We start from the raw sequence: 57,458 nt of genomic DNA on the forward strand, positions 1-57,458 counted from the left end.
GGGGCGGCGGTGGGCGTACCGTCGCGGCATGGATGGTGACGGCGGTCCGCAGTGGCGGGAGCGGCAGCAGCGGGCGGTCCGGGCGCACGCGGCGGCCGACGCCCGCCAGCGCGACGGCGAGCACGCGCAGGCCGAGGAGCTGGTGGCCCGGTTCACGGCCGAGGCGACCCGGCGCGGGCTGCGCACCACCCGGCTGGTGGCCCGGGGCTACGACGGCCGGGGCCGCTACCGGACCGGGCTGACCGGTTGGTACGTCGACCGGGCCGGCCTGCGCGCGGTCGCCGTCGACGGCCGGTTCTACCTGCTCACCGTGCCGTCGGGCGTACGCGCCCGGCTGTTCGGCGTCGACGTGCCACCGGCCCGGCCACCCCTGGTCGTCGGGCGCGGCGGACGCGACGGTGAGTCGATCCCGCTGGCCGACCTGCTCACCCGCCGGCTCGCCGCCGCCGACGACTGGCCCTGAACCCCGGGTCCGCCACCATCTCGCACAGGGTCCGCTCGACCCGGTCGGCACCGACGGCGACGGAGAACATCCGGTCGTAGTGCGCCCGGCCGGCCTGCCCGAGCAGTTCCAGCTTCTCCCGGCCCAGGCCGCAGACCTCACGCAGGGCGTCGGCGATCGAGTCGGGGTCACCGGGCCGGGCGGTGATCCCCGCGCCGCTGTCCCGGGCCACCGCGGCGGCGTCGCCCTCCGCGGCGACCAGCAGCGCCCGCCCGGCGGCGAGGATCGCCTGCACCTTGCTCGGCATCGTGTACGCGGACATGCCGCCCCGGCGCAGGCTCACGTAGTGGACGTCCCCGGTGGCCATCAGCGCGGGCATCCGTTCCCGGGGCAACTGCCCGAGGAACCTGACGTTGGACGCGCCCACCGCCGTGGCCCGGCGGCGCAGCCGATCCTGCGTGGTGCCGGAGCCGGCGATCAGGCAGACCAGCCGGGGATCGACGGTACGGGCGCAGGCGTCGATCAGCGAGTCGAGTCCCTGCGCCTCGCCGAGCGCACCCGCGTACACCAGCACCACCTGGTCGGTGCGGAGCCCGAGTTCGGCGCGCAGGTCGGCGGCGCGGACGCCCAGGGTCTCGTCCGCCCACACCGGGATGTGCACGAGCTTGTCCCGGGGCACACCCCGGTCGGCGAGCAGGTCGGCGGCACCGGGTGAGACGTGGGCGACCCGGGAGGCGCTGCGGTACATCGCCGCGCACCAGGCGGCCATCCCCCGCTCGACGGTCCGTGACGCCCGGCCGGTGCCGAGGAAACCGCTCGCGACCACGCTGTCCGGCCACAGGTCCAGCACGTGCAGCAGCACCGGCACCCGGTGCACGTAGCGGGTGAACCACATCGGCAGGGCGACGCTGATCGGCGAGTTGCCGACCCAGAGGGCGTCCAGGCCGCGCAGCGCCGGGGTGCCGGAGACCAGCGCGGAGACCGCGAAGGACCCGTAGTTGGCCACCCGGCGCAGCGCGGAACGGTCGTGGCTGGGATAGAGGGCCACCCGGCGGATGCGGGTCGCGCCGTCGACCTCGTCGCGGCGGCGGGCCAGCCGGTAGCCGGGGGCCAGCCGGCCCGTCGGGTAGTTCGGGAACCCGGTGAGCACCCGGACCTCGTGCCCCCGTTCGGCGAGGGCACGGGCGAGCATCCCGGGCAGGGCCGCCGGGCCGGGCTCCGGGTCGAACCACTGGGTGAGCAGACCGATCCGCATCCGCCTCACCCCGCCGCCACGCCGGCCACCGGCCGGTCCGACCGTTCGCCGTGCCGGTCCGGCCGTTCGCCGTCGGCCCGCCACAGGGCGCGCAGCGATGCGGTCAGGTCGTAGGCGGGGGCCCAGCCGAGCACCCGGCGGGCGCGTTCGACGTCGGCGCACATCCAGGGCACCGCGGCGGACCGGGTGGCGTCCGGGGGGAAGCCGCCGGGACGGATCCCCCCGGTGAACCCGGCCACGTCGGCCAGCAGCCGGACGACGTCGCGGGTGGCCGTAGCCCGCCCGCTGCCCACGTTGACGACCCGTTGCGCGCCGACGGGGGCGCACCGTGTCGCGGCCAGCACCGCCGCCGCGACGTCCCGGACGTCGACGAGGTCCCGGTAGGTGTCGTGCAGCCCCAGGGTGATGGCGTCCGCGCCGTCGGCGGTGGCCGCCCGGACCATGGCGGTGGCCCGGGCCAGCATGTTGCCCGCCGGCATCCCCGGCCCGACCGGGTTGAAGACCCGCAGCACGATCGTGTCGAGCCGGCCGGCGTCGCCCGCCAGCTCGGCCAGCCGGGTCGCGGCCAGGTGGCTGAGCCCGTACTCGCTCACCGGTGCCGCCGGATGTTCCTCCGTGACGGCCAGACCGTGGGGCACGATGCCGTACTCCGCCGCCGAGCCGATCCGGACCAGCCGGGCACCGGGCGCGGCGACGGCCACCGCCTCGATCAGTTTCGCGGTCGTCACGACGTGCGCCTGCACGAAGTCGGGCCCGGAGCCGACGATGCGGCCCGCGGCGCTCACCACCACGTCGGGTCGTTCCCGGGCGACCAGCGCGGTCAGCTCGGGCAGCTCCATCCGGGCCGGGTCGCACCGGGCGCGGGACGGGGCCCGGACGGTGCCGTGCGCGGCCAGCGCGGCGTGGATGTGCCGGCCGAGGAATCCGCCCGCGCCCAGCAGCAGCACCCGGTTCATCGGCGGGGCACGACATCCCGGGCGTCGGCCGACGCCCGGGACGCCCGGTCGGCACCCGACGACGGCACGGCGGACCCGTCGCCGCCGGACGGCGGCGCGGCGGGGGACGGCGCGTTGCCGGTGAACTCGTGCCAGGTGGCCGCGCCGGGGGCCGAGATGCCCTCCCGGGCGAGCACCACCCGGACGGTGGTCAGCAGGATCCGCAGGTCCAGCAGGAAGGACCGCCGGTCGACGTACTCGACGTCGGAGGCGAACTTCGCCTCCCAGCTCAGGGCGTTGCGCCCGCGTACCTGGGCGAGGCCGGTGATGCCCGGCCGCACGTCGTGCCGGCGGGCCTGTTCGGGGGTGTAGAGGGTCAGGTACCGCACGAGGTGCGGGCGGGGGCCGACCACGCTCATCTCGCCGCGCAGCACGTTCCAGAACTCGGGCAGTTCGTCGAGGCTGCTCGCCCGCAGCCACCGGCCGAACCGGGTGAGGCGTTGCGCGTCGGTCACCAGCCCCCGCTGCGGGTCGGGGTGGCGCATGGTGCGGAACTTCACCACCTCGAACAGCTCGCCGTGCAGGCCGGGCCGGGTGTGCCGGAACAGCACCGGTCGCCCGTGGGTGACCAGCACCAGCAGGGCGACCAGCGCCAGCAGGGGCGCGCCGAGGGTCAGCACGACCAGCGCGCCGAGCACGTCGAGCAGCCGCTTCCAAGGGTCGTACGGTCGGCGGGTCGACGGGTCGGTTTCCCGTCCGGTCACCGGGCCGGCGTCACCGGCGCGCGGCTGTGCCGCAGGGGCAGCAACTTTGGACATGGAACAGACCTACCACTTTCCGGGCGGCCGGCCCGCCGTTTCACATCTGCCGCACCGGCGGGTCGACAATGGTCGCCGCGAAGCACCGCGCAAAACGTGAAACGTGATTGTTCCTCCCTTTACCGGAAGCGCGCACGGTCTCGTTATCGCAACAGTATGGTCACCATTGACGAGATCGTGATCCCCGAGGATGGTCCGACGGGAAAAGGCAGGAGGAGATATGCTTTCCTCGCTTGCGGACAGGCGTTTCCTGGTCACCGGGGGCACTGGTTCGTTCGGCCAGACAATGGTTTCCCGACTACTCGACGCCGGTGCCGCCGAGGTACGGGTCCTCAGCCGGGACGAATCGAAGCAGGACGCGATGCGCCACCGCTTCGGCAACGACCGGGTCCGCTACTACATCGGTGACGTGCGGGACTACGACAGCGTGCTCAAGGCCGCCCGGGGCATGGAGTTCGTGTTCCACGCCGCGGCGCTGAAGCAGGTGCCCTCCTGCGAGTTCTTCCCCCTGGAGGCGGTCCGCACGAACGTGCTCGGCAGCGCCAACGTGGTGGACGCCTGCGAACGCGTCGGGGTGGAGACGCTGGTGCTGCTGAGCACCGACAAGGCCGTCTATCCGGTCAACGCGATGGGCATGACCAAGGCGCTGATGGAAAAGGTGGCGCAGGCGCACTCCCGCAACAACGCGGCGGCCCGCACCCGGGTCTGCTGCGTGCGCTACGGCAATGTCATGTACTCGCGCGGATCGGTGATTCCGTTGTTCATCGACCAGATCATGCGCGGCGGCCTGCCGACGGTCACCGACCCGTCGATGACCCGTTTCCTGATGTCGTTGCCCGAATCGGTGGAACTGGTGGAGCACGCGTTCACGTTCGGCCAGCCGGGGGACGTCTTCATCCGCAAGGCCGACGCCTGCACCATCGGCGACCTGGCCACCGCGTTGTGCAACCTGTTCGGGGTGCCGGCGAAGTTCACCGTGCTCGGCATCCGGCACGGGGAGAAGCTCTACGAGACCCTGGCCAGCCGGGAGGAACTCGCGTTCGCCGAGGACCTCGGCGACTTCCTGCGGGTGCCGGTGGACAGCCGCGACCTCAACTACTCCCTCTACTTCGAGGAGGGCGACGTCGAGCACGGCGGGCTGGCCGACTTCCACTCGCACAACGCCCGCCGGCTGTCCGTACCCGAGATCGAGTCGTTGCTGATGACGCTGCCCGAGGTACGCGCGCAGGTCGCGGCCGCCGCACCGGCCGTGGTGACGAGTTGAACGCGACCACCGACCCCACCCGCCCGGACCGGGTGCCCCGCCGCCGCACCGACCAGCAGGCCGCCGACCCGGCGCGGCGGGTCCTCGTCGTCGGCGTCACCGGCATGCTCGGGCACGCCGTGCTGCGTGAACTCGCCGACGATCCGACGCTCGACGTACACGGGCTCGCCCGCGGCATCGACGACGACCGGGCGGGCTGGTATCCGCCGCACCTGCTGGCCCGTATCGTCCCGGCGGTCGACGTGACCCGGTTCGACGACGTCCGACGTCTCATCGACGAGGTGCGGCCGGACGTCGTGGTCAACTGCGTCGGCGTCATCAAGCAGCGGCCCGACGTGCAGGACGCGGTGCCGACGGTCACCCTCAACGCGCTCCTCCCCCACCTGCTGGCCGACGCCTGCGCACAGGTCGGCGGCCGGCTCGTCCACGTCAGCACCGACTGCGTGTTCTCCGGCCGGCGGGGCGGCTACCTCGAGGACGACCTGCCCGACCCGCCCGACCTCTACGGCCGGTCCAAACTGCTGGGCGAGGCGACGGGGGCGTCGGCGCTCACCCTGCGCACGTCGATCGTCGGGCACGAGCTGACCACCCGCCGTTCCCTGGTGGACTGGTTCCTCTCCCAACGGGGTCAGGTGCGCGGCTTCACCAGGGCGGTCTACAGCGGGGTGACGACCGTGGAGTTCGCCCGGCTGCTGCGCACGGTGGTCCTGCCCCGGCCGGAGCTGACCGGCCTCTACCACGTCGCCGCCGAACCAATCACGAAATACGACCTGCTCCGGCTGGTCGCCGAGGTGTACGGGTGGCCCGGTGAGCTGGTGCCGGACGACGGGTTCGTCTGCGACCGGTCGCTGCGCGCGGACGCCCTCGCCCGCGCCACCGGTTACCGTCCACCGGGCTGGCCGGACATGATCACCGCGCTGCACGCCGCCCGGGCACGCTGGGCGCCCGACCCGGCCCGGCCGGGCCTGGCGGGCGTGCCGCGCTGAGGCAGCAAACGACCACCGCCGGCACAGCCGGCCTGTCGGAGTCGAAGGACATCACGTGGGGAACCGAGTGGGTCAACTGTGCCTGGTCGTCGGGGCGGTCATGGCCGTGGTGGTCACCACCGTCGCCAGCGTCACCGCCCCGCTGGTCGCGGTCGGCGCGGTGGCGCTGCTGCTGCTCGCGCTGTTCGCGCTCGCGCAGCAGATGGACGGCTGGCGCTGGCTGCTGGGCCTGACCATGGCGCTGCTGGTCTGCGCCTCGTCCAAGCTGCCGGCCCTGGTGGAAGCCAGCTTCTATCCCCGGTACGCGGCGGTGGCCGCCCTGATCGTCTGGGCGCTGGGCGCGCCGGGCCGGACGGTGGCACGGGTCGACCCGTGGACCCGCCTGCTCGTCGGCGCGCTCTGGGCGATGGCCGGCCTGGCCACGCTGAGCTTCACCTGGTCGGTGGTGCCGTTGGAGACCCTGCAACGGGGCGTGGCGCTGCTCCTGCTGGCCGCGCTGGTGCACGTCCTGGTACGCCGCCGGTGGCCCGACCGCGCGGTCATGCTGGCCGACCTGCGCATGGTCTACCTGGTCCTCAGCGGCTCCGCCCTGATCAGCCTCGGCGTCGGGTTCACCGACGGCACGCTCCTCGCCGCGCTGTCACGGACCGACCGGTTCGAGGGCCTCTACAACAACCCCAACATGCTCAGCATCGTCTGCGCCCTGACCACACCGCTGGGCTGGGCCGTCTACCGGCAGTCCCGCCGCCGGGTGGACCTGCTCGGCATGGTGCCGGCCGTCGCCTGCCTGCTGCTGTCGCAGTCCCGCACCGGCCTGATCGCCGTACTCGCCGGGGCCTGCTGGGTGGTGCTGCGCAACGGGCTGGGCCGGATGGTCCGGCTGGGCGCCGGGCTGGCCATGGGACTGCTGGTGGCGTACCTGTTCAACCTGTTGCCGGTCCTGTTCGCCAGCCCCTGGATGCGGCAGCTCGTGCTGCGCTTCACCGACCCCACCGGCGGCGACCTGTCCAACGGCCGCACCGAGATGTGGCAGGCCACGGTCGACCTGTGGTGGCAGAACCGTCCCACCCTGGGCTTCGGGTACGCCTCCCGCAACCACCTGTTCACCCTCGCCAGCCTCGACGAGTCCTTCGGGACCGGGGTGAGCGTGGTGCACAACAGCTACCTGCAACTGCTGCTGGAGCTGGGGCTCGCCGCCGTGGCGCCGCTGGTGCTGCTGCTGCTGGCCGTCGGACGGGTCGCGCTGCGCGCACCGGTGCGCCGGGCCGACTCCGGGCTGGTCTGGCTCGTCGTCACCGGCCTGCTGATCCAGATCACCGAGTCGGCCATCTTCGGCACCGGGCAGACGTACCCGTACGTGTTCTGGTGCGTGGCCGCCGGGGTGCTGCTGCACCTGCCCGGCGAACGCGCCGACGCCGACGAACCGGGGGCGGACCCGGCGGCGACCCCGCCGTGGGTCGGCGTCCCGGCCGACGAGCCCGCCCGCCAACCGGTCCCGGCCCTGCGCTGAGGTCACGCCACGGTGGGCGTCCCGGTCGGGACGCCCACCGTGGCGTGTGTGCACCCCGGTTCAGCGCCGGTCGTCGGCCACCAGGAAGGCGCTGACCTCGTCGCGCCAGGCCCGGTGGTCGAACGACCCGCGGGCCCGCGACCGGGCGGCCCGGCTCATCGCCGTCCACTCCTCGTCGCGCAGCCGCAGCGCCCGCTCGACGCCCCACCGCACGTCGTCCGGGCCGTTGCCGTCGAGCACCAGCCCCTCGACACCGTCGTGCACGTGGGCGGCCAGGTCGCTGGTGTGGTTGAGCAGCACCGGGCAGCCGGCGGCGAGACTCTCCGGCACCTTGGACGGGAAACCGTTGGCCGCGTACCCGCCGGTGGGACGGACCAGCATCGAGAAGTGCGACTCGGCGAGCAGCGTCAGCACCGTGTCACGGGGGACCCGACCGAGGAACCGCACCTCGGCCACGATCCCGTCGAGGATCGAGACGTCCAGGTCGGAGTGGGTGGCGGCGTCCTCGCGGGTGACCCCGGCGATGGTCAGGCTGACCCGTCGCTGCTGCGCCGGGGTGAGCCGGCTGATCCCGCGCAGGATCACGTCCAGCATGTCCTTGCGGCCGGGGGTGCCGGCGTAGAGCAGCCGCAGGCCGGTGGAGAGCGCGGGTGGCCGGGCCACCGGGAAGTCGTCGCAGTCGACCTGCGGCGGCACCACCAGCACCGACATGCCGTGCCCGGCGAGGTAGCCGGCCAACGTGGTGGAGACCGCGGTGGACCGGTCGACCAGCCGGGTGGCCAGGAACGTCGACCAGCGGTGCCGGACGTAGTACGGGGTGAGCCACCCGTGACGGAACTGCCGCCGGTCGTGGCGTTCGCTGGCGTCGACCACCACCGGGCAGCGCAGCGCGAGCCGCAGGACCGTCCAGTTGCCCAGCGTCATCAGCGCCATCGGGAGCAGCACCACGCTCACGTCGCCCCGGCGTACCCCCTGCCGGCGGGCGGCCCGCAGCACGCGGACCGGGCGGGCCAGCCGGGCCGGCAGCCGGGTGAGCCGGTGCCGGCCCCGCACGCGCAGGGTGACCAGGTCGACGCCGGCCGCCCCGGGTGGCCGGGCGGGGAAGGGCAGCTCGCAGGGCCAGTCGTTGACGACAAGCGTGCGGGTGCCCTCGGGCGCGGCGGACCTGGCGAGTTGCAGCAGCCGGTTGGAGGTGGCGTCGCCGTGCGGGAAGGCGTACGCGCCGACGAGCAGCGGACGCGGTGGGCCGGTCCGCCCGGTCGGCCCGCCGTCCGGCAGGGGTCGCCGACCTACGACCACGGTCTGATCGTTCATCTCTCTCACCGTCCCGAGCCGACCGGTGGCCGGCTGCTCTCTCGTGGTGTGCGGTCCCGCCCGGGGTGGGCCGACGCCCACCGGTGGTAGATCTCCAGGTGGGTGCTGGCCGCCGTGTCGATGGCGAAGACACTGTGGACGAACCGGTCGGCGGCCACGGCGGGGGCGGTCGACGCGGTGTACGCCGCCGCCCGGCCCACCGCCCGCGCCCACACCTGCGGCGGGGCGTCGACCCCGACGACGGTCACGCCGGGCAGCCGCTCGTCGATGAAGCGCACGCCCGGCAGGTCGGCGGCGACCGTGCCGATACCCAACGCGACGGGCTCCAGCACGCCCCCGGGCAGCCCCTCCAGGCAGGACGGGTGGACGACGACGTCGGCCTGCCGCAGCAGCCCGCCCACGTCGTCGCGGGGGCCCAGCAGGTGCACCCGGTCGCCGAGCCCGGCGGCGTCCGCCGCCGCGCGGACCCGCTCGTCGTCGGCCCGGTCGCCCGGTCCGACGAGCACCGCGTGCGCGGACACGCCCCGGTCGCGCAGCGCGGCCAGGATCGGCGGCAGCAGCCAGCGGCGTTTCTCGGGCGACGCCCGGCCCACGGTCACGCAGACCAGGTCGGTGGGTCCCGCGCCGATCAGCGCCCGCAGGTCGTCGGGGCTGGGGCGGCGGAGCCGGTCGAGGTCGAGCCCGTTGAGCACCACCCGGCACCGGTGGTCGTCGCGCCAGCACGGGTGGTAACCGAACGTCAGCGAGCTGGGCGAGACACCGAGGATGTCGGTGGCGCAGATCCGCAGCAGCCGCCCGCAGATCCACCGGTAGACCCGGCGGCGCAGGGTGCGGGGCCGGTTGTCGTCGCCCCGGAAGTGCGCGACCCGCCCGGGTACGCCGCCCAGCGCGCCCAGCGCGAGCGGCACGCCGGAGAAGTTGGCGCAGTCGGCGTGCACCACGTCCGGGCGCAGCCGACCGAGCAGCCGCAGGAACCGCAGCGGGAAGCGCGGGTCGAGGGGGATCGCCGTGACGCTGCCGCCGTGCCGGGCGACCACGTCGGCCAGCGGCCCCGGCCCGATCCGGTCGCTGAGCGTCACCAGGTGCAGGTCGACGCCGCCGGCCGCGAGCCGGGGCAGCAGTTCGGCGGTACGCATCTCGGTGCCGCCGAAGTTCAGCTCGCCGACGACCCGCAGCACCCGCAGCCGGCCGGTCACGACGGGCCGCACCGGGCCAGCGCCCGCCGGTAGCCGACCAGTGCGGCCGGCACCATGGTCGACAGGTACGCGACACAGGCCGCCGCCGGCAGCCCGGCCAGGCCGAACTGGCGCAGCCCCCACACCTTGAGCACGGTGGCCAGCACCAGGAACGCCGCCCACCCGACGAACTGCGGCCGGAGCAGGCCGATGCTGTTCTGCACCATGATCAGCGGGGAGGTGACCGCGACCAGCAGCGACCAGCCGGCCAGTCCGACGAGGACGGGCAGCCGGATCGTCGACCGGTCGACGGACCCGAGCCAGAGGGCGATGAGCCGGTGACCGGTCCCGACCAGCGCCAACCCGACCGAGCCCACCACCACCCCGTAGAGCAGCACCATGCGCCGGGTGTTGCGGCGTACCCAGGCGACCTCGCCACGGGCCAGGGCGGCGCCGTTGACCGGCCAGACCGTCATGCCCACCAGCCCGACGAAGACCCACAGCACGCCGAACAGCTTCCCCACGACCGCGTAGTGCGCCGCCGCCGCGAGCCCCAGCACGTTGGCGACCAGCGGGTTGTCCACGTTCAGCGCGATCGACGACATCGTGGTGAGCGCGAAGAACTGCACGCCCAGCCGGAGCAGGCCGACGACGGTGTCCCGGTGCACGAGTCGCGGCCCCGGCCGGTGGGCCGGTGGGCAGGACCAGAAGTAGGTGACGGTGTTGAGCAGGTTGGTCACCGGCACGGCCAGCACCGCACCGGCGACGACCGTAAGCGGTGGCCAGCCGGCGGCGATGGCGGCGAGCACCACGGCCAGGGCGGCCAGGGCGCCGGCCGACTGCCAGGCGTTGCTCTGCACCATCTGGCCACGGGCGTACTGCACCCGCTGGACCAGCGAGAGCGGGATGTTGACGACGAAGGCGCCGAAGCAGAGCAGGACCAGGGTGGGGGTCTGCGCGGCGACGTCCGGGTCACCGACGGCGAACAGCTCCACCCAGGGCACCACCGGCGTCACCACCAGTAGGGCGGCCAGCAGCAGCACCGCGACCACGCCGAGGGTGGCGAACGCGCCGGAGATCTCCCGGGCCTGCTGGCGGGGGTCGTCGGCGAGTTGACCGAGCCGGGTGAGCAGCCCGTTGCCCAGCCCCAGGTCGGCGAACCAGGCCATCCCGGTGAGCGCGGTGATCGCCATCCACAGGCCGTACCGCTGCTCGCCGAGGTACCGGAAGCAGGCGGGGGTCATGACCAGCGGCGCGGCCAGGCCGATCCCCTTGGCCACCATCGCGGTGGCGATGCCCACCGTGACGGTCCGGTCCCGGCCGGGCCCCGATGCCGGGGCCGGGGGGCCAGCCGGCGGCGCGGCGGTGGTGGTGGGCGTGCCGGCTGCCGTCGCGCCGGCTGCCGTCGTGGCGGTGGCGGCCGTGCTCCCGGCGGCCGTCGCGTCGGCGGGGACCGTGCCGGCGGCGGCCCGGCCCACGGCCCGGGTCACCGGAGGGGGGCGGGGGCGACGGCCAGCCGCTCGGCCATCCACTCGGCCGTGGCCCGCAGCCCCTGCCGGCGGTCCACGGGGGTGACGTCCGGGAACAACTCCCGCAGGGTGGTGTTGTCGGCCAGCGAGTGCGGGACGTCCCCGGTACGCGGGGCCACGTGTTCCCGGGCGATCGGCCGGCCGAACAGCTCCTCCAGCTCGTCGAGGACCTGGAGCAGGCTGGCCCGCGCGCCGAAGGCGAGGTTGACCGGATGCGGGTGGTGCACCCGGCGGCGCACCGCGTCGAGGATGACCTCGCAGACCGTGCCCACGTAGGTGAAGTCGCGGGACTGGCTGCCGTCGCCGTGCACCTGCACCGGCTCGCCCCGCAGGGCGGCGTGCGTGAACCGGGGGATGACGGCCGCGTACGCGTGGTCGTGGCGCTGCCCGGGGCCGAACACGTTGAAGAACCGGAACGCCAGCGTGGGCAGCCCGAACGATGCCTGGTGGGCCAGCGCGTACGCCTCGGTGGCGAGCTTGCTGGCCGCGTACGGGCTCATCGGTCGGGTCCAGGTCAGCTCCGCCTTGGGCAGCGCCGGGTTCATCCCGTACACCGACGAGGAGGAGGCGATCAGCACGTGCCCGACGTCGTGCCGGCGGGCCGCCTCCAGCACCATCAGCGTGCCGGTGGCGTTCGCGTGGTGGGAGGCGAGCGGGTCCCGCAGCGACCGGGGCACGCTGGGCAGCGCGGCCAGGTGGACCACCGCCTCCCGGCCCGCCATCGCCGCGTCCAGGGCCGCCGGGTCCAGGATCGACCCCTCGACGAGGTCGACGTCCAGCCCGTCGAGGTTGCCCCGCAGCCCCACCGAGAAGTCGTCAAGGACGCTGACCTCCTTGACGGCCGGCTCGCGCAGGGCGGCGCGGGCCAGGTTGGCGCCGATGAAACCGGCCCCACCAGTAATCAGAATGCGCATGCACGACCCCCGAGTACGCACGTCGCCTGTTTGTCGAGCAGATGTGCAGCACATTACGCCGGAAAAGGGAATTTAGTCCCATAAAGGACAAACATCGCGTTCGTCGGCCCGGAGTGGCCCCACCGAGGTCCCCCGAACGGCCGGTGGTGCTGTCCGGGAACCGACCGACAACCGCTTCCAGCTGCACAAACGCGCACAGTGACAGCATCGTCGCGGGTTTCCGGTGGAGGTGTGAGGGATGGCTGAACTGATCGTCTACCGGTCCAACGCCCTGATGTCGGTCAGGTCGCGGTTCGACGCCACCCGGGACGTGGTCATGCCCGTCAACCTGGCGTACGCCGAGAGCATGGTCGGCCTGTGGCACTCCGGCCTGCCCCAGGTGAGCCTGGTGCCCTCGACCGCGACCGACGCCCAGGTGTGGCCGGTCATGTCCGCCGTCGGCACCCGCATCCACGACACCTCCGACGACAACTGCCCGATCAACACCGGCTGGTCGTACGTCGGCGGCAACCACGGCTACAACGTCGGCAACCAGATCGTGGTGACCAACCACGGCAAGACGACCGCCGACGTGGGTTCGCAGTGGAGCGACGGGGCCCGCATCTTCACCCTGCTGGCCGTCACCAACGCCAACAGCCTGCTGTTCGGCAACCCGTACACGGTGGTGGACGGCATCGCGCAGGGCGCCCGGGTCAGGCCGGCCGGGCCGCTCACCCACGTCTCGGGGGCGACCAACCGGACCACCGTGCCGATCACCGGTCTCACCCCGGACGTGCAGATCCGCCCCGCCACCCACTCGCACACGGTCGCCGTCGAACTCGACGGCCGGCCGGTGCCCGACGGCCGGTCGACGGGCCTGGAACTGGTGATCCGGGAGTCCTACGTCATCCCCTCCTACCAGGGGATGATCGACACGGCACGGGCGAAAGTCGGCACCCCGATCGCCACGATCATGCCGGGGATCCCGTCGCTGTGCCGGATCACCAACGTCTACCGCTGGTCGCCCGGCGGTGGCCTGCTGGTCACCCAGACGGTGACCGCCCTGACCCGGTTCACCCTGAACGCGGGCGTCACCCAGTGCGCGCCGTTGACACCGGTGACCGGCGGCTCCCGCCGGCAGTTCATGCCGAACGTGGGCGTGGCCGGCGGCCTGAACTGGTCGGTCTGGGCGAACATCGACACCCTTGCCGCGCTCACCGACATCACCCCGGCGGCCCTCACCGACCGGACCATGCCGGCGAGCAGCATGACCCAGTGGGTGGTCAGCGGCGGTGGTGTGCAGCAGTGGGGCATCGCCGTCGGATTGCTGCCGGTCGCGGACGGGACGCCCACGGTCCGGGCCCGCTACACCACCGCCAAGAGCTGGTTCATCAGCTCGAGCCTGAAGAAGAACTACCCGCAACTGGTGTGGGGGCGGACCCTGGCCGCCGGTGAGTCGGTCACCGGCACCGCCTACCGTCGCTACCTGGCTCCACCCTCGACCGCCACCGAACTCGTCGTCTCCGCCGGCGACGACGACTTCGTGGTGATCGAACGGGTCGGCACGGTCGCCCAGGCCGAACTGGCCGCGCCGCAGCTGTTCCACCGGCTGCTGGTCCCGGTGGGCCCGACGAACCTCACCGTGCCCGACCGGGTCACCGTCGCCGGTGTGCCGTACGCCGTGCCGGTCTCCCCCGGGTACGGGATGTGGCGCGCCGACCCCGACGGGGCCCTGCCGGAGCCGCTGCCGGGGGCGTCCCTGGCCCGGGGAGGGTACTTCCTCGTCCGGTCCGGCCCCACGGTGGAGAGCACCTGCACCGGTGCCTACCAGCGGCTGCTGCTGCACCCGTTCTTCCTGGCCGAGCCGACCCCGGTCGACCGGGCCTGCGTGGAGGTGACCCGGGTCGGCACCGGCGTGCTGCGCCACGGCGTGTACGCCCACGATCCGGCCACCGGCCGGCCCGCCCTGCTCGGCCCGGTCGCCGACTTCGGCACCGTGGCCGTCACCACCGTCGGGGTGAAGGAGTCGGTGCTGGGCGCGCCCGTCCTGCTGCCGGCCGGCTGGCACTGGTACGGGCAGGTGTGGCAGGTCAGCGGCGGCACCGCGCCGACGGTGCGGGCCAGTGGCGTCGGCTGCGCCACGACGCTGAGCCTGGGTTCGACGGCGGCGGCGATGACCGGGGACCGGTTCGGCTACGACGTGACCGCGGTGACCGGCGCGCTGGGGGCGATCACCATCGCCGGGGTACACCAGTTCCCCCCGCCGCAGGTCGCCTACCGGCGGGCCTGACCCGACGGCCGGGCCGGCGTCAGCCGGTGGGGACGCCGTAGATCCGCTTCATCGCCTCGTGCTTGGCCGGGACGGGCAGGTGCCCGATGCCCAGCGACTTGGCCCGCAGCCGTTCGAGGTACTCGTCGGTGGTGCGCACCGGCCGGGCCGGGACCCCGGCCGCCACGGTGTTGTCCGGCACGTCCCGGGTGACGACCGAACCGGCCCCGATGACGCACCGGTTGCCGATGGTGACGCCGGCCAGGATCATCGCGCGCATGCCGATGTAGACGTCGTCGCCGATCGTGATCGGCGCGGTCCAGTCGAGGTCGGGATACTCCCTGCGGAGGATCAGCGTGCCACCGTCGTGGGTGATGAACTGCACCTCGGAGGTGACGTAGACGTTGTCGCCGATGGTGATCAGCCAGGGTTCCGAGCCGAACATCGCCCGGTTGACCCCGTAGAACCTGACCCGACCGGTGAGGTTGACGCCCAGGGACCGGACGAACGCCTCGGGGTCGCGGGACGCGGCCAGATGGTCCCGCACGCGCCGGGCCATCGTACGAACACGACTGGGCACTGACTGTCCTCGATCGCAGGAGGCGGCTGGAGGCCACCGGACCGGGGCATGTGCTCCCGGTCACTGGGGAAACGAGTCGGGTCCGGCCACGGTGACGCCGGCCCGGACGGGATCAGTGGCAGAACTGCCGGGCGTGTTCCAGCACGTTGGGTTCCCGGCGGCGCTGCCGCCAGCGCCGGTACCGCCGCCCGGCGGTGGCCTTGGCCTCGGCCCGTTGCTCGGGCGTCCGGTCGGCGAGCAGGTCGAGGGCCCGGCTGAGGCCGGCCGCCGTCGCCGGTCGGACCACCATCCCGCCGGTGTCGGCGATCAGGTCGCTGAACGGCGTGTTGTCCGAGCAGACGACCGGGCAGCCCGCCGCCAGGCTCTCCAGGATCACGTGGCCGAAGTTCTCGCCGAGGGTGGGGAAGAGGAAGGCGTCGTACCGGCTGAACGTCGGCATGACGTCCGCCGCCGCGAGTTCGCCGAGGTACCGGACCCGGACGTGCCCCGGCATGGCCGCGATGACCCGTTGGCAGCGCGACCAGTAGTGCGGGTCCTCCGGCGGGCCGAAGATGTCGAACTCCACCGGCCGGGTGGTGCCGGCCACCGCCTCCAGGGCGGTGCAGAGGTTCTTCATCGGCGAGATCCGGCCGACGAAGACCAACCGCAGCGGGCCGTCGTGCGCGACGACCGGTGGCGGCGGGTCCGCCGGGATCGGGCTCTCGTTGCCGTTCACCATCACCTGCGCCCACGGCAGGTTGGCCCGGATCTGCCGCTCCTCCAGCCCGCTGCACGCCTGCCAGCGCACCCGCAGCAGTCGCAGCAGCGGCGCCCACAGCGCCAGGAAGATCCGCTTCTTGGCCGCTCTGATGGCGAGGGCGCCGGGCGACAGCTCGCCGCGCGGGGCGACCAGGATGGCCCCGACCCGGGCCAGGCGCAGCGCCACCGCCAGGATCGCCAGCACCGAGAACAACGACCAGATGCTGTTGACGTAGAGCAGGTCGACGGGGCGGGCCCGGACGTGGCGGACCAGCCGGGCCCAGTGCCGGGGTGCCCACGGATTCAGGTAGAAGACGGCGGACCGCCCGTCGCGTCGCAGCAGCCGTCCGGACAGACCGGGGTACGGTGCTGACGAGCCGAGGTCCCGGTCCCGGGTGACCAGGGTGACGTCGAGGTCCCCCGGCAGGGTGTCCAGGATGAACCGCAGCGAGCGGATCGGGCCGCCGCCCCGGAAACCCGGCTCGAACACCCCTGCGGTCGCGACCACCCGGTAGGTGCCCACGGGCCGTCGTGGCGTGCCGGCGACGTCCAGGGAGGGCAGCCTTGTCAACTTCTTCACCTTCGGTCCACCTTCACTGTGCCGTCCGAGGAACGGCGTCCCGTAGGAATGTCTGCGGTGCACGGACGGCGACGGGGAGGGGCGGCCCGTGCCGGAGATCGCCGTCGAGGGGAAGGGCGCGTCCGCGGGCCGTGGACTCGACCCGTGCCGCCGCTCACGCCGGGCGGACACCGGTGGAGCCGCGCGGGGGTGGCGGGCGGAGCGCGACCGGCGCTCTCCGTGGCCGAGGGGGCAACGGTTGACCACCGGTGTAGTGATCGTAGGCGCGGGCGGGATGGGCAGGGAGATGTTCGGGGTAATTCGCCTGCTCAACGCCCAGGCGGTCGGTGCGCGGCCGTGGCGGGTCCTCGGCTTCGTCGACGACTACCCGACCGAAGAGAACGTGGCCCGGGTGCGGCGGCTCGGCGTCCCCTTCCTCGGCCCCACCCACTGGCTCGCCGTCGGTCCGGCGGGCCTGACGGTGGCGCTGGGCGTCGGGCATCCCCGGCTGCGCCGCGAGACCGACCGGGCCCTCGCCCGGTACGGCCTGCCCGCCGCCACGGTGGTGCACCCGGCTGCGGAGATCGGGCCGGACTGCGTCATCGGGGAGGGGCTGTTCGCGGCCGGCGGGGCCCGGGTGACGACGAACGTGGTGCTGGGCCGCCAGGTGCACCTCAACCAGAACTGCACCGTGGGGCACGACACTGTGCTCGGCGACCACGTCTCGGTCAATCCGCTCGCCGCGGTCTCCGGCTACTGCCGGCTGGACGACGGCGTCATGGTGGGCACCACCGCCGCCGTCCTGCCGGGACTGCGGGTCGGCCGGGACGCCGTGGTGGGCGCGGGCGCGTGCGTCACCCGCGACGTCCCGGCGGGCACGGTGGTCACCGGGGTGCCCGCCCGGCCGGTGGTGCCGGACTCAGCGGCGGATGCCCGCCCAGTCGTGGTGCCGGCGCACGGTCGACAGGATGAAGTCGACCACCCGGCGTGAGGTGTCCGGCACCCGGTAGTCCGGCGGGCAGTCGACCGGACCGGCCGCCACCTGGTCCACCACGACCCGTACGCCCTCCACCACGCCGGCCGGGTCGAGGCCGGTCATCACGATCGCCCCGGCGTCCAGCGCCTCGGGGCGTTCGATGGACTCCCGCAGGGTCACCGCCGGGAAGCCGAGGATCGCCGCCTCCTCGCTGACGGTGCCGCTGTCGGACAGCGTGCACCGGGCGTGCCGTTGCAGGGTCACGTAGTCGAAGAAGCCGAACGGCTCGTGGAAGGTGATGCCGTCCAGGAGCGTGCCGTCGACGGCGAGCACCTCCAGCCGCTTGCGGGTACGCGGGTGGGTGGAGACCAGCAGCGGCAGCCGCCACTCGTCGCGAACCGCGCACAGGCAGTCCAGCAGCCGGCGGAGCCGGTCCGGGTGGTCGACGTTCTCCTCCCGGTGGGCGCTGACGACGAAGTAGCCGCCCGGTTCGAGGGCGAGCTGCGCCAGGATGGCGGACCGTTCGATCTGCGGCAGGTAGTGGTCGAGCACCTCCCGCATGGGTGAGCCGGTGTGCAGGATGCGGCGGGGGTGCAACCCCTCGGCGAGCAGGTTGCGCCGGGCGTGCTCGGAGTAGACCAGGTTGAAGTCGGCGACGTGGTCGACCAGCCGGCGGTTGGTCTCCTCCGGCACGTTGAGGTCGAAGCAGCGGTTGCCCGCCTCCATGTGGTAGACGGGCACCTTCATCCGCCGGGCCATCAGCGCCGCGATGGCGCTGTTGGTGTCGCCGAGCACCAGCAGCGCGTCCGGTCGCAGCTCGCCGATGGCCTGCTCGGTGCCGACCAGCACCGCACCGAGCAGGCTGCCGAGCGAGCGGGTGTCGGCCCGCAGGAAGCGGTCGGGCGGGCGTACGCCCAGCTCGGTGAAGAAGATGTCGGACAGCGCCGGGTCCCAGTTCTGTCCCGTGTGTACCAACGTGTGCTGCACGGTCCGGTCCAGCGTGTCGATCACCCGGGCCAGGCGGATGATCTCCGGCCTGGTCCCGACGACGGTCATCACCCGGGTCAAGGACGCCTCCTCGTGGTTGGTTTCGGTTGTTGGGTGGGCGGTTCGGTCGCGGTCACGACGTCCGGCCCTGCGGGGGCACCCGGTGCGGCGGTTCGTCGACCGCCTGCCACGCCAGGTCGAGCACGCTGGCCCGGGGCCGGCCGAGCCGCCACCGGCGGTAGGCCTCCCCCGCGCTGAGCCGGGCCGCCCGCCGCTGGGTGGGCGGGGCGCTGGCGACCCGGTTGAGCAGCGCGCCCAGCGCCGCCGACGTCAGCTCGGTGAGCACCTGCCCGCCACCGTCGCGCAGCACGGGCGTCCACGGCGTCCGGTCCGAACAGATCACCGGGCAGTACGCCGCGAGGCTCTCCGCGACGGCGTTGCCGAAGTTCTCGCCCCGGGTCGGCAGGACGGACGCGTCGTACCGGGCGAACGTCGCGCCGACCTGCCCGGGGGGCAGCTCACCCCGGTAGCTGACCACCGACGGGTCCGGCAGGGCCGCCCACAGTTCCCGGCACCGTTGCCAGTACCTCGGATCCTCGACCGGGCCGTAGATGTCCAGCCGTACCGGGGCCCGGACGTGGGCGAGCGCGGCGAGCACCAGGTCGAGGTTCTTCATCGGAGAGATCCGGCTGATGAAGACCAGCCGCGTGTGGTCGGTGACCGGCAGTTCGGCCGGGGCGGGGTGCGGCTCGGGGCCGGCGGCGATCGCCACCACCCCGATGCGGGCCCGGGGCAGCACCCGGCGGATGTCGGCGACCTCCTGCGGTCCGGTGGCGTGCCACAGCACCCGGGGGCCCCGCAGCATCCACCGCCAGCCGGCCAGGAACACCCGCTTACGCAGCCGGTGCAGGCCGAGGGCGGCCGCGCCGAACTCGCCCCGGGGGGCCACCAGGATGCGCTCCGCCCGCAGCAGGCCCAGCCGGGCCGCGACGATGGGCAGGACCGAGAAGACCGACCAGACGCTGTTGACGTAGAGCAGGTCGAACCGCGCCGAGCGCAGCGAACGCCAGAGCATCCGCCAGTGCGCCGGGTGGCGTACGCCGAGATAGAAGACGTCCGTGCGGCCCCGGCGTGCCCAGGTGCCGGACAGGCCGGGATAGGCGGCGGGGGCACCGAGGTCACGGTCGCGGGTCAGCAGGATGGTGGACACACCGGCGCTGGCCGTGTCGAGCACGTCGGAAATGGAGCGGACGGGCCCGCCCGCTCGCCAGCCGGGGCTGAAGTAGCCCGCCGTGACAAGGACCCGAAAATTTCTCTCCTCGGCATTCGCCAACCGTTCGTCGACTTCCGTCGCGGGGCTGGTTTCGCCGGCCATCCTCGCTCCTCGCTGAAGACACGAAACTGAGTGACTCAACGAGCGACCGTCATTTTCGTGACTGCACCACACAATTTATGGAATTCGTCGAACACCACCCCAAAAAGCATGATCACCTGCCCGGTAGCCGGTATAAGGAAGTCGCGCGCACAAAATCCGAACCGGCACGAGAGGACTCCCATGTCGCGAGTGGCACTCATTTCCGGCACCACCGGCCAGGACGGTAGTTATCTGTCCGAGTTCCTGCTCGACAAGGGCTACACGGTGCACGGGATAAAGCGAAGGTCATCCTCGTTCAACACCGAACGGATCGACCGGGTCGACGTCCATCCCCGCGACGGCGAAGCGCGTCTGTTCCTCCACTACAGTGACCTGTCCGACCCGGCGTCGTTGACCGCGCTGATCCGCGACATCCGGCCGGACGAGATCTACAACCTCGGCGCGCAGAGCCACGTCCGCGTCTCCTTCGACATCCCCGGCTACACCGCCGACGTCACCGGGCTCGGTGCCCTGCGGATGCTGGAGGCGGCCCGGGCGGCCGACGTCGACTGCCGCTTCTACCAGGCGTCCTCATCGGAGATGTTCGGTTCCGCCCCGCCCCCGCAGCGCGAGGAGACGCCGTTCCACCCCCGCAGCCCGTACGCGTGCGCCAAGGTCTACGCCTACTGGACGGCGGTCAACTACCGCGAGTCGTGGGACATGTTCTGCGTCAACGGCATCCTGTTCAACCACGAGAGTCCCCGGCGGGGCGAGAACTTCGTCACCCGCAAGGTCACCCGCGCGGTCGCCCGGATCGAGGCCGGCATCCAGGACCGGCTCTACCTCGGCAACCTCGACGCCGTCCGGGACTGGGGCTACGCCCCGGAGTACGTCGAGGCGATGTGGCTCGCCCTGCAACAGGACACCCCCGACGACTACGTGGTGGCCACCGGCGAGGGGCACTCGGTGCGCGAGTTCGTCGAGGCCGCCTTCGACCGGGTCGGGCTCGACTGGCAACGGTACGTCGAGATCGACCCCCGCTACTTCCGGCCGGCCGAGGTCGACGCGCTCATCGGTGACTACACCAAGGCCCGGCGACGGCTGGGCTGGGCACCGAAGACCCTCTTCAGCGACCTGGTGCGGATCATGGTGGACGCCGACCGGCAACTGCTGGAGGACGAGCGGATGGGACGCCTGGTGCGGGTGGACCGATGAGGATCACCGTCGAGGCCACCCCGATCCGGCCCGGCCACGCCGCCGGGGTCGAGGCGTTCACCTACGGCCTGCTCACCGGCATGGTCGCCGACACCTCCTGCGAACTGCGGGTGAACGTCCTGCGAGGCACCCTGGACCAGTGGCGCGACCAGGTGCCCGCCGACCGGCTCGGCTGGGCCGAGGTCGCCCAGCCGCTGCGCTCGGACACCGTCCCCGGGCAACTGCTGCGCCGGTGGACACCGACCCGGGTCCGCGACTCCCTCGCCGTACGCCGGGCGGTCAACGCGGTCCGGCACCGCTCGGTGCCCCGGCAGCGCGGCGCGGACGTCACGCTCTACCCGTTCCACAGCGCCCCGATCGGCACCGGCCCGTCCGTCGTCGTCGTACACGACCTGCGGCACCTGCGGGCCGCGTTCCACTCCCCCGGCTTCGCCGCCGTGGTCCGGGAGAACGTGGCCCGCGCCGACGCCGTGGTGGTGACCTGGCCGCACCCGTACCGGGAGACGCTGCGGCTGTTCCCCGAGGCGGCGGAGCGGACCGCGCTCATCCCCACCCCGACGTTCCAACCCGCGCCCGCCCGCGCCGCCGCGCGCCCCGAACCGGGCCTGCTGCTCTACCCGTCCTCCACGGCGACCCACAAGAACCACGCGACGCTGCTGGAGGCGATGGCGCTGCTCCCGCAGTGCCGGCTGATCTGTCCCGGCCCGCTGGTCGAGCCCGAGGCCAGCCGCCTGCTCGCCCGCGCCGCACAGCCCGACCTGCGCGGCCGGGTGTCCTTCCCCGGGTTCGTCACCCTCGACGAGCTGAACGCCCTCTACGCCCGCGCCGACGCGGTGGTCATCCCGTCGCTGTGGGAGGCGGCGAGCGGCGCCATGCTGGAGGCGTTCAGCTGGGGCCTGCCCGTCGCCTGCGCCGACGCCGAGCCGCTGCTGGCGCAACTGGAGTTCACCGGCGCCGAGGCGGCCGTCTTCTCGGCCACCGAGCCCGCCTCCCTGGCCGAGGCGGTCTACCGGCTGCTGGCCGACCGCGCGCACTACGCCGCCGCCGCCCGGCACGCCGACGGCCGGCTGGCCACCCGCACCTGGACGGCGACCGGCGGCGACTACCTCGACGTGCTGCGCTGGGTGGCCGACGGCCGGCCGGGACCGATGCCGCGCTCGGCGTTCGCCACCGAACTGACCGGGGAGGAAACCTCGTGAGCCTGACCGACGACCGCTATCCGGTGGCCCGTCCGAGCCTGTCCGACCTGGAGGAACGGTACGTCGTCGAGGCCGTGCGCAGCGGCTGGGTCTCCTCCCGGGGCCCCTTCCTCACCGACTTCGAGGACCGCTTCGCCCGCCGGTGCGCCGCCGGCACGGCGGTGGCCACCGCCAACGGCACGGTCGCCCTGCACCTGGTCCTCGCCGCCGCCGGCATCGGTCCGGGCGACGAGGTCATCGTGCCCGCGCTGACCTACGTGGCGACCGCGAACGCCGTCGCGTACTGCGGGGCGCGGGCGGTCTGCGTGGACGTCCTGCCGCAGAGCTGGTGCGTCGACCCCGCCGCGGTCGCCGCGGCGATCGGGCCACGGACCCGGGCGGTCGTCGCCGTCGACCTGTACGGCCACCCCGCCGACTATCCGGCCCTGCGCGCGCTGTGCCACCGGCACGGCCTGCTCCTGGTGGCCGACGCCGCGGAGTCCTTCGGGGCCACGGTCGACGGGGAGCCGACCGGTTCCCTGGCCGACGCCACGACCTTCTCGTTCTTCGGCAACAAGGTGATCACCGCTGGCGAGGGCGGCTGCGTGACCACCTCCGACGCCGCGCTGGCCGAGCGGATGCGGCTGCTGCGCAACCAGGGCATGGACCCGCAGCGGCGGTACTACTTCCCGGTGCTGGGCTACAACTACCGGATGACGAACCTGGCCGCCGCGCTGCTCTGCGCCCAGCTCGACCGGGCCGACGAGATCATCGCCCGGCGGGACGCGGTGATCGCCGGCTACGAGACGCAGCTCGCCGACGAGCCGGCGCTGTCGGCCCAGCCGGTGCTCGCCGGTGTCCGCCGCGCGCCGTGGATGGCCTGTTTCCTGGTCGGGCCCACCGGGGACGACGCCTCCCGGGACGCGCTGGCGCTGGCGCTGGACCGGCTCGGTGTGGAGACCCGGCCCTTCTTCGTGCCGATCCCCGAGCTGCCCGCCCACCACGATCCGGCGGCACACTGCCCGGTGACGGTCGACCTGAGCCGGCGTGGCATCAACCTGCCCACGTATCCGGAGCTGACCGAGCCGGGGGTGAAGACGGTGGTGGAACGCGTCCGCGCCGCCCTGGCGGCCGTCGGCTGAGCCGCCGTCCCGCGCGGCCCGTCCGCCGACCCCGCGCCCGGCTCACCCGCCACCCGGTCCCGCGCCGGTCCACCCGCGTCCGGCTCACCCGGGCCCGCCCGGCTCACCCGCCTCGTGGGACCGGGTCGAGCCGGCGGTGGGCCGGCGCGCGGTGGGTCGCCCGGTGGCGCAGCAACAGCAGGTAGCTGCCGGCCCAGGCGACGGCGCTGACCAGGGCGAGCGCCGCGAGCGCACCGGCCGCACCGGTGGCCCCGAACAGCACCGCCGCGACGACGACCACCGGCACCCGCAGCCCACCGAGCAGGACGCCGAGCAGGATCGCCCGCCGGCTCGCCTGTTCCACCCGTAGCCCGGCGAAGCCGACGGCGGCCGGCACCGCGAACAGACTCTCCAGCGCGAGCAGTACCAGCAGGCTGCGGGCCAGGTCCCAGTTCGCGCCGAGCAGCACCGTCCCGACCGCGTCGGGCAGCAGGGCGACCGCCGCCGTCATCGGCAGGACGCCGGCGGCCACCAGCGCCGTGAGTCGTACCGCCGCCCGGGTCCGCACCGCGCGGGACTCGGCGCGGCTGCGGGCCAGGTGCGGCAGGATCAGCGTGGCGGCGGTGGACAGGACCAGGTTCACCGGCCCCAGCAGGGTCCGCCCGGCGCTCAACTCGCCGACCACCGCGGTGCCCGCGAAGGCGGCCAGGGCGGTCAGCGCCAACTGCGCCGATCCGGTGGTCAGCAGGAACTGCGCGCCGAACCCCACCGCGACGCGGGTCTCCGCCCGGCCGACGCGCCAGCCGGGCCGCACCATGTACCGGCGGCGGATCGCGACGACCACACCGATGAACCCGCCACCGCACGCCCAGAGGGCGAACACGTACGGCGCGTCGAGCAGCCGGAACAGGCCGGCGAGCGCGGCGCAGCCGGTGACCGCCGCCCAGGCGGCCTCCTGGGCCAGGGCCCCGGCCGGTGCCCCGAGGCCGACGGCGATCGCCTTGGTGTAGTCGTAGAGCACCAGACCCGGCAGGGCGAGGCCCGCGCACACCAGATAGGACGAGCCGTACGCGATACCCGCCGCGCCGAGCGCGAGGCCGCTGACGGTGCCGAGCAGGACGGCCCGCCGGGCGGCGGGAGCGGCCCCCGTGCCGGCCGCCAGGGTCGAGTCGGTCACCACGCTGCGCACCAGCCCGGAGCCGAGGACGTAGAACGAGAAGGCCAGGGCGAACTGCCCCACTCCGCCGATCGACTCCAGCCGGGTGACGGTGACCGCCAGCAGGAGGTTGCCCCCGCTGGACAGTCCTCCGACGAGCAGGGCGAGCAGGGCACGGCGACCGGTCCGGGGTAGGCCGGGCACACCCCTGCGGCCGGCCGGGCGGGCACGGACCCGGACGGTCACCGGACGGCACCCGCCAGCCGCCACCGCGGATCGGGACGCCCGATGGACACCGCGTACGGGGCGAGCACCGGGAAGCTGACGGGATAGCAGCGCAGTAGCCCACCGACCAGTTCCCGCTGACGTCTCACCCGGACCCCACGCCCCGGGCGGGTCGGGCGGGCACCCGGCCGGGAAGGCTGCGGGTCAGCCACAGCAGGAAGAAGACCGTCAGCGCCGACACCACGTGTTGCACGAACCCGATCATCGAGTCGGGATAGGTGCCGGACCAGAGCAGCGCGTCGGAGAACACCAGGCAGACCAGGCTCAACCGGGCCGGGCCGGGCCGGCCCCGCCAGCGCAGCAGCAGCGCCACGAACCCGGCCCAGAAGGCGTGCACGGCCACCACCCCGTCGGGACCGTCGAAGAACCACATGTTGCCCAGCAACAGGAAGTTGGAGGCCGACGTCCGGCTACCGCCGAGGTACTGGTTGATCTGTTGTCCGGTCGTCAGAGCCGGCCGGTCGGGGTCCAGAAGCCGTGGTACCAGACCGTACCTGAGGTAGTCGACGCCCTCGGGCTGGCCGAGGTCGACGGGAACCTCCGTCTCCGCGACGACCGTCAGTTGCCGGTCCAGGCGCATCCGGTCCGTCGCGGTGACCGCGTCGTCCACCGCGACGCCCTGGTCCTCCCGTAGCCCGTTGCGGTAGTCGAACATGGCGGGCCACAGCAGCACCAGCATCAGCGTGCCGACCATCAGGTACCGCAACCGGAACACGCCGCAGACCACCCCGGCGGTGACCGCGAAGAAGACGAAGGCGATCAGTGGCGCCGTGAGGGCGGTCAGCACGGTGACGACGGCCTTGGTGGCGACGAGCGCGCCCAGCCAGCCGTACAGCTTCACCTTGGACAGGTAGCCGCCGAGGTGACTGGCGACCAGCAGCGCGAACCCGAGCGCCGCCCAACCGGAGAACAACTTGGTCAGCGCCACCATCGGCGTGTCGGACATGTCCCCGGAGATCTGCGCGACGAGGTTCCCCGCCCCGAGGTGCGCTCCCAGTAGTTCGGCCGCGATGCTGACCAGCACGACCAGGCGGGCCACCGGATAGATCCGGGGGTACCGGGCGGTCGCCTGGCGCATGCCGCGCCGCCACTGCGGATCGGGCCGCCCGAGGAGCAGACAGAACGTCTCCACGGTGACGGTGCCCAGCAACGCCAGGCCCACCAGGAACACGATGAAACCGGTACGCGGGTTGTCATTGATCACCGCCATCGGCAGGATCAGCAGCGCGTACGGGGCGAGCACCAGGAAGCTGACCGGATAGCAGCGCAGCAGCCGACCGACCAGTTCCCGCTGGCGTCCCCACGACGCGGTACGGGCCGGGGACGCCGTCCGGAGTTCGACGAGGTCGGTCCCGGAGCCGGGGGGAGAGACCGTCCTGGACCAGGTCATCGTCCGCCCCCTCCCATTTTCGGTCGCCTCATGCGCAACGAACGAGTCGCGGCTCACGAAACGCCCCGGAGGAAAACTGCGGGCACCGGGGGCGAGACACCCGTGCGCCCCGTCCGGTGACCGGACGGGGCGCACGGGCAGCCGGTGGAACTACCCCAGCACGGTGTCGACCAGGGTCTTCGCCTCCTGTTGGAGCTGGGCCAGGTGCTCGGGCCCCTGGAACGACTCGGCGTAGATCTTGTAGACGTCCTCGGTGCCGGACGGCCGGGCCGCGAACCAGCCCGACTCGGTGGTCACCTTCAGTCCACCGATGGAAGCCCCGTTGCCCGGGGCGCTGGTCAGGATGCCGGTGATCGGCTCGCCGGCCAGCTCGGTGGCGGTGACCTGCTCGGGGGAGAGCCGGCCGAGCACCGCCTTCTGCTCCCGGCTGGCCGGGGCGTCGATCCGGGCGTACGCGGGCGCGCCGAAGCGTTCGGTCAGGGTGGCGTAGTGCTCGCTCGGGGTCCGCCCGGTGGTGGCGATGATCTCGGCGGCGAGCAGGCAGAGCAGGATGCCGTCCTTGTCGGTGGTCCAGGTGCTGCCGTCGCGGCGCAGGAACGACGCCCCGGCGCTCTCCTCGCCGCCGAAGCCGACCGTGCCGTCGAGCAGCCCGGGGACGAACCACTTGAAGCCGACCGGCACCTCCAGCAGCGGCCGGCCCAGGTCGGCGGCGATCCGGTCGATCATCGAGGAGGAGACCAGCGTCTTGCCGACGGCCGCCGCCGGCCCCCACTGCGACCGGGTACGGAACAGGTGGCCGATCGCCACCGCCAGGTAGTGGTTGGGGTTCATCAGGCCCCCGTCGGGGGTGACGATGCCGTGCCGGTCGGCGTCGGCGTCGTTGCCGGTGGAGACCTGGAACCGGTCCCGGGCGGCGATCAGCGACGCCATCGCGTTGGGCGACGAGCAGTCCATCCGGATCTTGCCGTCGCCGTCGAGGGTCATGAACCGCCAGGTCGGGTCGACCAGCGGGTTGATCACGGTGAGGTCGAGCCGGTGCCGCTGCGCGATCTCACCCCAGTAGGCGACGCTGGCCCCGCCGAGCGGGTCGGCGCCGATCCGCACCCCGGCGTCGCGGATCGCGTCGATGTCGAGCACGGCCGGCAGGTCGTCGACGTAGTGGGCGAGGAAGTCGTACGTGCCCGTGGTGTCGGCGGCGCGCGCCCGCGCGTATGGGATGCGTCTGACCTCCTTGAGCCCGGCGGCCAGGATCGCGTTCGCCCGGCCCTGGATCCACTTCGTGACGTCGGTGTCGGCGGGCCCGCCGTTGGTCGGGTTGTACTTGAAGCCGCCGTCGTCGGGCGGGTTGTGCGAGGGGGTGATCACGATGCCGTCGGCGAGCCCGTCGGTGCGCCCCCGGTTGTGGGTGAGGATCGCGTGCGACAGCGCCGGGGTGGGGGTGTAGCCGTCCCGGCTGTCCCGCAGCACGGTCACCCCGTTGGCGGCGAGCACCTCCAGCGCGTCGGCCTCGGCGGGGGCGGACAGCGCGTGGGTGTCCCGGGCCAGGAAGAGCGGCCCCGTCAGGCCCTGTTCCCGGCGGTAGTCGCAGAGCGCCTGGGTGACCGCGAGGATGTGGTCGGAGTTGAACGCGTTGCGCAGCGAGGACCCCCGGTGGCCGGAGGTGCCGAAGGAGACCTGCTGCGCCGGGTCGTCCGGGTCCGGGTGCTCGGCGTAGTAGGCGGTCACCAGCCGGGGCACGTCGACCAGGTCGGCGGGCTCGGCGGGCTGTCCGGCACGGGGGTGGGCCACTGCGGAAACCTCCTCGGGTGGTACGGGCGGGTGCGGTGTCTTCCCGGCGGCGACCGGGTCACACCCCGGCTCAGGGCTCGACGCGCTGACCCTTGCCGATGACGACGATGCCGTTGTCGGAGACGGTGTAGCGCTGCCGGTCCTTCTCCAGGTCGACGCCGATCTCGGCGCCCTCGGGCACGAAGACGTTCTTGTCGAGGATGGCGTTGCGGACCACCGCGTGCCGGCCCACCTCGACGCCCTCCATCAGCACCGCGCCGTCGACCTGCGCCCAGGAGTGCACCTTGACCTTGGGCGAGACCACCGAGTTCTCCACCAGCGAACCCGAGATCACCGCGCCGGGCGAGATCATCGAGCCGACCGCCCGGCCGACCCGCTCGCCCCACTGGTGGACGAACTTCGCCGGCGGGTACGGCGGCTGGTCGGTGTAGATCGGCCAGTCGAAGTTGTAGAGGTTGAACACCGGGTGCACGTTGATCAGATCCATGTGCGCGTCGTAGAACGAGTCGAGCGTCCCCACGTCCCGCCAGTAGCCCCGGTCCCGGTCGGTGCTGCCGGGCACCTCGTTGTCCTTGAAGTCGTAGACGTTGGCCTCGCCCCGCTCGACCAGCATCGGGATGATGCTGCCGCCCATGTCGTGCTTGCTGGTCTTGTCGGCCGCGTCCCGCTCGACGACCTCGCAGAGCGCCCGGGTGGAGAAGACGTAGTTGCCCATCGAGGCGTAGATCTGGTCGGGGGCGTCGGGCAGGCCGACGGCGTCGGTGGGCTTCTCCCGGAAGGACCTGATCCGCTTGCCGTCCGGGCCGACCTCGATCACGCCGAACTGGTCGGCCATCGACAGCGGCTGCCGGATGCCGGCCACGGTCACCGCGGCGCCGGAGGCGATGTGGTCGTCGACCATCTGCCGGGGGTCCATCCGGTAGATGTGGTCGGCACCGAAGACGATCACGTAGTCCGGCTGCTCGTCGTTGATCAGGTTGAAGCTCTGGTAGATCGCGTCGGCGGACCCGGCGAACCACCACGGGCCCCGGCGCTGCTGGGCCGGCACCGGCGTGACGTAGTTGCCGAGCAGGGTCGACATCCGCCAGGTCTTGGTGATGTGCCGGTCCAACGAGTGGGACTTGTACTGGGTCAGCACGACGATCTTGAGAAAGCCGGCGTTCGCCAGATTGGACAGGACGAAATCGACCATGCGGTACATCCCGCCGAACGGGACGGCCGGCTTGGCCCGGTCCGCGGTGAGCGGCATCAGGCGCTTGCCCTCTCCGCCGGCCAGGACGATCGCGAGCACCTTGGCAGCCATGACCAGACGCTATCCATACCGCTGCGACTTCACCACTCGTACGGGCACAGTTCCGCGAGCGGTGCGCGGCCGGATTCTGCACTAGGGTGCCGGGCATGACCGACTCCGCCCCGCTGCGCGTGGACCTGCTGACCCGCGAGTACCCGCCGGAGGTCTACGGCGGGGCCGGGGTGCACGTCGAGTACCTGGCCCGGGAGCTGCGCCGGCTCGCCGACGTCCGGGTGCACTGCTTCGGCGCGGCGCGCGACGAGCCGGGTGTCACCGCGTACCCCGAGCCGGCCGGCCTGGGCGGCGCGAACGCCGCGCTGCGCACGATGGGCGTCGACCTGGCGATGGCCGCCGGGTGCGCCGGCACCGACGTGGTGCACAGCCACACCTGGTACGCCAACCTGGCCGGGCACACCGCCAAGCTGCTGTACGGGGTGCCGCACGTGGTGACCGCGCACAGCCTGGAGCCGCTGCGCCCGTGGAAGGCCGAACAGCTCGGCGGCGGCTACGCGCTCTCCTCCTGGTGCGAGCGGACGGCCATGGAGTCCGCCGACGCGATCGTCGCGGTCAGCGCGGGGATGCGGCGCGACGTGCTGACCGCCTACCCGGCGGTGAACCCGGACCGGGTCCGGGTGGTCTACAACGGCATCGACACCGCGCAGTACGCCCCGGACCACGGCACCGACGTGCTGGACCGGCTCGGCATCGACCCGGCCCGCCCCAGCGTGGTCTACGTCGGGCGGATCACCCGGCAGAAGGGCCTGCCCTACCTGCTGCGCGCCGCCCGGGAGCTGCCCGCCGACACCCAGCTCGTGCTGCTCGCCGGGGCCCCGGACACCCCGGAGATCGCCGCCGAGGTGGAGGGCCTGGTCACCGAGCTGCGGGCCAACCGGTCCGGGGTGGTCTGGGTGGCCGAGATGCTGCCCAAGCCCGAGGTGATCCAGGTGCTCACCCACGCCACGCTCTTCGTCTGCCCCTCGGTCTACGAGCCGATGGGCATCGTCAACCTGGAGGCGATGGCCTGCGAGACGGCGGTGGTGGCGACGGCCACCGGCGGCATCCCCGAGGTGGTCGCCGACGGCGAGACCGGCCTGCTGGTGCCGATCGAGCAGGCCGGCGACGGCAGCGGCACCCCGCTGGACCCGGACCGGTTCGTCGCCGACCTCGGCAAGACGATCAACGAGCTGCTGGCCGACCCGCAGCGCACCGAGGCGTTCGGTCTCGCCGGTCGGCGGCGGGCCGTGGAGCACTTCTCCTGGGACGCCATCGCCGCCCAGACGGTGGAGCTGTACCGCTCGCTGCGGGCCTAGGGAGAGGTCCGGTACAGTTTTCTGTACCTACCTCGGAGGTGATCATGCGGACCGTCAACTTCACCCAGCTACGGCAGAACCTGGCCGCCGAACTCGACAGCGTCATCAACGACGCGGAGGAAGTGGTGGTGACCCGGTCGGGTCACGAGCCGGTGGTCATCGTGCCGCTGGCGGAGTACGAGTCGATGAAGGAGACCGAGTACCTGCTGCGCAGTCCGGGCAACGCCGCAGCCCTGCGCAGATCGATCGCGGAGCTCGAAGAGGGTGACGCCACCGAGCGGGAACTGGTTGACCCGACGACCGTACGGGACGTCGCGTGAGGCTGGTCTTCACCGCGACGGCGTGGAACCAGTACCTCAGCCACACGGATCGCAAGCTGGTCAAACGCATCAACGATCTCATCGCGGACGTCATGCGCAACGAGTACGAGGGCATCGGCAAGCCGGAGCCCCTCCGGGGTGAGCTCTCCGGCTTCTGGTCCCGCCGGATCGATCGCGAACACCGGCTGGTGTACCGGGTCACCAAGGACGACGTCGAGATCATTGCCTGCCGATACCACTACGGCGACAGGTAGCCACCAGGCTCAGGTGACGTGGAGGGTGGCGGCGAGGCGGGTCAGCGCGGGCGGGGCGGCGGCGGAGCGGGCCACTGCGGCGACCAGGGGGCGTACCGCCGGGCGGTCGTGCACCTCGCTGCGGGCGGTGCGCTCCGCCTCCAGCACCGCCCGGCCGGCGCGGAGCAGGTTGCCACCGAGCACGTAGGCACGGGCGGCGTCGAGCAGGTGCGCGGCCCGGTGCTCAGGGGGTAGCCATCCCCATCCGTCGCCGGCCACCAGCCGCTCGTGGCGTACCGTCGCCGCCGTGACCTCGCCGAGGGCGGCCTCGGCGACCACCCGCGCGGCCTCGACCGCCGCGCCGCCGCCCTCGGCCCCGGCATCACGGGCGGCCCGGCCGGCCCGGCCGAGCAGATCCCGGGCGGCCCGGCCGTCACCCCGCCCGGCGGCGGCCAGGCCGGCCTGGAGCAGCAGCGTGGCGAGCAGCGCCGGGTCGGCCGACTGGTTGTTACCGGTCGTCGACGAGGTCGCCCGTGGCGTGCCCGGGGAACACACCGGCAGGAGGCGGTGGGCGGCGACGGCGGCGGCCTCCATCGCGGCCCGCCGCCGGCCGCCGTGGCGCAGCGCCTGGGCCAACGGCACCGTGGCGGCGGCGGCCACCCACGGGTCCTTCGTGACCTGCGCGGCGGCCACCGCCCGGTCGGCGGCCAGCCAGGCAACCTCCGGCCGGTCGACCTTGAGCAGCACCAGCGCGACCAGGCCGTACGCCCGTGCCAGCAGGCCGTCGGTCGCCCGGCCGGGCTGGATGGCGCGCGCCGCGCGGACGGCGTCGACCAGGCCGGGCAGCAGGACGAGCAGTTCCGGGTACCGGGCGTGCCGGTAGCTCTGCTCCGCGTGGGCCAGGCGGGTGCGTAACTCCGCGATGTCGGGCGGCCGGGCCGGCGTCTCGACGTGGTAGCGGGCCAGCGCGGCCAACACCGCGTCGACACCGGTGGTGGCGGCTTCCGGTCGCGCCGACTCCCCCGCCGACCCGGCGAGCAGCACCTCCAGATCGATGCGGAGCGTTTCGGCGACCATCCGGAGGTTGGACACCTGCTCCAGCCGGCGTACCCCGCGCTCGACCTTGTCCACCCAGCTCTTCGACTTGCCGAGATGGTCGGCGAACTGCTGTTGCGTCATGTTGCGCCGCACCCGCCACTGGGCGACCCGGCGGCCCACCGGCAGCTCGTTCACCGCCGGCCCGTCCCGCTCACCGGAAGACCCCCACCACGAGCAGAACGAGTACGCACACCGCGACCGCCACGCCGTAGGCGAACTGCCGCCGACGCAGCGCCCGACGCGGCCGGACCGGCACGGCCACCCGGTCGCCGTCCGGCAGCGGAGCAGGACCACCCGGAACGTGGTACGCGGTCCAGGGCGGTCGGTCAACGGATCGTTCTCGCATCGAAACTCCTTAGGAGCAGGGGTAGCCGGATGCCGGGCAAGCCGATCGATCAGCAGTAGTCATCGGCCTTGCCCGGCAGCGGGCGCACCGTCGCCGAACGGAGAGCGCCACAGCCATCACGCTAAGTCTCATTGGTACCAAAGTCAACGAAGAGGTTGAACAGGGTGAGGTGGCGTGGTCGAATCGGGCTGCCGAACGGAGACAAGATCCATGACCATCCCGATGGGCTATCGGAAGATAGCCGCCGACCTACATGCCCGCATCCAGCAGGGTGAATACCCACCGGAGAGTCGACTGCCCACCTATGCCGAGTTGGCCCAGCTCTACTCGGCGAGCATCTCGACCGTTCAGCGAGCGGTGATGCTTCTGCAAGCCCAAGGGATCATCGTCGGCGTCCAAGGGGCCGGCCTGTATGTCGCCGAAGCTCCACCCACCTGAGTCATTGAGGCGGGGACTGCGATGCCGGCCTGCACTCGCGTCACCCCGCCGGGGGACCAGGCCCAGAAAAGCCGTATGCCTGTCAGGCAGAGAAATGCCTGACAGGCATACGGGCCTCCGACAGGGGTGCCGCCACACGGAGACGGGTCCATGACCATCGGCGACGGGCGACCGGAAGCTGGCCGCCGGCCGGCACGCACAGCACGGCGACGCCGGAGGAGAGCTACCGGAAGAACGAACGGCTGCGCGCAGCGGGGAAGGCTACGAGCAGGGCCGGACCCAGGCGGTGCTGACCCAGCCGTTGGTGTCGCCGCTGTCGTTCCACAGCGAGACGTGGTAGCGGCCGTTGGCCTCCTGCGCCGCGAACATGCGGGTGTTGTAGCCGACCGAGTGCGGCCACTTCGTGGTCGACGAGGTGCTGTCCACGAACACGGACAGGCTGACGGCGGTGGAGCACTTGCTGTACTGGTAGTAGGCCGCCTGCGCGGCACCGCCGGTCGCCACGGCCGCGCCGAGGCTGGTCAGGGCGGTCGCCGTCAGGAGGGCGAGCGCGCGCTTGCTGGTCGTACTCACGGGGTACCTCCGCGTCGTCGGGTGTGGTGCGTGGTCGGCGTCGCCGCCGGTGCCGTACGGCGGCCGGTTCAGCAGGCGCGGACCCAGGCGGTGCTGACCCAACCGTTGGTGTCACCCGAGGTGTCCCAGAGCGAGACGTGGTAGCGGCCGTTGGCCTCCTGTGCCGCGTACATGACGTTGTTCCAGCCGATCGAGTGCGGCCACCGCGTGGTCGACGAGGTGCTGTCGACGAAGAAGGAGAGCGAGACCGCGGTGGAGCACTTGCGGTACTGGTAGTAGCCGGCCTGGGCGGCGGTGCCGGGCACCGTGGCCGCGACGAGGCCGGCGATCGCGGTGCCTGCCACGAGGGCCGCCGCGCGGGATTTGAGCCGATTCATCCTACCTCCAGATCGCGATCTGTCGATTGACCCGACCGACCGTACACACAAGGTGATCTATCGGCAACGCCACGTGTCCGGACCTGGGCGGGGACGCCGGGGCGGGGCGAAGGGGACGCTTGGTTGAGCGCGAGGGGATCTCGCACAGTAGGTTGATCGGGTGAGCGGACGGTTCCCGATCGAAGACGTCTCCCCCGTCGTCGCCTGCGGTCGCTACCCGGCCAAGGCGGTGGTCGACGAGCTGGTGCCGGTGTCGGCCCGCGCCTACCGGGAGGGGCACGACGCGCTCGGCTGCAACGTGGCCTGGCACGGCCCCGACGGTGTGGCCCGCCCGTTCACCCGGATGCGGCCGGGCGAGCCGGGGCAGGACCGCTGGCACGCCACCATCCGGCCGGACGCCGTCGGCGAGTGGTCGTTCACCGTCGAGGCGTTCCAGGACCCGTACCTGACCTGGCACAACGCGGTGACCAAGAAGATCGCCGCCGGGCAGGGCGCGGCCGAGCTGGCCAACGACCTGGCCGAGGGCGTGCGGGTGCTCACCACCGCCCTGGACCTCGTGCCGACCGACGCGGCCGGGCAGGTCACGGCGGCGGTGAAGGCGCTGGGCGACGAGCGGGCCGACCTGGCCCGCCGGGTCGCCCCGGCGCTCGACCTGGCCGACCTGCTCTGGGCGTACCCGGTGCGGGAGCTGGTCACCACCGGCACGGCGCACCGGCTCTGGGTGGACCGTCCCCGGGCGCTCTTCTCCGCCTGGTACGAGTTCTTCCCCCGTTCCGAGGGGGCGATCCCGGCCACCGTCGACTCCCCGGCCCGCTCGGGCACCTTCGTCACCGCGATGGACCGGTTGCCCGGGGTCGCGGCGATGGGCTTCGACGTGCTCTACCTGCCGCCGATCCACCCGATCGGCCGGGTCAACCGCAAGGGCCGCAACAACGCGCTCACCGCCGGCCCGGACGACGTCGGCTCGCCGTGGGCGATCGGCGCGGCCGAGGGCGGACACGACGCCATCCACCCCGACCTGGGTACGCCGGCCGACTTCCGCGACTTCGTCGCCGCCGCCGCCGAGCAGGGCCTGGAGGTGGCGATGGACCTGGCGTTGCAGTGCGCCCCCGACCACCCCTGGGTGACCGAGCACCCGGAGTGGTTCACCACCCGCGCCGACGGCAGCATCGCGTACGCGGAGAACCCGCCGAAGAAGTACCAGGACATCTACCCGGTCAACTTCGACAACGACCCCGAGGGCATCCGGGCCGAGGTGCTGCGGGTGGTCCGGCACTGGATCGGCGAGGGCATCAGGATCTTCCGGGTGGACAACCCGCACACCAAACCGTTCGACTTCTGGCACTGGCTGATCGCCGAGGTCAAGCGGACCGACCCGGACGTGCTGTTCCTGGCCGAGGCGTTCACCCGGCCGGCGATCATGCACGGGCTGGGCAAGATCGGCTTCACCCAGTCGTACACCTACTTCACCTGGCGCACGACGGCCGCGCAGATGCGGGAGTACTGCGAGGAACTGGTCGCCTCGGTCGACTGGATGCGGCCCAACTTCTGGCCCAACACGCCGGACATCCTGCACGAGTCCCTGCAACACGGGGGGCCGCCGATGTTCAAGATCCGGGCGGTGCTGGCCGCCCTGCTCAGCCCGTCGTGGGGCATCTACGCCGGCTACGAGCTGTTCGAGCACGTCGCCCGGCCCGGCGCGGAGGAATACCTCGACAACGAGAAGTACGAGCTGCGCCCCCGGGACTGGGCCGGCGCGCAGGCGCACGGCCGCTCGCTCGCCCCGTTCGTCGCCACCCTCAACCGGGTCCGCCGCGAGCACCCGGCCCTGCACCGGCTGCGCAACCTGGTCTTCCACGACATCGACAACCCGGCGCTGCTGTGCTGGTCCAAGCGCGACCCGGACACCGGCGACACGGTCATCGTGGTCTGCTCGTTCGACTCGCACACCGTGCAGTGGGGCAACACCACGCTGGACATGCCGGCGCTCGGCTTCGACTGGCACGAACGGTTCACCGTGCACGACGAGCTGACCGGGGCCGGCTACGAGTGGGGCCAGCGCAACGCGGTCCGGCTCGACCCGTACCTGCAACCAGCGCACGTGCTGACCGTCCGCCGCCCGGCCCCGCCCGCCCCGGCCGACACCCCGGCCACACCGCCCGAGGCCGGGCCGGACGACGCGGACTCCCCCGCCGGCACCGCCCCGCCCGGGCTGACCGTGGCGCAGGTGCCCACCGAACTGTCCGGGGGCACCGCGCCGACCGCGCCCGCCACCGACCCGACCGACGGCACCACCCCGACCGCCTCGAAGGACGACCGATGGACCAGCTGATCGCCGGCGCGACGCACGACCCGCACGCCCTGCTCGGCGCGCACCCCGCCGACGGGTGGACCACGATCCGCACCATGCGGCGGGGCGCCGGGGACGTGGCGCTGCTCGTCGGCGACGACCGGCACCCGATGAAGCGGGTGCACGACGTCGGCGTCTTCGAGGCCCGCGTCGAGGGCAGCGTGCTCGACTACCGGGTCGACGTCGACGGGTGGGTCACCGACGACCCGTACCGCCACCCGCCGACCCTCGGCGAGCTGGACCTGCACCTGATCGGCGAGGGCCGGCACGAACGGCTCTGGGAGGCGCTCGGCGCGCGGGTCCGCGACGGCGGCGTCGCCTTCGCGGTGTGGGCCCCGAACGCCCGTGGGGTACGCGTCGTCGGCGACTTCACCGGCTGGGGTCCCGACGACGGCTGGCCGATGCGCAGCCTCGGGTCCAGCGGCGTGTGGGAGATCTTCGTGCCCGGCGCGCCGGAGGGGGCCCGCTACAAGTACCGCGTCCTCGGTGCCGACGGGCGGTGGCGGGACAAGGCCGACCCGCTGGCCGCGTACGCGGAGGTGCCGCCGGCCACCGCCTCGGTGGTGCACCGGTCCCGCTACGAGTGGACCGACGCGCAGTGGCTGGAGCAGCGGGCCCGCCGGCAGCCGCACCGGGAACCGATGAGCGTGTACGAGGTGCACCTCGGCTCGTGGCGGCCCGGCCTCGGCTACCGGGACCTGGCCGAACAGCTCACCGCGTACGTCACCGAGATGGGCTTCACGCACGTGGAGTTCCTGCCGGTGATGGAGCACCCGTTCGGCGGTTCCTGGGGCTACCAGGTCACCGGCTACTTCGCACCCACCTCCCGGTTCGGCGACCCGGACGACTTCCGCTACCTGGTCGACCGGCTGCACGCCGCCGGCATCGGGGTGCTGCTGGACTGGGTGCCCGCGCACTTCCCCAAGGACGAGTGGGCCCTCGCACGCTTCGACGGCACCCCGCTCTACGAGCACCCCGACCCGCGACGCGGCGAACACCCCGACTGGGGCACGTACGTCTTCGACTTCGGCCGCCGCGAGGTGCGCAACTTCCTGGTCGCCAACGCCCTCTACTGGTGCGACGAGTTCCACGTCGACGGCCTGCGGGTCGACGCGGTCGCCTCGATGCTCTACCTGGACTACTCCCGCCCCGAGGGGCAGTGGCTGCCCAACCGGCACGGCGGCCGGGAGAACCTGGAGGCGATCGCCTTCATGCAGGAGGTCAACGCCACCGTCTACAAGCACCACGCCGGGGTGGTGATGATCGCCGAGGAGTCCACCGCCTGGCCCGGGGTGACCCGGCCCACCAGCGACGGCGGGCTCGGCTTCGGCTTCAAGTGGAACATGGGCTGGATGCACGACACCCTGCTCTACACCGCGAAGGACCCGATCTACCGGCAGCACCACCACCATCAGCTCACCTTCTCCCTGGCGTACGCCTGGAGCGAGAACTACGTGCTGCCGATCAGCCACGACGAGGTGGTGCACGGCAAGGGGTCGCTGGCCGGCAAGATGCCCGGCGACACCTGGCAGCGGCTGGCCAACGTACGGGCGCTGCTGGCGTACATGTGGGCGCACCCGGGCAAGCAGCTGCTCTTCATGGGCTGCGAGCTGGGCGACGACCGGGAGTGGAGCGAGGAACGGGGCCTGGACTGGTATCTCCTGCACGATCCGGCGCGGGCCGGGGTGCAGCGGCTGGTCGCCGACCTCAACGCCGCCTACCGGGACACCCCGGCGCTGTGGGCGCAGGACACCGACCCGGCCGGGTTCCGCTGGATCGCCGGGGACGACGTCGCCAACAACACCGTCTCGTTCGTCCGGATCGCCCCGGACGGCGCGACCCTGGTCTGCGTGGCGAACTTCTCCGCCGGCCCGTTGGAGGACTACCGGGTCGGCCTGCCGGCCGCCGGCACCTGGACCGAGGTGATCAACACCGACGCCCACCACTACGGCGGCTCCGGGGTGGGCAACCTCGGCGCGGTGCACGCCCAGGACGTCCCCTGGCACGGCCTGCCCGCCTCGGTGGCGCTGCGGGTCCCCCCACTCGGCGTGCTCTGGCTCCGCCGCGACTGACCCGTCCGCACGGGACGCCGGTCGGGCAGCTCAGACCAGGCCGGCGTCGCGGAGCAGCTTCCACAGGCCCGCCCCGTCGGGGGCGGAGAGCCACTTCTGCCCGACCGGCCCCGCCGACGACGGCCGGTCGTTCGGCACGGGCAGGCTACCGGCGAGCACCGACTGGGTCGGGGAGAGCCGGCGGATCGCCACCCCGGCGACGTTCTCCGGGTGGGCGGCGGCGAACTCGCGGTAGATCTCCTGGTCGTGCTGCCCGTCGTCGCCGATCAGCAGCCACCGGACGTCGGGGAACTCGGTGGCGAGCCGGGCCAGGGTGGCCCGCTTGTGCTCCCGGCCGCTGCGGAACCAGCGGTCGGCCGTCGGCCCCCAGTCGGTGAGCAGCAGCGGGCCGGCCGGGTAGAGGTGCCGGGACAGGAACCGGGTCAACGTCGGCGCGACGTTCCACGCGCCGGTGGACAGGTAGAACACCGGGCTGCCCGGGTGGGCGGTGACCAGGCGTTCGTAGAGCACCGCCATGCCGGGCACGGCCGTGCGGGCGTGCTCGTCGAGGACGAACGTGTTCCACGCGGCCAGCATGGGTCGGGGCAGCGCGGTCACCATGACCGTGTCGTCGATGTCGGAGAGGATGCCGAGGCGCACCTCCGGGTCGATGACCCGGACCAGCGCCTCGACCGGTTCGGCGTCGGCGACCCGCAGCCGCACCGACGCCCAGCCGGGGGTGAAGTCGGCCTTGACCACGGTGTCGACGAAACCGCTGCGGTCGGCGTGGGCGGTGTGCACGCCGTCGCCGGCCTCGATGGTGACCTCGACGTGCTTGGCGGGCAGGGTGGCGAAGCTGCGCCAGCCGCGGACCTTCTCCAGCCGGCCCTGCCGCCGGTCGGGGCGGCTGAGCAGCACCCGGCACAGCACCCGGGCCCAGCCGGGCGCGCCGTAACCGGCGTACGCGACGATGTTGGGCTGCCACCCGGTGCGCCGCAGCCGGCGCTCCACCAGTTGGTGCAGGGCGTCCTCGATCCGCGCGGCCCGGTGCAGGGTGGGTACGGCCAGCTGGCCTGCGGTGGTGGATGGCACGCTGCAACCCTGCCACAGGTGTCCGGCAGCGGCCAGGCGAGCGCCCAGGTAGCCGGCCTGCGACGCCGGGCCGCAGCCCGCCTGGCCCGATCGGCCCCGACGCGGCCGGTGGGCGTGACACACTCCGGTCGGGACGACGACGGGGGCGTTGGTCGTGTCGACACCTGTTCCGCCCGACCGCGCACGGCTGGACCGTCCGGCGCTGGTCGCGCTGCTGCTCGGGGTGGCCGGGGTGGGGTACCGGCTGGCCCTGACCCTGCTGACGGTGCCCGCCGCGAACAGCGACGAGGCGACGTTCGGGCTGGCCGCGCTGCACATCGCCGCCGGCCGGGAGCACCCGGTGTTCCTGTACGGGCAGCACTACATGGGCATGGTCGAGTCCTACCTGGCGGCGCCGTTGGTGGCGCTGGCCGGGCCGTCCTGGCCGGTGCTGCGGTTGCCGCTGGTCGCGTTGTACGCGGTCTTCCTCTGGTTGTCCCACCGGCTGACCCGGCGGCTCTACCGGCCGTGGTTCGCCACCTTCGTCGTCGGGCTGCTGGTGCTCGGCACCGAACGGGTGGTGCGTGACCAGCTCACGGTGGTGGGCGGGCGGCCCGAGGGGAAGCCGGTGGTGCTGGCGATCCTGCTGGTCGCCGTGGGTCTGGCCGGGCGGCGGGGCCGGTGGCGGCGGCCCGGGTGGCGGCGGGCGGCGACGGGACTGGCCGGGGTGCTCGCCGGGGCGGCGTTCTGGTCGGACTGGCTGCTCGCCCCCTACCTGGCGGTCGCCGGCCTGCTGCTGCTCTATGTGCTGCGTCGGGAGCTGTGGGGCTGGTCGGGGCTGCTGCTGGTGGCCGGGGTCGCGGTCGGGGTGGCCCCGCTGGCCTGGGACAACCTGGTCGCCCCGCCGGGGGCGGACTCGCTGTCGGTGCTGCGTCAGCTCAGCGCCGGCACCGGTCCGACGCCGCCGTGGGCGGACCGGGTGCGGGGCGGGCTGCTGGAGGGGGTGCCGCTGGCGACCGGCCTCTGCCCGGTCACCGGCTGCGCCCGCTGGCAGGAGTGGTTCGGGGTGCTCTACCCGGTGCTGCTGGTCGCCGCCGCCGGGCTCGCCCTGGCCGGCCACCGCCGGGCCGTGGGCCGGCCGGCGGCCGTGCGGGTCCGACCGCTCGCCCAGCTCACCCTGGTCGCCGGTGCCGCGCTGACCCTGCTGGCGTACGTCCGCAGCCCGCTCGCCGCGACCGACCCGCTGGCCAACGCCCGCTACCTGTCGGTGGTGCAGATCTCCCTGCCGGCGGTGCTCTGGCCGCTCTGGCTGGCGGCGGTGGCCTGTTGGCGGGGCAGCGTCGGGGTGGTCGGCCGGCTGGTCGGGGCTAGCGCCACCGCCGTGCTGGCCGGGTTGACCACCACCGCCGTGGTGGCGACGGGCCTGTTCCTGGCCTCGCTGGACGCGCCCCGGGCCGACCAGCGGCGGGCCCGGGACCTGGCCGACGCGGTGCGGCGTACCGGGCTGCGGGAGGTCTACGGCGACTACTGGACCTGCAACCGGTTGACCTTCGACACGGGTGAGCGGGTGGTCTGCGCGGTGCTCGACGGGCGGCTCACCCCGGGGCAGAACCGGTACCCGCCGTACTGGCGGCGGGTGGAACGGGCGGCGCGACCCGGGTACGTGCTGCCGGTCGGTTCCCCGGCGGAACGCCGGCTGCGTCACCTGCTCGGGGACGGGGCCGACAGCGCCCGGCTGGTCGAGGTCGCCGGCTATCGCGTGTACCACCCGCCGAGCGCCGTCCGGCCGTGGCGCTGACCTCGGCCCGTACGCTTTGCCGGTGCTCATCCTGCTGCCGCCCTCCGAGGGCAAGGCCGACGCCGGCACCGGTCGTCGGCTCGACCTGACCCGGCTTTCCCTGCCCGAGCTGACCCCGGCCCGCGAGGAGGTGCTGGGCGCGTTGATGACGCTCAGCGCCACCGGCCGGTCCGAAGCCGCCGCGGACGCCGCCCTGGCCGCCCTCGGGTTGACCGCCGGTCAGCGGGGCGAGCTGGCCCGCAACGCCCGGCTGGACCGGGCCGCCACCGCACCCGCCGGGCAGGTCTACACCGGGGTGCTCTACGAGGCGCTCGGCCTGGCCACCCTGCCGCCCGGGGCGCTGCGGACGGCCCGCCGCGCCGTGCTGGTCAGCTCGGGCCTGTGGGGCGCGGTCCGGCTCGCCGACCGGATTCCGCCGTACCGGTGCCCGATCGGGGCGCGGTTGCCGGGGGTGGGGGCGCTGTCGGCGTACTGGCGGCGGGTGCTGTCGCCGGTGCTGACGGCGGCGGCCGGCGGCGGCCCGGTGCTGGACCTGCGCTCTTCCGCCTACGCGGCGACCTGGACGCCGCCGGCGGAGCTGGCCGGGCGGACGGTCACCGTGCGGGTGCTGCACGAGCGCCGGCCGGGGGAACGCACCGTGGTCAGTCACTTCAACAAGGCGACCAAGGGGCGGCTGGTCCGTGACCTGCTGCTGGCCGGGGCCCGACCGCGGACCGCGACCGCGTTGATCGGCGCGTTGCGTGACCTGAAGTATCCGGTCGAGGAGCAGCCGGTGACGGCGGGCCGGCCCCGGCAGATCGACGTGGTGGTGACCGAACTCTAGGAACGCAAGATTTCCTCAAATCCGGTGCCGATGGCTGGAGGCGGGCCGACCGGCAGGCGACCGTTAGGGGGATCCGACGTCGAGAAGGAGCGGTCCGATGACCTCCGAAGCCCGCCTGCTCGACCGGCCACGCCTCCCGTCGTCCCCGCCCCCGCTGGACTGGCTGACCCTGGCCGACGCGTTCGAGGTGGCCTGCCTGGTGCGCTGCACACCGACGCCGACGGCCCGCCCGCACGCCACCACGCCACCGCAGCGGGGCGCGGTGGAGTTCAACCGGGAGGACGCCGCGCTGCGGATGCGGCAACTGCTCGCCCGGCTCGACGTGCCCGTCGAGCACGAGGTGGTCACCGGCGGCCTGCGCCGCCGCTACGAGCTGCACCGGTTGCACGTGCCGGCAGGTCACCGCACCGGGTTCACCCGGTTGCGGGAGACGGGGTGGCGGCAGGGGCGTCGGGAACTGCTCGGGCCGGCCGTCGGCTCCTCCACCCCCCGGGCCGCCTGGCGGACCCGGCTCGCCTCGGCCGCCTGGCGTTCGGCCCTGCTGGCCGGTGGCCGGCACGTCCGGCGGCACATCCTCGGCATCCGGCTGGCCGACCGGGAACTGGCCGCCGTGCTGATCCGGTCGGCGGCGCTGCTGGAGGTGCCGGCGCTGCTGCGGCCGGGGGCCGGCTGCCTGGTGGTGAGCGTCGCGGACGGACCGGACCGGCTACGGATCATGGAGCGGGCCGCACTGGCGCCCGCCCGGGTCCCCACCCTGGTCTGAGAACGGCCACCGGCCACCACACCACACCCTGACCCGGGGCTCAGGCCGGTCACCGGCGGCCCGAGCTTGCGCCGGAGCCGGTGACGGCGCAGAGTGCACCGCGTGAGCCGTAGCCGGACCGGGCGCGGCCGGCGGTCCGCCTCCGCCGGCGGGGCGCTGCTGATGCTGCTGGTCGTGGTGCTCGGCGGGCTGGCTGCCTGCCAGGACTCCCCCGACGAGCCGATCCCGATCCGGATCGCCACCGGCAGCCCGACCGCCGTCTACCACGCCTTCGGCCAGTCGCTGGCCACCGTGCTCAACCGCGAGCTGCCCGGCGTCCGGGCCAGCGTGGTGGTCACCGCCGCCTCCGCCCAGAACGTCCGGCTGGTCGGCTCCGGCGCCGCCGAACTGGGCTTCACCCAGGCCGACGTGCTCGACACCAGCCCGACCAGCCCGCCGAAGGTGCTCGCCGTGGCCCGCGTCTACGACGACCTGCTGCACCTGGTCACCACGGCCGGCGGCCCGATCCGCGACCTCGCGGACCTGCGCGGGCGACGGGTCTCGGTGGGCGCGTCCGGCTCCGGCACCGAGGTCACCGTGACCCGGCTGCTGGAGGTGGCCCGGCTCGGCGGGAACCAGATCCGGCAGGAACACCTCGGGCTGGACGACTCGGTGGCGGCACTGCGCGCCGGCAGGATCGACGCCTTCTTCTTCTCCGGCGGCCTGCCGGTACGCGGGGTGAAGGCGCTGGCCGACGCCACCTCGATCCGGCTGGTGAACCTCGGCGAGTGGACCGAGCCGCTGCGCCGCGCCTACCGGGAGGTGTACGTCTCCCGGGACATCCCCCGCTCGGTGTACGGGGTGGACCCGGTCACCACCGTCGCCAACCCCAACTACCTGATCGTCCGGGCCGACCTGCCCGAGCCCCTGGTACGCGAGGTGACCCGGCTGCTGATGGAACGCCGGTCGGAACTGGCCGCCGCCCATCCGGCGGCCGGCCGGATGAGTCCCCGCTCGGCGATCGCCACCACACCGCTGCCGCTGCACCCGGGCGCGGCCGACTGGTACCGCTCCGCCAAACCCTGACCGCTCACCCCGGCCCGGACGCTTCCGGTCCGGACGCTTCACGCGCCGCCGACCGGTCGCCGGTGGGCGGCACCGGCCCCTCCGGCGGGACGGTACCGGCCGGCGGAACCGGACCGGCGGGCGTCGCCGGCCCGTCCGGCGGGACGGTACCGGTAGGCGGTGCAGGGGCGGCGGGCAGGGCCGGGGTCGTGGGGTCCGCAGCCGGATCGGGGTCGGCCGGGGCCGGGAACCACAGCTCGGCGACCAGGCCCCGAGGCTGTCCCGGGTGCATGGTGAGCCGGCCGTCGGAGGCGTCCACCAGCACCGCCACGATGGTCAGGCCGAGGCCGGCACCCTCGATGTTCTGCGCGTCCGAGGCCCGCCAGAACCGCTCGGTGGCCTGGTCGAGCTGGTCCGGGGTCATTCCCGGGCCGGTGTCGCGCACCTCCAGCGCGGTGCCCCCGTCGGCGTACCGGACCGCCACGGTCACCTCACCGCCGTCGCCGCTGAACTTGATCGCGTTGTCGATCAGCGCGTCCAACGCCTGGTCGACGGCGGTCGGCACGGTCCGCGCGTAGGCCGGGCCGGAGGCTGCCAGGCGCAACGTGACCGACCGGTGCCGGGCCAACGGCTCCCACGCGGCGACCCGGGACGCGGCCACCGCCGCCGCGTCCACGGTGACCCGTTCGTTCTGCTCCCGCTCGGCACGGGCCAGGGTGAGCAGCCCGTCGAGGACCAGCGCCAACCGGTCGGTCTCCTCCAGGGCGAGCCGGTGCTCGGCCCGGCCGTCCTGGTCGACCACGCTCGGCCCCAGCTCCTCCACCCGCAGCCGCAGCGCGGTCAGCGGATTACGCAGCTGGTGACTGGCGTGCGCGACGAAGGCCCGCTGCCGGTCCATCACGTCGGCGACCACCGCCGCCATGTGGTTGAAGCTGGCCGCCAGCCGACGCAGCTCCGGCGGGCCCCACCGGTCCTGCACCCGGGCGCCCCGGTCCCCCTCGGCGATCTCGTGGGTCACCGCGTCCAGCTCGGTCACCGGGCGCAACACCCAACCGGCCAGCCCGAACGCGGTGGAGACGCAGGCCAGCACGGCAAGCAGACCGATACCGGCGAGCAGCAGCCACCACGCGGTGACCGTGCGGCGCACCTTCGCCACCGGCGTGGCGGTGACCACCGCGCCGAGCACCTCACCGCCGTCGTTGATCGGCACCGCCACCACCAGCGGGCCGTCCACCCACGGCCAGACCGAGTCCGGCCCGTTGAACTGCTGCCCGGCCAGGGCGGTGTCCAGCGCCGCCCGGGTGTCCCGGCCGGTACGCCAACTCGTCGACACCACCAGCGCCCGGCCGTCCCGGTCGACGACGGCGGCCCCGATGCCGTAGAGCTGGTCGTAGCTGACGAGTTCGCCGGTCAGCGGCCCGGCCCCGCCGCCGCGCAGCGCCGGCCCGGCCAGCGAGGCGAACCGGGTCGCGTCGGCGAGCCGGTCGGCGCGGACCCGGTCGGTCTCCCGGGACGCCAGGGTCGCCGCGAGCGGCGTCTCCAACGCCAGCAGCACCAGCACCATCAGCAGCAGGTAGCTGATCACCAGTCGACGCCGCACCGGCTGCCCCTCACTCGCCCCGGAGCCGGTAGCCGACCCCGCGTACGGTCTCCACCAGGCGGGGGTCGCCGAGCTTGCCGCGCAGCGAACCGACGTGCACCTCGACGGTGTGCCGGTCGGCCCAGGTGGTGCCCCAGACGTCGAGCAGGATGCGGTCCCGGGGCACCGCCGTGCCGGGCTGACGGGCCAGCGAGAGCAGGATGTCGAACTCCTTACGGGTCAACGCCACCGGCTGACCGGCGACGGCGACCGTCCGGGCGGACACGTCGATGCGGACCGGACCGACCTCGATCAGGTCCCGGGCCGGTGCGGCGTGCGCCGCACGCCGCAGCACCGCCTCGATCCGGGCCTGCAACTCCACCATCGAGAACGGCTTCACCACGTAGTCGTCGGCACCGAGCCGCAGCCCGAGCACCCGGTCGCGTTCCTCGCCCCGGGCGGTGACCGCGATGATGCCGAGCTGGCTGCTGCGCCGCCGCAACTCCCGGCACACCTCCGTGCCGTCCCCGTCGGGCAGGGTGAGGTCGAGCAGGACCAGGTCGCAGGGGGCCGCGGAGAGGGCGGCGGCGACGGTGGCCGCGTGCTCGACCTCGTACCCGCGTCGGGTCAACGCCGAGGCGAGGGCGGCGGCCACCCGTCGGTCGTCCTCGACCAGCAGGATGCGCACCGGTGACCCCCATTCGTCGTACGGATGACGAGCGAATGGTGGCAGAAGCGCCGGCGTGGGGGAAACGGTGGGCGACCCCGCACCGGTCACCGGCGTGCCGCCGCCACCACCCGGGGAAACGACGCGGGACCCGGGGCGGACGCCCGCCCCGGGTCCCGCAGCCGGGGCGGTCAGCGGCAGAGCCGGCCGATCTCCTCCTGGAACCGGTCCATCGGGTTGGCCTCGGCCGGGCCGAGCAGGTAGGTCTTCAGCTCCCGCCGGGCGTCGGTCATCGGGTCGTCGCCGGCCCGGGTCACCGCGACGATCTTCTCCAGCTCGCCGCAGTCCCGGGAGAGCAGGTACGCCCCCCGGGAGGTGGGGAACTCGCGCCGGAACTCGTCCTCCGGCAGCCCGCTCGGGTTGGCCACCACGTACGGCCGCTGGCTCTGCACGAAGTCGGAGACCACGCTGGAGATGTCGCTGATCAGCAGGTCGGTCTGGTTGAAGCAGTCGAACAGGGCGGGGACCCGGCCGGTGACCACCCGGTGCCCGGGGCCGTCCAGCGAAGCGGAGTCCGGGTCACCGCCGGCGGCCCGGATCAGCGACACCAGCCGCTCGTGCACCGCCCTGGCCTCCTTGGACCGGGAGCCGGTCAGCGGGTGCGGCTTGTAGACCAGCCGGACCTGCGGCGAGGCGAGCACCCCCCGGACGATCCGCTCCCCCATCAGCACCAGCGAGGTGTGGTAGGGGTCGTCGTCGAGCCAGCCCTCCCAGGTGGGGGCGTACAGGACGGTGAACGGCCGGTCCGGGGCGGTCCCGCCGAACGTGTGCACCCCGGCGAGCTGCGGCCGGCCGATCTCCACGATGTCCTCGTCGCGGACGCCGACCGCGGCCCGCGCGTACCGCTCCCGGCCGGCCAGGCCGGCGACCCACACCTCGTCGTACACCTTGCTGTACGGGTTGACGCTGGCCTGCTTGTCGCTGTCACCGTGGCCGACGAACACGTGCTTCATGCCGGGCTCGCGCAGCATGTGGATGTTCGCGCCGACGTTGGCCGCGTAGAGGGCGGCCCGCACCGTGCCCAGTTCGAGGTTCATGAAGTCCGGACCGGTCGGCACGCAGATCACCGGCAGCCGGGTGTCGGCCAGCTCGAAGAACGCCTCCCTGCTGCGCATCAGCACGACGGCCCGCTGGTTGAGCGCCTCGGTCGGGGCCAGCCACATGTTCGCCTGGTAGACGTCCTTGGCCGGGCCGGCGAAGTAGAGCGCGACCTCGGGGCGGTAGCCGTCGATCCAGCGCTGGAGCACCGGCAGCACCGGGCTCTTGCCGGTGCCCCGCCCGCGCAGCCAGGTCACCGCGACCACCGCGCCGATCAGCGCGGCCAGCCCGGCGGCCAGCCCGGCGACCGCCAGGACGGGGACGGCGTCGGCGCGGACCGCCGCGACCACGGCGGCCGGGATCAGCAGCACGTTGAGCACCGCGAGCTGGACGCCGGCGAGGTTGGCGATCCACTCCGGCGGGCGGGGCGCCGAGCGGATCGGGCCCAGCTCGATGTTGCGGACCAGTGCGGAGACCGGGTTCCGCCGGTCGATCATGGTGTTCAGGGCGCCCGCGAAGACGGCGGTCACCCAGACCGCCGCCGGCAGCACCAGTAGCCAGGTCAACTCGACCCCGGTGAGCGGGACCGTGGCGGCGACCAGCAGCACGCTGGCCAGGTCGCGGCTGAGCTGCCGGTAGCCCCGGTTGAGGCCGACCTTCTCCAGCAGCGTCTCCGAGGGGGGCGACCAGCGGGTGACGGCGAACTCGCCGACGACGGCGGCCAGCCCGGCCACGGCGAACAGGACCACCCATCCGAAGCCGCCCGCGACGAGCATGACCAGGTAGGACAGCACCAGCAGCGCGCCTCGGGCGGCGGTGCCGGTGCGTTCCAGTAACGAGCCGAACAAGGGGGACGCTCCCTACGAGATCGATGACGGGCGGGGCCCGGCGGTCGACGGCCTCGTCGTACGACGGGCGTGACCGCAGCACCGCGACCGACCGGGCCGGCCTGCGGGTGACTGCGACTTTAACGCGAGAGGACGTCCCGGTGTCGCTCGGGTATCCAGGTCCATTTCGGTCAGACGAGACGATACCTGGCGGCCGCACGGGACGCCCGCCGCTCAGCCCGCCCGGCCGTAGCAGGTCGTCGCGCCCGGTCCACGCCGCGAGGCGAACTCGGTGAAGCCCAGCTCGACCGCTGTCTCCCGGGCGTACCGGTTGCCGTTGTAGACGCAGATGGTGCCCACGCCGAGCCGCTCGACGGCGGCGGCGACCTGCGCCCGGTCGGGTTTCTCCCGCCCGTCGGCGAAATGGGCCAGCAGCAGCCGGTCCTTGGCGAAATCGGAGTTCAGGTCGTACTCGACCAGGTAGAAGTCGCGGGGCAGGACGACCCGGACCCGGCTGGTGACGATCAGTGAGGTTCGCATGATCGTCGAGGGGGCGAGGACGAGTCCGTCCGGCCGGTCCTGTCCGGCGATCCAGAACGCGATCTCCTGCCGCTGCTGGGGCAGCTTCCAGGTGGGGCGGGTGTGCGTCTCCACCCAGCTGTCCGGCGACCACATGGGGGTGGCCCAGACGGCGAACGAGGTGACCATCGCGGCGGCGACCAGCCCGCCGACCGCGCCGCGCAGCAGCCGCGACGGCGACGGGACGCTCACCGTGCAGAGCAGGCCGATCAGCGTCGGCAGGGCGAGCAGCCACGGCACCCGCCAGAGCACGACGGAGATGCCGGTCAGCGCGCCGAGCGTCTCCAGCACGCCGGGCACCAGCAGCACGCTCATCACCAGGGCGGCACCGGCGGCCAGCAGCGCCGGGGTGCGCCGGCGGGCCAGCAGCGGACCGCACCACAGCGCCAGGCCGCTGATCACCCCGACGATCCCGACCAGCAGCGTGCGCCGGTAGGTGTACTCGGCGTCGAAGAAGGCGTCGTCCGCGCCGGCGGCGTCCATGCCGCCCAGCACGAGGCGGGACACCACGATCGCCCCCACCGGGTACGCCACTGCGGCGAGCCCGCCGATCACCGCGTCCTTCCATCGGCCGACCAGCATCATCGCCAGTCCGGCCGCGCCGACCAGCATCGGCAGGATGATCGCCGAGGTGGTGGTGAGGCCGGCGGCGGTGACCGAGAGGGCGAAGACGAGCAGCAGCGAACGGCGGGACCGGGTGTCGAACCACTCGGTGAGGTAGAGCCACATCAGCGGGATGACCGCCGAGACGAACATCCCCTTGCCCTCGTAGAGGCGGGGCAGGTGGAAGGTGCCGAGCGCGGCGTCCGAGCCGGCCACCAGGTAGAGGTAGGTCACCGCGACGCTGAACGCGAGCACCGGCCGACGCGGGGCCCACCGGTGGGTGAGCCGCCACAGCGCCAGCACGGCCAGCACCGCCATCACCGGCAGCGCGAGGTACCAGGTGGCGGACGCGCCGTGGATGCCGAGCACGTGCGCGAGCGCGCCGTCGAACACCTCGATCGACGGGGTGGGGGGCAGGGAGCCCATCGCCGGGGCGACGTTCTCGGTGAACAGGAAGTCGTTGGTGGGCACCAGGTCGCGCTCGGCCACCCAGACCGTCTTGCCGACGTAGTAGACGTCGTCCGGGGTGTTGCGGGCCAGGTAGAGCGAGGAGATCGCCACCCCGACCGAGATCAGCAGCGCGTACCCGGCCTGCAGGGCGGTGGGGGCGGGTGGCGCGGGTGGGTCCGCGTCGTCGGCCCGCCACGCCCGCCGGGTGAGCAGCATGACGCCGATGCCCGCGACCGCGCCGGCGGCGGCGGGGACCCACCAGGACAGCACGTCGCCGGCCGGGGTGCCGGCGAGTCCGGCGGTGACGGCGGCGACCACCCCGGCGGCGACCACGGGCAGCAGGAAGCGGCGCGGCTGGCCCGTCCCGCCCGCCGGGACGGGGTCGGCGGCCGGTGCGGGGGTCACGGCGGGGACGCGGGTCCGCCGCAGGGCGCGTACCCCGACCACGGCGGCGATGACGACGCAGCCGACGAGCCAGGTCAGGAAGGTCACCGACGGGCGTAGCCCGAACAGGAAGGACGCGTGGTAGAGCACCGTCCACAGCGCGAAGCCCAGCACCCCGGCGTCGGTGATGACGGCCGGGGCGGCGGCGAGCGCCGACCGCAGCCGGTGCGCGGGCTGCGGTCGTCCGGCGGCCGGCCCGGCGGGGGGTGGTGCGACGGGCGGGGGCGCGACGGCAACGGGGTCGGCGTTCGGCACGGGTCGTCCTTGTCGTCGTACGGGCACGGTACGCGAGAGTCGTACGGCCGGCGGGTGGTGGATGGTCGCCCGGCTCCGGTCCGCAAAGCAGGGTAACCGCAACCACCTCCCGCCGATGGCCGGTGGGCGGCGTGGCGGTGTCCCGGAGGTGGCCGGGCGGGGGTCGGTCAACCGGACACCGGTGCCTCCCGCTGGCGGGGCACCGTGCCGTTCGCGGTCAGCCCGGTCGCCACCGACTCCACCAGCAGATCCAGGTAGGTCGGGGTGAGCGGGGTCCGCGCGATGGCCAGCCGCCAGTACAGCGGGCCGACGATCAGGTCGACGGCCGCGTCGGCGTCGGTGTCGGCGGGTAGTTCGCCGCGTTGCACCGCCAGGCCGATCAACCGGCCGCCGATCTCCTGCTGCTTGGCGCGCAGCAGCTGCTGGAGGGTCTCGTCGATGGTCGGGTTGCGGGCCGCCTCGGCGAGCAGGTCGGGGATGATCTGCGAGGCCAGTGGGTGGCTGAGCGCGTGGGCGATCACCTGGAACAGCAGCGTCAGGTCACCGCGCAGGCTGCCGGTGTCCAGCGCCGGCAGTTTGTTGCCGGCGGCGGCCACCACGGTCTCGATCACCAGGTCGAGTTTCGAGTTCCACCGCCGGTAGATCGCGGTCTTGCTCACCCCGGCCCGGCGGGCCACCGCCTCGATGGAGAGCCGCCCGTATCCGACCGCGGCGAGTTCCTGCATCAGGGCGCGGCGGATGGCTCTGGTGATGTCGCCCCTCAGCACTGCGGCGCCGGCCGGCGTACGCCTCTTGTCGCTGGTCATCGGGGACTCTTCGCACCTGTCACGGGGGCCAATGTAGCGCAACGACGGTACGGTTGCGTCCCGACGTGTTTTGGACTACCGTCCACGCAGCGACGAGGCTGCCCCGGCACCGCGCCGACCCACGGATCCCCTTCGTCGCGCGCATCCCGTTGGTACGAAAGATCGGAGCGCCCTTCCCATGGCCACCACCGCGCTGGTCGACCCCGAAACGGGCCTGACCCAGGCGCAGCTGGCCGCTCGGCACGGACTAAGGGTCGCCGGTGAGCGCCCGTCCCTGACCGAGTACAGCCGCAGACTGTGGGCCTACCGGCACTTCACCGCCGCGTACGCCAACGCTAAACTGGTCGCTTCGTACAGCAACGCCAAGCTGGGCCAGATCTGGCAGGTGCTCACCCCGCTGACCAACGCCGCCGTCTACTACCTGATCTTCGGCGTGGTGCTCGGGCAGAACACCATCCCGAACTTCATCGCGTACCTGACCACCGGGTTGTTCATCTTCAACTTCACCCAGAGCGCGGTGCTGGCCGGCACCCAGTCGATCAGCGGCAACCTGGGGCTGATCCGGGCGCTGCACTTCCCCCGGGCCTGCCTGCCGCTGGCCGCCACGCTCACCCAGTTCCAGCAGCTGCTGGCCTCGATGATCGTGCTGGTCGGCATCGTCCTGGTGACCGGCGAGCCGATCACCCTGGCCTGGCTGATGCTGCCCCCGGCGCTGCTGCTCCAGGCGCTGTTCAACGCCGGGGTCGTGATGGTGGTCGCCCGGATGGGCTCCAAGGCCAGCGACCTCAAGCAGGTCATGCCGTTCATCCTGCGCACCTGGATGTACGGCTCCGGCGTGCTCTACAGCGTCAAGCTGTTCGACCGGCTGCCCGACTGGGCCTCGACGATCATCCAGTTCAACCCGATCCTGGTCTACATCGAGCTGGCCCGGTACGCCCTGCTGGAGCAGGCGCCGCTGCTCAACGAGTCGGTGACCCAACTCTGGCTGGTGGCGGTCGGCTGGGCGGTGCTGGGTGGCATCGCCGGGTACGTCTACTTCTGGCGCGGCGAACAGGAGTACGGCCGTGGATGACCGGTACGAGACGTCCAACGACGTCACCGTGACCCTGCCCCGGATCGTCGAGCGGATCCCCACCGTGGTGGTCGACGACGCGCACGTGATCTACCGGGTGCACAAGGGCGCCGGGGGCGGGAGCACCCCGGTGGCCGCGCTACGCCGGCTGGTCAAGCGCTCCTCCGCGCCCAACATCCAGGAGGTGCACGCGGTCAAGGGGGTGTCCTTCACCGCCTACCGGGGTGAGGCGATCGGCCTGATCGGCAGCAACGGCTCCGGCAAGTCGACCCTGCTGCGGACCATCGCGGGGCTGCTCCCGGTCAACCGGGGCGCGGTCTACACCCAGGGCCAGCCCTCCCTGCTCGGGGTGAACGCCGCCCTGCTCAACGACCTGTCGGGCGAGCGGAACGTCACGCTGGGCTGCCTGGCGATGGGCATGCAGCCCGACGACGTGGCCCGGATGACCCCGGAGATCATCGAGTTCTCCGGCATCAACCAGCGCGGCGACTTCGCCAGCCTGCCGATGCGGACGTACTCCTCGGGCATGGCGGCCCGGCTGCGGTTCTCCATCGCCGCCGCCAAGAAGCACGACGTGCTGCTGATCGACGAGGCGCTCGCCACCGGCGACAAGGGTTTCCGCAAGCGCAGCGAGCAGCGGGTGCGGGAACTGCGCGAGGGGGCCGGCACGGTCTTCCTGGTCAGCCACCAGCTCTCCTCGGTGCGGGACACCTGCGAACGGACGATCTGGTTGGAGTCGGGGCTGATCCGGATGGACGGGCCCACCGACGAGGTGATCCGGGCGTACGAGGCATTCGCCAACGGCAAGTAGTATTCCGGGCGCGCGTACCGCATCGATTCGACGCCCGGCGGACCGCGTCGTCCCGTTGGGGCGGCGCGGTCCGCGCGTTAAGGTTCATCCCGTCGCCACGCTGGCGCAATCTTCCGTTCAGGGTGACCCCCGGGACGCGTGCACACATCCCCCGAGAGTGAGGATCGGCAATGACGCAGGACCACACCACTGGCCCGGACGCCACCCCGGAGACCCCGGCACCGTGGCGGCCCTCGCGGACGGTGGCGGTGGTGCTGGCCGGAGGCACCGGGACCCGGCTCGGCCTGGGCATCCCGAAGCAGTTGCTGAAGATCGCCGGCAAGCCGATCATCGAGCACACCCTGGCCGTCTTCGAGGCCGCCCCGGAGATCGACGAGATCATCGTGCTGATGGCCACGGGCCACGTCGCCGAGGCGCAGCAGATCGTCGACAAGGCCGGCTTCCGCAAGGTCAGCAAGGTCATCGAGGGCGGCGACACCCGTAACGCCACCACCCGGATCGCGCTGGACGCGGTCGGCGACGGCGACGTCAACATCCTCTTCCACGACGCGGTCCGCCCACTGGTCAGCGCCCGGATCGTCCGCGAGTGCGTGAACGCGCTGTGGAGCTACTCCGCCGTCGACGTGGCCATCCCCTCCGCCGACACGATCATCCAGGTCGACGAGGACGAGTGCATCACCGACATCCCGGTCCGGTCCCGGCTGCGCCGGGGGCAGACCCCGCAGGCGTTCCGCTCGGGCACCATCCGGGAGGCGTACCGGCGGGCCGAGGGCGACCCGGACTTCGCCGCCACCGACGACTGCGGCGTGGTGCTGCGCTACCTGCCCGGCACCCCGATCAAGGTGATCGACGGGTCGGACGAGAACATCAAGGTCACCCACCCGGTCGACGTGCACCTCGCCGACAAGCTGTTCCAGCTCGCCGCCGCCCAGGCCCCCCGGCTGTCGCACCGCAGCTACACCGAGGAGTTGGCCGGGCGCACGATCGTCATCTTCGGCGGCAGCTACGGCATCGGGCACGACCTGGCCGAGCTGGCCCGGGGCTACGGCGCGCAGGTCTTCCCGTTCAGCCGGTCCAGCACCGGCACCCACGTCGAGCAGACCGGCGACGTCGAGGCCGCGCTGAAGACCGCCTTCGAGGCCACCGGCCGGATCGACCACGTCGTGGTCACCGCCGGCATCCTGGAGAAGGGCGCGCTGGCCGAGATGGACGAGGAGACCATGGACCGGGTGCTCCAGGTCAACTTCGTCGGGCCGGTGATCGCCGCCCGGCAGTCCCTGCCGTACCTCCAGCAGACCAAGGGTCAGCTGCTGCTCTACACGTCCAGCTCGTACACCCGGGGTCGGGCCCAGTACGCGCTCTACTCGTCGACCAAGGCGGCGCTGGTCAACCTGACCCAGGCGCTGTCCGACGAGTGGGCCGAGTACGGCGTCCGGGTCAACTGCATCAACCCGGAGCGCACCGCCACTCCCATGCGCACCAAGGCGTTCGGTGAGGAGCCGGAGCACACCCTGCTGGCCGCCGAGACGGTCGCCCAGTCCTCGCTCGACGTGCTGATCTCCGACCTCACCGGCCAGGTGATCGACGTCCGGCGGGCCCCCGGCGAGGCGGCCCCGGTGCCGGCCCAGCCGACCGCGGCCGAGCAGGACCGGCTGCCCAGCGGCGTCGACGCCGGCTGACCCGACCCCCGGAGACGTACGACATGCGTGGTGACCTGGTCAGGAAACTGATCGCACGGTGCCTGACCACCGGCCTGGCCGTGGTCGCCTTCCTGGTGGTGGCGCTCACCGGCGCGACCGGCTGGGGGCTGGCCCTGGCGGTGGCCGCGCTGGCCGCCGCCGGCTACGAACGCCGGGTCCGCCCCGACGCCGACATCGTCGCCGAGACGGTGCTGCTGGCCGCCGGTATCCTGGTCGGCTACGGCCGCCGCCTCGACGACGGGTTCGACCCGGTGCTGGCGTTGACCGCGCTGGTGCTGCTGGGCCTGGTGCTGCTGGTGGGGCCGCTGCGGGACGCCGGCAACCTGGAGATCCGGGCGGCGAACCTGCCGGTACGGGCGTGGACCCCGCTGGTCGCCGCCCGCCTCGGCGGCGTCCTGCTGGGGCTGCTCGCGGTGGTGGCGGTGGCCGCCGCGTTCGCCCTGCCCGCCGTGGTCGCGCTGGCCGTCGTGCTGGTGGTGGCGGCCGGCTGCGGCGCGGTCGGCCTGGACCTGGCCCGGCGGCGGTTCCGGCCGTCGGGCGGGGGCGGACCGGTGACCCGGGCGCTGCGCGCCCACCAGCCGGAGTTCCTGCTCTACTTCTCCGCCCCGCCCGGCTCGGAGTACCAGGTCACCATGTGGCTGCCCTACCTGGAGCGGCTCGGCCGGCCGTTCCTGGTGCTGCTGCGGGAGCCGGAGTTCCTGCCCACGATCGCCGCCGCGACGAGCGCCCCGGTGGTCTACTGCCCCACCCTGAAGGCGATGGACGAGGCGCTGGTGCCCAGCCTGCGGGTGGCGTTCTACGTCAACCACGGGGCGAAGAACAGCCACTGCATCCGGTTCACCCAGCTCACCCACGTGCAGCTGCACCACGGCGACAGCGACAAGGCCCCCAGCGCCAACCCGGTCTCGGCCATCTTCGACAAGATCTTCGTGGCCGGTCCGGCAGCGATCGAACGGTACGCGCGGGCCGGCGTGGAGATCCCCGCCGAGAAGTTCGTCGTGGTCGGCCGCCCGCAGGTCGAGGCCATCGAGGTACGCCGGGAGGCCCGCCCGTCGGCCGCCCCGACCGTGCTCTACACCCCCACCTGGACCGGCCACCACGCCGACGCCAACTACTGCTCGCTGCCGGTGGCCGAGCCGCTGCTGCGCCGGCTGCTCGACCGGGGTGCCACGGTGATCCTGCGGGCCCACCCGTACACCGGGCAGAACCCGGCCTCGGCCCGGCAGTTGGCCCGGCTCACCGAGCTGCTCGCCGCCGACCGGACCCGTACCGGCCGGCAGCACCTGTGGGGTGCGGCGGCCAGCCGGGAGCTGAGCCTGACCGAGTGCGTCAACCGCTCCGACGCGCTGGTCTCCGACGTCTCCGGGGTCATCTCCGACTACCTCTACTCGGGCAAGCCGTACGCGGTGACCGACCTGGGCGTCGACGGCGACGAGTTCCTGGACCGGTTCCCGCTGGCCCGCTCCGGTTACGTGCTGCGCCGGGACATGGCCAACCTCGACGAGGTGCTGACCGGTCTGCTGGACACCGATCCGCTGGCGGCGGCCCGGTGGGACACCCGCCGCCGCTACCTGGGCGACTTCCCCGCCGACGCGTACGCCGACGGTTTCCTCGACGCCGCCCGCCGGGAGCTGGAGCCGGCCTGGACCCCGCCGACGCCCCGGGGCGCGACGGTCTTCTCCCCCCGGGCCTGACCCGGCGGCGGTCGATGCGGTGGGGCCGATGTTGCGGTATCCGACTCCGCTGTATCGGGCCCCATGACGCGCGCCGCCCCGGCCACCCGTGATCGGGGCGGCCGGGGCGGGTGGGGTGGGTCGGTCAGGCGGAGTAGCCCCGGGTGGCGATCCAGTTCGCCAGGGTGGTCACGCTGACCCAGTAGGCCGGCAGGGACGGGTCGGCCGAGTCGGCGATCCGCACGGTACGGCCGTTGTCCCGGTAGCCCACGGCGGCGACGTAGTGGCCGCCGGGGAAGGAGTGCCAGCCGCCGTCGAGGTCGGTGGCGTCCCCGGCCACGTTCGCGACCACGGCCCGCTGGTCGGTGACCGCCGCGACCACGTCGGCCCGCAGCCGCTCGACCTGCGCGTCGCTCGGGGTACCGGCGAACATCCGGGTCCGGTACGGGTCGCCCTTGACCACGGCGTTGAGCACCCGGGTGGTGTCCTCGGCCGAGTTGGTGCCCATCTCGGTGGTGCCCAACGCGGCGGCGAGGTCGTCCTGGCCGCGCTCGATGCCGGCCGCGCTGAGCGCGTTGCGCACCGCCGCCGGGCCGCAGTAGTAGTAGGTGATCTGGGCCTGGTAGTCGTAGCGCAGGACCTTCGACGACGGCGGCTTCGGGGCCGCCTTGCGGGTCAGGTCCGGGTCGGCGGTGGCCCGGGCCTTGGCCCGGGTGACGCGCGGCGACGGGGTGGGGCTCGCCGACGGGCTGGTCGAGGGAGTGGCCGACGGGCTGGCCGGCGCGGGGGTGGCCACCCGGGCCTGGGCGCGGCTGGCGACGTCGTCGAGGCGGGGGGCGGTCTCGGTCACGGCGGTGGCGCGCTGCTGTTCGGTCGGGGCGTCGTCGACCCCGGCGGCCAGGGCGGTGCCGCCGGCGGCCAGGACGAGGACCGCCGCCGAGCCGACGACCATCCGGTACGGGCGCTGGGCGCCCAGTCGGCGGAGCTGTCGCTTCATGTGGTGTTTCACGGGGTGTTCCTCCACGGGGCGAGGCGGCCGGGCACGCCGGACCGGCACGCGGCGGGTACGCCACGCGCGGATCGGGTGTTCAGCCGCTCGTTCGGCAGGGACCGCCCGACGGGAGCCGGACGGATCGGCGGTCGCCCGAACGGGGTCGGGCGGCGGGGTGGACGGCCGGTCAGCGCGTCAGGCGCGACGCTCCGGCGGCACCCCGGCACCGAGGTGGAGGGATTACCGAGGGGGTGGGGTCATGCTGCACGAGGATGGAACTCCTTCCGCTGCCGCCGACCG

49 protein-coding genes, 1 pseudogene and 1 riboswitch (1 of these 51 running past the window's edge) are annotated in these 57,458 nt (G+C 73.2%); of the genes and pseudogenes, 23 read left to right on the forward strand and 27 right to left on the reverse strand.

Translation table 11 applies throughout. The features are described 5' to 3' along the window. The first annotated feature begins 28 nt into the window (after positions 1-28). A complete protein-coding gene (locus H1A17_RS09050; protein WP_145918775.1) occupies positions 29-463 on the forward strand; it encodes a hypothetical protein in 435 nt (144 codons plus the stop codon). Here the strand turns inward: H1A17_RS09050 and H1A17_RS09055 are convergent. Genes H1A17_RS09055 through H1A17_RS09065 form a run of 3 tightly spaced genes read right to left on the reverse strand, consistent with a single transcriptional unit; the run spans position 426 to position 3,396 of the window. After that, complete coding sequence (locus tag H1A17_RS09055; RefSeq protein WP_194821634.1) at positions 426-1,697, reverse strand: glycosyltransferase family 4 protein; 1,272 nt, start codon at positions 1,695-1,697, stop codon at positions 426-428. The genes H1A17_RS09050 and H1A17_RS09055 overlap by 38 nt on opposite strands. A 5-nt stretch (positions 1,698-1,702) precedes the next feature. Further along, the gene (locus tag H1A17_RS09060; protein WP_194821635.1) at positions 1,703-2,653 is read right to left on the reverse strand and encodes an NAD(P)-dependent oxidoreductase; all 951 of its coding nucleotides are present in this window, start codon (positions 2,651-2,653) and stop codon (positions 1,703-1,705) included. Next, the gene (locus H1A17_RS09065; RefSeq protein WP_309236740.1) at positions 2,650-3,396 is read right to left on the reverse strand and encodes a sugar transferase; all 747 of its coding nucleotides are present in this window, start codon (positions 3,394-3,396) and stop codon (positions 2,650-2,652) included. The genes H1A17_RS09060 and H1A17_RS09065 overlap by 4 nt, the downstream gene beginning before the upstream one ends. 274 nt (positions 3,397-3,670) lie before the next feature. Between H1A17_RS09065 and H1A17_RS09070 the strand changes: the two genes are divergently transcribed. From H1A17_RS09070 to H1A17_RS35535, 3 genes are read left to right on the forward strand one after another with little or no spacing between them, the layout of a single operon-like run. Beyond that, positions 3,671-4,714, forward strand: coding sequence for a polysaccharide biosynthesis protein (locus H1A17_RS09070; protein WP_145918771.1), 1,044 nt, complete (start codon positions 3,671-3,673; stop codon positions 4,712-4,714). Continuing rightward, positions 4,711-5,700, forward strand: coding sequence for an SDR family oxidoreductase (locus H1A17_RS09075; RefSeq protein ID WP_228543199.1), 990 nt, complete (start codon positions 4,711-4,713; stop codon positions 5,698-5,700). The genes H1A17_RS09070 and H1A17_RS09075 overlap by 4 nt, the downstream gene beginning before the upstream one ends. 55 nt (positions 5,701-5,755) lie before the next feature. Further along, complete coding sequence (locus H1A17_RS35535) at positions 5,756-7,210, forward strand: O-antigen ligase (RefSeq protein ID WP_145918770.1); 1,455 nt, start codon at positions 5,756-5,758, stop codon at positions 7,208-7,210. 60 nt (positions 7,211-7,270) lie between these two features. Here H1A17_RS35535 and H1A17_RS09085 read toward each other — a convergent pair whose 3' ends face one another. Genes H1A17_RS09085 through H1A17_RS09100 form a run of 4 tightly spaced genes read right to left on the reverse strand, consistent with a single transcriptional unit; the run spans position 7,271 to position 12,142 of the window. After that, a complete protein-coding gene (locus tag H1A17_RS09085; RefSeq protein ID WP_145918769.1) occupies positions 7,271-8,524 on the reverse strand; it encodes a glycosyltransferase in 1,254 nt (417 codons plus the stop codon). Between the two features lie 5 nt (positions 8,525-8,529). Further along, entirely contained in the window at positions 8,530-9,732 is a 1,203-nt protein-coding gene (locus H1A17_RS09090; protein WP_145918768.1) for a glycosyltransferase, read from the reverse strand. Next, positions 9,717-11,189, reverse strand: coding sequence for a lipopolysaccharide biosynthesis protein (locus H1A17_RS09095; RefSeq protein ID WP_194821637.1), 1,473 nt, complete (start codon positions 11,187-11,189; stop codon positions 9,717-9,719). Before H1A17_RS09095 ends, H1A17_RS09090 begins: the two co-directional genes overlap by 16 nt. Next, positions 11,186-12,142, reverse strand: a complete 957-nt coding sequence (locus tag H1A17_RS09100) for an NAD-dependent epimerase/dehydratase family protein (protein ID WP_194821638.1) — start codon at positions 12,140-12,142, stop codon at positions 11,186-11,188. Before H1A17_RS09100 ends, H1A17_RS09095 begins: the two co-directional genes overlap by 4 nt. A gap of 238 nt (positions 12,143-12,380) precedes the next feature. On the opposite strand from H1A17_RS09100, the gene H1A17_RS09105 reads away from it, so the two are divergent. Further along, on the forward strand, positions 12,381-14,411 hold the full coding sequence (locus tag H1A17_RS09105; RefSeq protein WP_194821639.1) for a hypothetical protein: 2,031 nt from the start codon (positions 12,381-12,383) through the stop codon (positions 14,409-14,411). 19 nt (positions 14,412-14,430) lie between these two features. Here the strand turns inward: H1A17_RS09105 and H1A17_RS35300 are convergent, their stop codons facing one another. Both H1A17_RS35300 and H1A17_RS09115 read right to left on the reverse strand, forming a co-directional pair. Continuing rightward, on the reverse strand, positions 14,431-14,937 hold the full coding sequence (locus H1A17_RS35300) for an acyltransferase (RefSeq protein ID WP_305070092.1): 507 nt from the start codon (positions 14,935-14,937) through the stop codon (positions 14,431-14,433). 145 nt (positions 14,938-15,082) lie between these two features. Then, positions 15,083-16,288 (reverse strand): glycosyltransferase family 4 protein, encoded by a 1,206-nt coding sequence (locus H1A17_RS09115; protein ID WP_194821640.1) that lies wholly within the window; start codon positions 16,286-16,288, stop codon positions 15,083-15,085. 253 nt (positions 16,289-16,541) lie between these two features. Here H1A17_RS09115 and H1A17_RS09120 point away from each other — a divergent pair, with 253 nt between their 5' ends. Beyond that, on the forward strand, positions 16,542-17,258 hold the full coding sequence (locus tag H1A17_RS09120) for an acetyltransferase (protein ID WP_309236743.1): 717 nt from the start codon (positions 16,542-16,544) through the stop codon (positions 17,256-17,258). Here H1A17_RS09120 and wecB read toward each other — a convergent pair. Both wecB and H1A17_RS09130 read right to left on the reverse strand, forming a co-directional pair. Next, positions 17,187-18,302: a non-hydrolyzing UDP-N-acetylglucosamine 2-epimerase gene (gene wecB / locus H1A17_RS09125; protein WP_240762938.1), complete on the reverse strand. Its 1,116-nt coding sequence runs from the start codon at positions 18,300-18,302 to the stop codon at positions 17,187-17,189. The genes H1A17_RS09120 and wecB overlap by 72 nt on opposite strands. Before the next feature lie 61 nt (positions 18,303-18,363). Then, complete coding sequence (locus tag H1A17_RS09130; protein ID WP_145918760.1) at positions 18,364-19,605, reverse strand: glycosyltransferase; 1,242 nt, start codon at positions 19,603-19,605, stop codon at positions 18,364-18,366. A 180-nt stretch (positions 19,606-19,785) separates the two neighbouring features. Here H1A17_RS09130 and gmd point away from each other — a divergent pair, with 180 nt between their 5' ends. From gmd to H1A17_RS09145, 3 genes are read left to right on the forward strand one after another with little or no spacing between them, the layout of a single operon-like run. After that, positions 19,786-20,799, forward strand: a complete 1,014-nt coding sequence (gmd, locus tag H1A17_RS09135) for a GDP-mannose 4,6-dehydratase (protein ID WP_145918759.1) — start codon at positions 19,786-19,788, stop codon at positions 20,797-20,799. Beyond that, on the forward strand, positions 20,796-21,998 hold the full coding sequence (locus H1A17_RS09140; protein WP_145918758.1) for a glycosyltransferase: 1,203 nt from the start codon (positions 20,796-20,798) through the stop codon (positions 21,996-21,998). Before gmd ends, H1A17_RS09140 begins: the two co-directional genes overlap by 4 nt. After that, positions 21,995-23,119: a DegT/DnrJ/EryC1/StrS aminotransferase family protein gene (locus H1A17_RS09145; protein ID WP_194821641.1), complete on the forward strand. Its 1,125-nt coding sequence runs from the start codon at positions 21,995-21,997 to the stop codon at positions 23,117-23,119. The genes H1A17_RS09140 and H1A17_RS09145 overlap by 4 nt, the downstream gene beginning before the upstream one ends. Before the next feature lie 103 nt (positions 23,120-23,222). On the opposite strand, the gene H1A17_RS09150 is transcribed toward H1A17_RS09145, so the two are convergent. The 5 genes from H1A17_RS09150 to glgC form a co-directional block, all read right to left on the reverse strand. Then, positions 23,223-24,500, reverse strand: coding sequence for a hypothetical protein (locus H1A17_RS09150; protein WP_194821642.1), 1,278 nt, complete (start codon positions 24,498-24,500; stop codon positions 23,223-23,225). After that, positions 24,497-24,628, reverse strand: a complete 132-nt coding sequence (locus H1A17_RS35060) for a hypothetical protein (protein WP_255470154.1) — start codon at positions 24,626-24,628, stop codon at positions 24,497-24,499. The genes H1A17_RS09150 and H1A17_RS35060 overlap by 4 nt, the downstream gene beginning before the upstream one ends. Beyond that, positions 24,625-25,929, reverse strand: a complete 1,305-nt coding sequence (locus H1A17_RS09155; protein WP_145918755.1) for a hypothetical protein — start codon at positions 25,927-25,929, stop codon at positions 24,625-24,627. The genes H1A17_RS35060 and H1A17_RS09155 overlap by 4 nt, the downstream gene beginning before the upstream one ends. A 150-nt stretch (positions 25,930-26,079) precedes the next feature. After that, positions 26,080-27,717: a phosphoglucomutase (alpha-D-glucose-1,6-bisphosphate-dependent) gene (gene pgm, locus H1A17_RS09160; protein ID WP_194821643.1), complete on the reverse strand. Its 1,638-nt coding sequence runs from the start codon at positions 27,715-27,717 to the stop codon at positions 26,080-26,082. A 70-nt stretch (positions 27,718-27,787) separates the two neighbouring features. After that, complete coding sequence (gene glgC / locus H1A17_RS09165) at positions 27,788-29,020, reverse strand: glucose-1-phosphate adenylyltransferase (RefSeq protein ID WP_194821644.1); 1,233 nt, start codon at positions 29,018-29,020, stop codon at positions 27,788-27,790. Positions 29,021-29,115: 95 nt separating this feature from the next. Here glgC and glgA point away from each other — a divergent pair, with 95 nt between their 5' ends. From glgA to H1A17_RS09180, 3 genes are read left to right on the forward strand one after another with little or no spacing between them, the layout of a single operon-like run. Next, positions 29,116-30,318, forward strand: a complete 1,203-nt coding sequence (gene glgA, locus H1A17_RS09170; RefSeq protein ID WP_145918752.1) for a glycogen synthase — start codon at positions 29,116-29,118, stop codon at positions 30,316-30,318. A gap of 44 nt (positions 30,319-30,362) precedes the next feature. Then, a complete protein-coding gene (locus H1A17_RS09175) occupies positions 30,363-30,638 on the forward strand; it encodes a type II toxin-antitoxin system Phd/YefM family antitoxin (RefSeq protein WP_145918751.1) in 276 nt (91 codons plus the stop codon). Next, complete coding sequence (locus H1A17_RS09180) at positions 30,635-30,892, forward strand: Txe/YoeB family addiction module toxin (protein ID WP_145918750.1); 258 nt, start codon at positions 30,635-30,637, stop codon at positions 30,890-30,892. Before H1A17_RS09175 ends, H1A17_RS09180 begins: the two co-directional genes overlap by 4 nt. Positions 30,893-30,901: 9 nt before the next feature. On the opposite strand, the gene H1A17_RS09185 is transcribed toward H1A17_RS09180, so the two are convergent. Both H1A17_RS09185 and H1A17_RS09190 read right to left on the reverse strand, forming a co-directional pair. Further along, positions 30,902-32,104: a helix-turn-helix domain-containing protein gene (locus H1A17_RS09185; protein WP_194821645.1), complete on the reverse strand. Its 1,203-nt coding sequence runs from the start codon at positions 32,102-32,104 to the stop codon at positions 30,902-30,904. Between the two features lie 16 nt (positions 32,105-32,120). Next, a complete protein-coding gene (locus tag H1A17_RS09190) occupies positions 32,121-32,315 on the reverse strand; it encodes a hypothetical protein (protein ID WP_194821646.1) in 195 nt (64 codons plus the stop codon). Positions 32,316-32,525: 210 nt separating this feature from the next. Here H1A17_RS09190 and H1A17_RS09195 point away from each other — a divergent pair, with 210 nt between their 5' ends. Next, entirely contained in the window at positions 32,526-32,753 is a 228-nt protein-coding gene (locus tag H1A17_RS09195; protein WP_194821647.1) for a winged helix-turn-helix domain-containing protein, read from the forward strand. Between the two features lie 261 nt (positions 32,754-33,014). On the opposite strand, the gene H1A17_RS09200 is transcribed toward H1A17_RS09195, so the two are convergent. Both H1A17_RS09200 and H1A17_RS09205 read right to left on the reverse strand, forming a co-directional pair. After that, positions 33,015-33,326, reverse strand: a complete 312-nt coding sequence (locus tag H1A17_RS09200) for a hypothetical protein (protein ID WP_145918746.1) — start codon at positions 33,324-33,326, stop codon at positions 33,015-33,017. A 68-nt stretch (positions 33,327-33,394) separates the two neighbouring features. Beyond that, entirely contained in the window at positions 33,395-33,703 is a 309-nt protein-coding gene (locus H1A17_RS09205) for a hypothetical protein (RefSeq protein ID WP_194821648.1), read from the reverse strand. A gap of 160 nt (positions 33,704-33,863) precedes the next feature. Here H1A17_RS09205 and H1A17_RS09210 point away from each other — a divergent pair, with 160 nt between their 5' ends. Both H1A17_RS09210 and glgB read left to right on the forward strand, forming a co-directional pair. Continuing rightward, positions 33,864-36,035, forward strand: coding sequence for a maltotransferase domain-containing protein (locus H1A17_RS09210; protein ID WP_309236741.1), 2,172 nt, complete (start codon positions 33,864-33,866; stop codon positions 36,033-36,035). Beyond that, entirely contained in the window at positions 36,023-38,125 is a 2,103-nt protein-coding gene (glgB, locus tag H1A17_RS09215) for a 1,4-alpha-glucan branching protein GlgB (protein WP_194821649.1), read from the forward strand. The genes H1A17_RS09210 and glgB overlap by 13 nt, the downstream gene beginning before the upstream one ends. Before the next feature lie 30 nt (positions 38,126-38,155). On the opposite strand, the gene H1A17_RS09220 is transcribed toward glgB, so the two are convergent. Continuing rightward, the gene (locus tag H1A17_RS09220; protein WP_145918743.1) at positions 38,156-39,196 is read right to left on the reverse strand and encodes an App1 family protein; all 1,041 of its coding nucleotides are present in this window, start codon (positions 39,194-39,196) and stop codon (positions 38,156-38,158) included. A gap of 148 nt (positions 39,197-39,344) precedes the next feature. On the opposite strand from H1A17_RS09220, the gene H1A17_RS09225 reads away from it, so the two are divergent. From H1A17_RS09225 to H1A17_RS09240, 4 genes are all read left to right on the forward strand, one after another. After that, a complete protein-coding gene (locus tag H1A17_RS09225; RefSeq protein ID WP_194821650.1) occupies positions 39,345-40,973 on the forward strand; it encodes a hypothetical protein in 1,629 nt (542 codons plus the stop codon). 22 nt (positions 40,974-40,995) lie between these two features. Next, positions 40,996-41,796 carry a peroxide stress protein YaaA gene (gene yaaA, locus H1A17_RS09230; protein WP_194821651.1) on the forward strand — a complete coding sequence of 267 codons (801 nt, stop codon included), beginning with the start codon at positions 40,996-40,998 and terminating at the stop codon, positions 41,794-41,796. Between the two features lie 97 nt (positions 41,797-41,893). After that, positions 41,894-42,559 carry a hypothetical protein gene (locus H1A17_RS09235; protein ID WP_145918740.1) on the forward strand — a complete coding sequence of 222 codons (666 nt, stop codon included), beginning with the start codon at positions 41,894-41,896 and terminating at the stop codon, positions 42,557-42,559. A gap of 102 nt (positions 42,560-42,661) precedes the next feature. After that, on the forward strand, positions 42,662-43,624 hold the full coding sequence (locus H1A17_RS09240) for a TAXI family TRAP transporter solute-binding subunit (protein WP_370517029.1): 963 nt from the start codon (positions 42,662-42,664) through the stop codon (positions 43,622-43,624). 205 nt (positions 43,625-43,829) lie between these two features. Here the strand turns inward: H1A17_RS09240 and H1A17_RS09245 are convergent. The 5 genes and pseudogenes from H1A17_RS09245 to H1A17_RS09265 all read right to left on the reverse strand — a co-directional run. Beyond that, positions 43,830-45,203: pseudogene (locus tag H1A17_RS09245) on the reverse strand (ATP-binding protein); the annotation flags it as partial. A gap of 10 nt (positions 45,204-45,213) precedes the next feature. After that, positions 45,214-45,870: a response regulator transcription factor gene (locus H1A17_RS09250; protein ID WP_145918738.1), complete on the reverse strand. Its 657-nt coding sequence runs from the start codon at positions 45,868-45,870 to the stop codon at positions 45,214-45,216. A 170-nt stretch (positions 45,871-46,040) separates the two neighbouring features. Beyond that, positions 46,041-47,795: a CDP-glycerol glycerophosphotransferase family protein gene (locus tag H1A17_RS09255; RefSeq protein WP_194821653.1), complete on the reverse strand. Its 1,755-nt coding sequence runs from the start codon at positions 47,793-47,795 to the stop codon at positions 46,041-46,043. Positions 47,796-48,008: 213 nt separating this feature from the next. After that, positions 48,009-50,105, reverse strand: coding sequence for a DUF6077 domain-containing protein (locus H1A17_RS09260; RefSeq protein WP_194821654.1), 2,097 nt, complete (start codon positions 50,103-50,105; stop codon positions 48,009-48,011). Positions 50,106-50,272: 167 nt separating this feature from the next. Next, positions 50,273-50,911 carry a TetR/AcrR family transcriptional regulator gene (locus H1A17_RS09265; RefSeq protein ID WP_145918736.1) on the reverse strand — a complete coding sequence of 213 codons (639 nt, stop codon included), beginning with the start codon at positions 50,909-50,911 and terminating at the stop codon, positions 50,273-50,275. Between the two features lie 178 nt (positions 50,912-51,089). Between H1A17_RS09265 and H1A17_RS09270 the strand changes: the two genes are divergently transcribed. The 4 genes from H1A17_RS09270 to H1A17_RS09285 all read left to right on the forward strand — a co-directional run bounded on the left by H1A17_RS09270 (position 51,090) and on the right by H1A17_RS09285 (position 56,188). Continuing rightward, the gene (locus H1A17_RS09270) at positions 51,090-51,983 is read left to right on the forward strand and encodes an ABC transporter permease (RefSeq protein WP_145918735.1); all 894 of its coding nucleotides are present in this window, start codon (positions 51,090-51,092) and stop codon (positions 51,981-51,983) included. After that, complete coding sequence (locus H1A17_RS09275) at positions 51,976-52,794, forward strand: ABC transporter ATP-binding protein (protein WP_145918734.1); 819 nt, start codon at positions 51,976-51,978, stop codon at positions 52,792-52,794. Before H1A17_RS09270 ends, H1A17_RS09275 begins: the two co-directional genes overlap by 8 nt. 170 nt (positions 52,795-52,964) lie before the next feature. Beyond that, entirely contained in the window at positions 52,965-54,473 is a 1,509-nt protein-coding gene (locus tag H1A17_RS09280; protein ID WP_145918733.1) for a bifunctional cytidylyltransferase/SDR family oxidoreductase, read from the forward strand. A 23-nt stretch (positions 54,474-54,496) separates the two neighbouring features. Beyond that, the gene (locus H1A17_RS09285; protein ID WP_145918732.1) at positions 54,497-56,188 is read left to right on the forward strand and encodes a CDP-glycerol glycerophosphotransferase family protein; all 1,692 of its coding nucleotides are present in this window, start codon (positions 54,497-54,499) and stop codon (positions 56,186-56,188) included. 124 nt (positions 56,189-56,312) lie between these two features. Here the strand turns inward: H1A17_RS09285 and H1A17_RS09290 are convergent, their stop codons facing one another. Then, positions 56,313-57,164: a C39 family peptidase gene (locus H1A17_RS09290; RefSeq protein ID WP_194821661.1), complete on the reverse strand. Its 852-nt coding sequence runs from the start codon at positions 57,162-57,164 to the stop codon at positions 56,313-56,315. A gap of 270 nt (positions 57,165-57,434) precedes the next feature. Further along, a riboswitch (cyclic di-AMP (ydaO/yuaA leader) is annotated at positions 57,435-57,458 on the reverse strand (it continues 121 nt past the right edge of the window).

Source organism: Micromonospora sp. S-DT3-3-22 (genome assembly GCF_015354745.1).
In the GTDB taxonomy this organism is placed as follows: Bacteria; Actinomycetota; Actinomycetes; order Mycobacteriales; family Micromonosporaceae; genus Micromonospora; species Micromonospora wenchangensis.

What these genes read in the sequence shown, in the direction of transcription:
- H1A17_RS09050 (WP_145918775.1), top strand. Translation starts at nt 29, where the DNA reads ATGGATGGTGACGGCGGTCCGCAGTGGCGGGAGCGGCAGCAGCGGGCG.
- H1A17_RS09055 (WP_194821634.1), bottom strand. Translation starts at nt 1,697, where the DNA reads ATGCGGATCGGTCTGCTCACCCAGTGGTTCGACCCGGAGCCCGGCCCG.
- H1A17_RS09060 (WP_194821635.1), bottom strand. Translation starts at nt 2,653, where the DNA reads ATGAACCGGGTGCTGCTGCTGGGCGCGGGCGGATTCCTCGGCCGGCAC.
- H1A17_RS09070 (WP_145918771.1), top strand. Translation starts at nt 3,671, where the DNA reads ATGCTTTCCTCGCTTGCGGACAGGCGTTTCCTGGTCACCGGGGGCACT.
- H1A17_RS09085 (WP_145918769.1), bottom strand. Translation starts at nt 8,524, where the DNA reads ATGAACGATCAGACCGTGGTCGTAGGTCGGCGACCCCTGCCGGACGGC.
- H1A17_RS09100 (WP_194821638.1), bottom strand. Translation starts at nt 12,142, where the DNA reads ATGCGCATTCTGATTACTGGTGGGGCCGGTTTCATCGGCGCCAACCTG.
- H1A17_RS09105 (WP_194821639.1), top strand. Translation starts at nt 12,381, where the DNA reads ATGGCTGAACTGATCGTCTACCGGTCCAACGCCCTGATGTCGGTCAGG.
- H1A17_RS09130 (WP_145918760.1), bottom strand. Translation starts at nt 19,605, where the DNA reads ATGGCCGGCGAAACCAGCCCCGCGACGGAAGTCGACGAACGGTTGGCG.
- gmd (WP_145918759.1), top strand. Translation starts at nt 19,786, where the DNA reads ATGTCGCGAGTGGCACTCATTTCCGGCACCACCGGCCAGGACGGTAGT.
- H1A17_RS09140 (WP_145918758.1), top strand. Translation starts at nt 20,796, where the DNA reads ATGAGGATCACCGTCGAGGCCACCCCGATCCGGCCCGGCCACGCCGCC.
- H1A17_RS09155 (WP_145918755.1), bottom strand. Translation starts at nt 25,929, where the DNA reads ATGACCTGGTCCAGGACGGTCTCTCCCCCCGGCTCCGGGACCGACCTC.
- glgC (WP_194821644.1), bottom strand. Translation starts at nt 29,020, where the DNA reads ATGGCTGCCAAGGTGCTCGCGATCGTCCTGGCCGGCGGAGAGGGCAAG.
- glgA (WP_145918752.1), top strand. Translation starts at nt 29,116, where the DNA reads ATGACCGACTCCGCCCCGCTGCGCGTGGACCTGCTGACCCGCGAGTAC.
- H1A17_RS09175 (WP_145918751.1), top strand. Translation starts at nt 30,363, where the DNA reads ATGCGGACCGTCAACTTCACCCAGCTACGGCAGAACCTGGCCGCCGAA.
- H1A17_RS09190 (WP_194821646.1), bottom strand. Translation starts at nt 32,315, where the DNA reads ATGCGAGAACGATCCGTTGACCGACCGCCCTGGACCGCGTACCACGTT.
- H1A17_RS09195 (WP_194821647.1), top strand. Translation starts at nt 32,526, where the DNA reads ATGACCATCCCGATGGGCTATCGGAAGATAGCCGCCGACCTACATGCC.
- H1A17_RS09205 (WP_194821648.1), bottom strand. Translation starts at nt 33,703, where the DNA reads ATGAATCGGCTCAAATCCCGCGCGGCGGCCCTCGTGGCAGGCACCGCG.
- glgB (WP_194821649.1), top strand. Translation starts at nt 36,023, where the DNA reads ATGGACCAGCTGATCGCCGGCGCGACGCACGACCCGCACGCCCTGCTC.
- H1A17_RS09235 (WP_145918740.1), top strand. Translation starts at nt 41,894, where the DNA reads ATGACCTCCGAAGCCCGCCTGCTCGACCGGCCACGCCTCCCGTCGTCC.
- H1A17_RS09265 (WP_145918736.1), bottom strand. Translation starts at nt 50,911, where the DNA reads ATGACCAGCGACAAGAGGCGTACGCCGGCCGGCGCCGCAGTGCTGAGG.
- H1A17_RS09270 (WP_145918735.1), top strand. Translation starts at nt 51,090, where the DNA reads ATGGCCACCACCGCGCTGGTCGACCCCGAAACGGGCCTGACCCAGGCG.
- H1A17_RS09280 (WP_145918733.1), top strand. Translation starts at nt 52,965, where the DNA reads ATGACGCAGGACCACACCACTGGCCCGGACGCCACCCCGGAGACCCCG.
- H1A17_RS09285 (WP_145918732.1), top strand. Translation starts at nt 54,497, where the DNA reads ATGCGTGGTGACCTGGTCAGGAAACTGATCGCACGGTGCCTGACCACC.
- H1A17_RS09290 (WP_194821661.1), bottom strand. Translation starts at nt 57,164, where the DNA reads ATGAAGCGACAGCTCCGCCGACTGGGCGCCCAGCGCCCGTACCGGATG.